Origin of the sequence: Nakamurella sp. (genome assembly GCF_044224575.1) — a bacterium.
Classification (GTDB): domain Bacteria; phylum Actinomycetota; class Actinomycetes; order Mycobacteriales; family Nakamurellaceae; genus Nakamurella.
Window position 1 is genome coordinate 1 of sequence record NZ_JBGAKE010000007.1, and the last position, 56,266, is coordinate 56,266.

Consider the following 56,266-nt stretch of genomic DNA (forward strand, 5'->3'; position numbering starts at 1 on the left):
ACGGCCATCGTGGTCATCGCCCTGCTTGCGGTGTTCCGCGAGCAGGTGATCAACGCCGTGCAGAACGCGTTCCAGTCGGTGACCGGCGCGGGCTGATCGCCGATCGCGATCACAACTATGACTGCGACCGCGATCGCGGGTCGGCGGTCGCGGAATTCGCGCTGGTGTTGGTGCTGCTGCTGATGCTGTTCCTGGCCCTGCTGTCGATCGGATTATGGGCCTACGCGCGAACGGTGCTGACCTCGGCCGCCGCCGACGCCGCTCGGGTCGCCGCCAACTACGACGTCACCGCGTCGGTGACCACGGCGCAGGTCGCCCAACAACTCGGCGACGGGGTGGTCGGCGGGACCCGGTCGTCGCTGCGGTGCGTCTCGGGCGCGGACGGCCTGCTGGTCACGGTGACCTGCACGATGGATGCACCCGGGATCGTCGGCCTGCTCAATGGGGTGATGCCGGCGATCGACGTCACCGGTCACTCGGCCAAGGAGACGGTCGAGTGATGGGCAATCCTGATGATCGCGCCGACGACGACCCACCGGCGACGGATCGCCCGGCCGGCGACGAGGGTCGCGCGCTGATCGAGGTCATCTTCCTCGCCGTACTGATCCTGATCCCGACCGTCTACATCCTGATCTCCTTCCTGCGCATCCAGTCGGCGACGTTCGCGGTGTCCCAGGGGGCGCGCGATGCCGGGCGGGTCATGGACTTCTCGCCGACCACGGCGGTCGGTGTCGCCCGCGCCGAGGAGATCGCGCGGTTGGCTCTCGAGGACCAGAACATCTCCGCCGACGGGATGGATTTGCGGTTCGTGTCGGTGGGCGGGGATTGCGTGACGTCGCCGGAGATCACGCCGTCCCTGCAGGCGGGGACCGTCTACGACGTGTGCGTGGTGGCGGTCGTGACCCTGCCCGGGGTGCCCAGCGTGATCACCGGCAGCCGGAACACCGTCAGCGGCGTGTTCACCCTGCATGTGGGCGACTTCCGGGAGAGCCAATGACACCGCTCCCCCGGGCCGACCGCGACCTCCCACAGGACGTGCACGGTCCGGCCGAGACCGACCGCGGTTCGATCACCCCGCTCGTCATCGGCATGTTCGTGTGCCTGCTGATCCTGACCGCCGGAGTCACCGCGGCCGGGTCGGCGTTCCTGGGTGGCCAACGACTCAAACGGCTCTGTGACGGGGCCGTCGCCGCCGCCGTCGGCGCGGTCGACCCCGCTCGGGCGTCCGCGGACGGGGTCCCCGTGGGTGACCCGATCGCCGCCGCGAATCAATACCTCGGTGTTCGCGGCCCCGATGTCGGCGCGGTGGTCACCGTGGGCGCACAGACAATCACCGCGCAATGCAGCAACGAGGCGACGGTGACGTTCGGCGCCCTCTTCGGCTTTCCCACCGTCAGCCGAACCGTGAATTCCACCAGCCAACCGATCCGCCGGCTCGCCGCGTCCTTCGCGGTGGACGCACCCTCTCCTGCACCATTGTCCGAAGGGATCGCACTATGACCGTCGGTACGCGCCTGCGGGCCGGCGCTCTCTCGGTCGGGGTGCTCATCCTCGTCGCCGGGTGCACCACCAGCGCGGCCGACGGCCCGACGTCGACACCGGTCGTGTCCGTCACCGCCACTCCGTCGGTCGTCGACCCAAGCACATTCGCCCCGAGTTCAAACGCGGCGCCCGCCAGCCCGTCACCGAGCGTGGCTGAGTCGTCGGCGTCACCGTCCGGGTCGGCGGACATCTCGCCGCAGGAGGCCGCTGATCGGGCCGCAATCGCAATGGCCTGGAGCCGATTTTGGAGCGTTTCGGACAACCTCTGGCGCCTACCCGAGAGCGATCGAGCGGGTGCAGCGTCCGCGGTGGCCGTCGAACCGACAATTAGCCAAGCGGTCGAGCAGGCACGCGTTCTGCAACAGCAGGGACTCGAAGCGTACGGAACGCCCAGTTTTCACCCCTACTGGGAGCAGAAAGTTGATGGCCAGAGCATCGCGGTCATGGGCGACTGCACGGACACCAGCCAGACCGGCGCACAGGAAGTGGCAACAGGCACGAAAACCACGGTAGGGGTTCCCGAGCGGAACACTCGCTCAACTTTCGTTCGGGGTGACGATGGGTACTGGAGGGTCCAGAAGATCGAGTACATCATGGATGAGCCGTGCCCCTGATTGAGCGCGGAGGAGCATCCTTCGGAACACTACTGCTCTGCGCACAGCTCATGATCGCGATCTTCTCGAAATCTCCAGGGGCTGACACCGGGAGCACACCCGCAATCAGCCCGCCCAGTCCTCCGCCGGCTCAGGTCAAGGTCGTCACAGCCGATTCCCTTGGTCAAGGCCTCGTAGGATCAGAAATCAAGATCCATGGTCAGCCGAGGGCGCCGGCGGAGGTTGAACTCTCAGGCAGCCCAAGCGATGGAGGTTCACCAGGGAGGGATGGACAGAGCGGTAATGGAAGCGGCGAAGAGTTCATCCAAGATCCGATCGTAATCGGCCCCGGTCAGTGCAACTGGCACATCGTCAATCCACCGGCAGAAGATGCAAGCTGGCAAGGAAATGATCCTTCAACTGGGATGGTCATAGAGAATAACTGCGACGGGCCCGTCCGCACGCTCTTCCTAGCGGTTCCCAACGGATCACCGGCACCTCCACCTCCACCTCAGCCGGAGGAACTGGCTCAGCGCGCGTACCGCGAGATGGTGATGCCCCGACCAAATATCAGCGCGGGGCCCGACCGAACCAAACTCGCTGTCAACCTATGGACCTGGCTTTGGGTCGATGATCCCGGCCCCCAGACCCTCACGGTCAGCGTGGGTGAAATTTCCGTCACTCTGACCGCGACCTTGGAATCCGTCACGTGGTCCCTCGGTGAGCCAGCTGCGACCGGCGGCTCATATGCACCAGGCCCACCTTTATCCATCACCTGCCCGGGGACCGGCAGCGCGCCACAAGCGAACTACGACTGGAAAGCCGAACCACCCTGCGGGCACAAGTACACCTGGATGTCCGCCAAGGACCGCACCGGCGGCAGCGGCAAATGGCCGATCACCGCGACCTCGAACTGGAATGTGACGTGGCAGTCGAACACCGGAGTTTCAGGATCGACCGTTCTGACTGCATCGAGCGCCGACGCCCTGGAGATCGGTGAATATCGCACCGTCCTTGTCCAGGGGCCGGGCGGCTAGCTTGATCAGAACCGCCGAAATTATTCGACCTGAGGATGATCTGCGGATTTTCCGCGGTTCGACACGATCGCGGTCGATGTGTTTCACCCGACGACCCTCGCCGAGGTCGGCGATCAGGGCGTTCGATGCCTCGACCTTGCCGGATCCGTCATCGCCCATTCATATATATGGGCGAGGAGATCGCCGGTGGCGCAAACGCCTGCTCTCCTTCAGTTTGTTCGAAGGGATCACAAATTGACCATCGGTACGCACTTCCGGGCCTGCGCCTTCTCGCTGGGGGTATTCATCCTCGCCGCCGGATGCACCGCTAACTCGGCCGACGGCCCTACGTCGATACCGGTCGCATCCGTCACCGCCACTCCGTCGGTCGTCGACCCAAGCACATTCGCCCCGAGTTCAAACGCGGCGCCCGCCAGCCCGTCACCGAGCGCGGTGGAGTCGTCGGCGCCATCCTCGCTCGACCCCGCAGCCCTGGAGGCAGCCGACCGCGCAGCAATCGAAGCGCAATGGACAGAATTGTGGGAAATCTACACAATCCTCGCACGAATGGCGGCCGACGAGCGCAAGTCAAGCCTTGTGGCCGTCACATCCTCCCCGCTGACAGAGAACCTGGTCGAAGCAGCAAGGCAGGCGAACCTTGACGGCGTGGACAATTACGGCAAAGTCATCCATCGCCTATTTTGGCAGACGGGGGTGGATGGTGCCACCACCGCCACCATCGCAGACTGCCAGGACCAAAGCCAAGCGGGCACCGTCAGGGTATCGACCGGCGAGACGCTCACGACCGGGAGACCAAGAATCAGTCTTCGCGGCGACTTCATCAAGGGTGACGACGGGATCTGGCGAGCACGCCAAATAATCGATCTCGGAAACAGTGACTGTTGATGCTAACCTGGACGGCGACGCGAAGCCGTCCACCCACCATGCAGTACGGGCAAACGTACGCAATCGATCGACCCAATCAGGTTCGTGACAGCCGCATCTCGACCCATTCGACCACCCGATCGATTCCTTGCAGGCGCAGCTTCTTCAGTGCACTGTCAACACGTTCCGAGGGGCCCGAATCCGCCAGGAGCACAGCGGTGAGTACCTCGGGTCCTGGCTCTATCTCACGGAAGACCCCCCGCTCCGCTTCTGGCCGGACCACGAAATCCAGCAGCTTGACCGGATCACGTAACTCGTCGAGCAGCGGTGCAACGTCGCGCTCGACGAGCATCGTCAGCCGGCGCCCGCAATGTTCGGCCTCCTCATCATTGGAGAACCTCCACTGCTGCGATGGAATACCGGTCAGACTGTCGCCCCGCGATCGAGCAGCGACATCGATGGGGGCCAGAAGTCGGTTCCTGAGCACCCCGAATACTTCATCCGGATCATCCTTCAGGGCAGAATTGGAAAACCAGGAGCCGAATTCGAGCCATATCCTCGGCATCAGTGCAAGATTCACATAGAAAATGGTTGCGCCGAAACCGCTCCCGGAACTGCCCTGCAGATTGATCACCCCCTGGTCCTGACCCTTGGCGCCCAGGCGGTAAGTCCTACCCGTTCGCCGGAAACCCAACGCCTTGACGGCGGGCTGGAAATCGCGCGCCAGCATCGCGTCCATCGCGTTCGCCACTGCGTCTCAACCTCGAGGTCTATGCGGTGGGACCGTGCTCATCAGGGAATGACCCGTATGGCAACAGAACCTCCAGCTGTTCAGGTGTAATTTGCGGGAACGGGAGTGCCTGGTCAAGTATTCGGCTCCAAAGTGGCGGGTCGAGCATGTCCTGCCGAATAGTGGGTTGCTGCATATCTGACGGAACGACAAATGATCCCGGCCCGTAAACGATGGCGCCCGGCCCGTCACCGTCCTGAACCACATAGTATCGGGTGATGCCGTCTGGATCCTTGAAGAAGAACCCCGCACGATCGTTCATTGCAAATCCTGGCTGGACGTCATAGCGGGCGTTACCCTGCATCTGCTGTGCAGACCGGACGTACGCGGCAACTTCGGCAGCTGCGGTGTTCGCCTGATTCACGAACGGCGGAGTGTCGTCGGTCGTGCCCTTGACCTCCCACAGGAAAAGCTGGCCCTTTTGATTGCCAACCGGGTCAATCCTGTAGGCAATGTCGGCGAAGCCTTTGTTTCCTGTCAATTCCTTGCTTGCCCCAGGAATCTTGTATTCAATCGTCACGTTCAGTGGATTACCGCCATGTTCAGCAATCTTCTGAATGAGCTTGACCGCTTCGTCGCGCGCAACGTTGTGGCGTGGTCCGTTGAATAGCCACGGCGCAGGTCCGGGGCCGGGCCAAGGCTTACCCGCGAGGAAATTCTTGCCGGCGGTGAGCAGGAAGAAATATCCCTCGGCAGCCGTCTCATTCGACAGAACCTTGCTGGCGAGTCGGCCAATCAGGCTCGTGTTCGATGCCGCCAGGTCAGGCATGGCGCTGGCGGTCAGCCGACCCCCACCCCCAGACGACGGCTGGCTGGTCCGTGATGCGCCGGCCGCCTGCAGCACTTTGCTCGCGACGGCCTGGACCGTCGACGGGACGCCGCTCGCATTCGCGAGCAACCGCGGGTACAGCGCGCCGAGCAGCAGCGCGACCGGCATGGTCATCGATGCGAAGGCGCTGGCGAGGTCGGTGGGAGCGGCTCGAAGCGTCGGGCCCATCGTCAACGGGTCGACGGCCCGATGGAATATTCCGGCGAGTGGGCTGTCGTCCGGGATCGTCGGCATCAAGCGGTCCAGCAGGTGCGCCCACGCCCCCTTGGCCCGATCGATGAGATCGGGCCAGCTGAGCTGCAGGGCTGAGCCCGGCAACAACCCAGCTGCCACCATTGCCACCAGGTCGGACACGGACCTGACCGGTGTCCAGCCGGTAGCGGCGAAGATGACTCCCGCGGCGGCGGGCAGCACGCCCGCCGCATCCAACCGGGACAGTGTTGCGGGCGTCGGTCCAGATCGCAGGTCGGCCGCACGCTGGGCGGCACGTTCCTGCAGTTGCTGCAACAGAGCTGTCCCGGCCCGACTGCCATCGGCGGCCAGTTCGCCCTGCCGTGCATCGACAGCCGCCGCGAATTGCTGGGCAGCGGCAGCCACCGCTTCCGGTGTCGCATCCGGCGCCTGGACCGGCGGCGTCAGTCCCGCAGTACCGGCGGTTGCCGCGCTGACCTGAGCAGATAGCGCCGCCCGTTGCTGTTTGAACCACTCGACGTCGCTCGCCCACATTCGAGTGACGCCGGCTGCGTAGACCACCGACGACAGGCCCTGTCGCCACGCAGCTTCGTTCTCTTGCGCGCGCGCTCGGATCTCCGGCGCGAACAGCTCCGAGAAGTTTGCCGGGATAGCAAGGAGAGCCGTGGTGACGGCCTGACCATGGCCCGTGATGCTGCCGACCACGTGGTCCAGTTCGGCCGCCGCTGCGCGAATTGCGGCTGGGTTGGCCGCGGTGTCGGCCACCTCGAAGACCGTCATGCGAGTCGCGGGAGAGCTGGTCGCGCGCCCGGATCGGGCCTCGTGTCGGTCTTCACGGGGCCGTCCCGAAGTTCATCACGCCGGCGATTCCGATCACGTTGGCGAAGCCCCGCGCGCTCTCCTGGTCGGTTGCCGTTGCGGCCGCCGCTCCGGCAATCGAGCTGCTTCCGACTGCCTGCGCCTGCTGCGCCACGTTGACCAGCGTTTGCCGATGGAGTTCGGCAAACGCGGCAAAGGCTCCGGACAGCGGCGCCTCAACCGAAGCCGCCTGGCATGCGGCCACCGCACCATCGAAGGCGGCGGGAATCGTGGCGAAGCTGTCGGCTGCCTGTTGCGCAGCCTGGCCTGCCGCGACGGCTCCCGCCGGGTGGACCCCGACTTCGCCTCCAGCCAACCTCGCCCTCCTCGCCGACCGATCCAGCCGCAGCGGACCCGGTCCTTCAGTAGGTGGGACCTTAACGCCGAATTCTGACAGAGCGAAAACAGCCGAATCGGCCCAGACGACCGCCACCATTGAGCGACTCACTATCCGCGCCATGGTGACTCCACGCCACGATACGTTGGTGCGTTCGGGGGTCGTTTGGATTCGTCGCACCCGGGCCGTAGGCTGCCGCCACGCGAGTCGGTCCAGGTATTTCGACGGGCATCGTCGATGAGTGCGCACTACCGGGCCGAACGACCAGGCCTTCCTCCAGACGAAGGGTGACCGGATGAGCGACAACTTCGTCGGTCTGACAAGCGCAAACGCCTTGGCTCAAGGCGGGCAGAACCTGGGCACCGAGGCTCAGAACCTGCAGGCCCAGCTGCAGTCCCTGATCAGCGACATGTCGCGCGACAAGGACGCCATCCGGGGGGATGCCCTCGGCCAGTTTCAGGCCGCTCGGTCCGAGCTTGAACGGAACTTCAGCGAACTCCTGCGGTGGTGTGCCAACAACGGCGTGAAGCTCGGCGACGCCCAGACACAGGTCAACACGACCGACTCGACAAGTGCTGACGCATTCGCGACGGCTGCGTCGGCCGGGGCTGCGTTGTCGGCGCCGATGAACCGATGACCGGGCCGACCTCCCATTACCTGCAGGACCGTCGAAAGGACAAAGCGTGAGCGGCGCCGGCTTCGAGATCTACGGCAACGTCGGCGCGCTGCAATCGCTCGCCGGTGAGGAGCAGGGATACGTCAGCCGCTTCGGCGGCATCATGAGCACGATCGACAGCCACGCCAAGCAAACTCTCAGCCAATGGGAAGGCGCCGGCACGACCGAGTTCACGCAGCTGAGCACCCAGTACAACGCCCACTTCCAGAGCGTCCTGTCGTCGTTTGCGAAGTTGGTTGATGCCACTGATGGTGCCAGCCAGAACTATGCCCGGCTGGTCGGTGTGCTGAGCGGGATGTTCTAGCCATCGATCCAGCCGACCCGCCGAGCGAGTTCGCCGGGACCCCGAACGTCGAGCAGTACCTGCTCGCCTTGGATTCCCTGCGGCGCCGCCAACTGCAGGCCGCTCTGTTGCATGGCGGCCGACGTTCATGGCGTCGGCGGCATCGAATCTGGCCGGCCGTGGTCGTCGGCGCCATCCTGATCGCATTGGTGATTGCCGCGATCGTCGCGGCGGGGGCGTTCAAACGGCAGCAGGAGATCAATCAGCAACGATCGCAGGAGCGGCCCGCCGTGGCCGAGGCGGAAACCGAAATCCCGTCTGGACAGCTGATCGCCTGAAGTCACTCCGGTGCCACGATTTCGGCCGCCAGCTCCAAGTACCGCCAGCGGAGGTCGGCGGTGATCTTGTCGATGACGAGCGGCTCGCCGAGCGCCATGACACGGTCGTATGGCATCTGAAACGTCCGCCGGTGTCGGACCTTTCGCAGGTCGTTGGACGCTGCAAATCGGCGCATGGCGGCACGATTGATCCCGCGCCGGTGTGTCTCGGTGACAGTAAGGAGGACACGGTCACGCCATGCGGAAGCGGTCCGGGTTCCCATCTGGGCCAAGAGCGTCGACGTCGCATGCAGGCTGACCGCGGTGTCGTCGGTCACAACCACCAGTGTCCCGGCCCGCTCCAGCAGGGCACGCCAGACCGATGGACCGCCGACACCGACATCGAGCACGGTGACGCTGTATTCGCTCGAGACGCGGTCGATGACGAGATCCAATTCATCGGCCGACAAGGGCCGGACGGCAGGCGCTCCCTCGGCGAAAGCCAGGCCCGATGGCACTGTGTGCAGCGGAGTCTCGGCAGCTTCGGACCGCAACACCTCCAGCGCGTTTGGTGCGCTCTCGCGACAGCCCAGGCGCCACGCCAACGACTGATCCGACAGCGTGCACCCGAGCATTGCGGTCCGGTCGGAACGGGCGGCGGAAAGGCCCAGTGCGACCCCTGCGGCAGCCGTAGTACATCCGGTCCCTCCCTTGGCGCTGATGAAGCCCACCACCAACGGACGGGGTAGCGACGAGCCGATGCGCCGGGTGATTGCCAGTTCTCGTCGCGCCCCGGCCGCGCTGCCAAGCGACGACAGCCCTCTGCCGAAAGCCAGTGTGCGAATTCGGACGCCGGCCGATGCGTGCCCATAGTGGTCGGCGAGCGGCAACGACGACGTCCAGGACAGACCTTCTTGCGGCCTTGCCTGATCGATGTCGGGGATGGCCGGCTGCCCGTCGGCACCGGGGCCGTGATCTTTGGCAACCGCCCACTCGGGTGAGAAGGGGAGCGGAGCCGGATCGACCAGGCCCATACGGGCGAGTTCGATGGACACACCGCGTAGTTCGTTCGTGGCTGGATCGGTCGGGCGCGCGGACTGCCCCTCCGACGGAGTGGTCACTGCGTGGCCGTTCGCACGGCATCGAACAGACCGAATCCGGCGCAGACCAGACCGAGAAGAACCAGCACCAACACCAGTTCCACCGCGTCAAGGATCCGCGTCATCCGAGCCTTCATCGCGGGAGAAGGCGTCAGCAGACTGGCCGCACCAACGCAGATCGACAGCGCCAGCACCCCCACCACGAACGGCAGTTGCCGGTCGGACGAGGCCAACACGAACATGGTGGCCACCGTGCCCGCCGCCGCGACAGCGGGAACGACAACGGCCAGCACATGGGTACGCCGGGACAGCATGCGCGCCCGGAGGAGCAGTGCGAGCGGAACTGCGGCGGCGAGAAGTTGGTCCCAGCCGCTGGTCGAGGTCATCAGACCGACCGCAGCCACGCCGGCCGTGGCCGAACAGCCCAACAAGCCGCCGACGAGCAGGGCCGAAGACTGCTCGAACCGACGTTCCAGATCTGCCATCGGGAGGGCACCGAACCGGCGGACGCGGTAGTCCAGGGCCACCAGACCGCCGAACCCGATCGACAACCTCGGCACGATGCCGATGGCCAGTACCGCGAGCACTGCGAAGATGCGACAGCCACCCAGCGCATCCGGTCCGATCCACACCACCGCGCCGAACAGGAGTGCGGCGACGGACAGGCAAGCTATGGCCGCCACCGTCGGCGCGACGGCCGGGGTGAGGGTCCGCACCAATGCGGCCGACAGCAGCGCCGCACCGCAAGCACCCAGGATGGCGATCTGGTACGAAACGCCGTCTCGGATGAGCAGCCCGACCACGAAGCCGACCCAACCAGCACCGACGGCGACCAGGGCGTTGGCGAGGACGGCCATCTTGCGGCGTCCGGCCACCACCCCGAGCCCGCAGGTCATCAGGACCAGACCGGCACCCGCGAACAGCAGCGACAGGCTGAACGGACCACGCCAGATCGGCAGGAGCATCAGCATGACCGCTGAGCCCGCAATCACCGAGCAAACGAACAGGATCGTGCTGCGGGCCGTCCACGGCACGCCGGAGCGGCGAACGGCTTCCTCGACCCCATCCTGGACGTCCTCGACAACCGTCGGTACGTCCTCGCCCGATGCCGCCAGACACAGGATGCTGCCATCGACGATCCCTGCAGCTACCAACGTCGACTCACGATCGATGGCGTCGGCGGCAAGTCTCGTCAGCTGCCAGTCCAACGGTTCGGCACTGTTCGGCGGCACGCCGGCCAGGTCGATCAGGCTCGGGATGATGTCGCCAACCGTCGCCGACCCAGGCAGGGCGATGTCGATCCGGCGTTCCCCGTAGAGCACGACGACCCGGAGATAACGTTGGGTCGATGCGGCGACCGGACGAGCCATCGACTGCCGAACGGAGCGGCTGGCGGCAGTCACTCAGGCCCTCCGAAGGATCGTTCGACGCATATGTTCAGGCTCACTGGATCGGTTCGCGCCCGGTGACGGGAATGGCCGGCTCGATCAGCAGGTGTGCGGTTGATCGTATCCTTCCGCTGGTGGCGGCCGACGCGGCTGGAATGGATCGATCTGGCTGGGTGACCATGTGGTGCGAGTAGCAGGGGGCGGATGTGACCAGCAGGCAACTGCGCCGTCCGCCCCGGCTCGAACTGCCGGTGCCGGGCGACACGGAGTTCGTCATCGCAGCGCCGCCGATTCAGCCGGAGTCGGTGCCCGCGACCACCTCGAGCGCCATGATCGTGATGCCGATCGTCGCCGGCTCCGGGTCACTACTCCTGACGCTGGTCAACCGGGATCGACCGCTGCTGGCGGTGGCTGGCGTGCTGTTCATGGGTGCGTCGGTCATCGTTGGCCTGGTGATGTTTCTTGGAACCCGGACGGGTGTACGACGTCGGCTCCGTGAACAGCGCGAACGCTATCTCGACTACTTGGGCGAACGGCGCAAGCGGCTGGTCGCGGTGAGCCAGGCGCAACGACGTCGCGCCCGATTGGGCCAACCCCATCCATCTCGACTCTTGGACGTTGCGCGCAGCCCGGAACGGTTGTGGGAACGGCGGGCGGACGACGCCGACTTCCTTCACCTCCGTATCGGGGTCGGGCAGCAGCCGCTCGCCCGACCCGTCACGCTGGCGACCGACGACGAGAACCCGCTCGTGGTGTACGACCCCGCGTGCCTGGCCGCAGCCCGGCTGATGGTGGCCCGCTTTCAATCTCTCGCCGAACAGCCGGTAGTGCTACCGCTCGGGCGACTCGGCGACGTCAGTGTGGTAGCCGACGCAACCTCGGGTCGCGAGATCGGTCGGCTCCTGATTGCCCAGGCCTGCACCTGGCATAGCCCGGAGGATTTGGCCGTCGTCATCGTCCGGAATCCAGAGCATGCCGGCGACTGGGATTGGGCCAAGTGGTTGCCACATTGCTCCGCGGGCGCCGGACATCTTGACGGTCCTCTTGAAATGCGCACCGTCTTTGGTGACCCGAGCGAGGCCGCTGAGTTCCTCGGTGATGTCTTGGCCGAACGATCTTCGGAGCTGGCCCAACGACGTGGACGGCCCATGGATGTGGGCGAACGCCATTTCCTGGTTCTGATCGATGGCCTCGACGGAGCCCCACTCGCCCCCTGGGCGACCGACGCATCGGAGAAGGCACCACTGGCGGCCATGGGCTTTCACGTGGTGCATCTGGTGCCCCACCGGTCGGCCGAACCGGCGACTATCCAGGCACGGATCGCGATCAGCGACGTCGGCGGCCGGCTCGAGCTTCTCGATCAAGAGACTGGCCTGGACGGGTCATCCGTAGCCGCTCACCCGGCGGCGAGTAGCGGGGCTGCCATGACCTTCCGGCCGGATCGGCTGAGCCACCCCGACCTGACGCGGCTCGCACGAAGCCTGGCCGGTTGGCGGCTTGGTGGGATCACCGAGTCGATCGGCGAGCGCCGGGTCGGCGTCGGTCTCGGCGAGGTCCTCGGTCTGGCCGACGTGGCCGGACTCGATGTCCGCGACACCTGGCGTCGACGTTCACCGCGTGCGCTGCTGCGAGCACCCTTGGGCGTCTCTCCCGTCGGCGACATCGTCGAACTGGACCTCAAGGAGTCCGCCTACGGCGGCATGGGCCCGCATGGCCTGGTCGTCGGCGCGACCGGCTCCGGCAAGTCCGAACTGCTCAGGACCTTGGTCGCGGCGTTGGTCGTCCATCATCCGCCCGAGGTGCTGGCCCTCTTGCTGGTCGACTTCAAAGGTGGCGCCACCTTCGCAGGAATGCAGTCGCTGCCCCACACGGCCGGCCTGATTACGAACCTGCAAGACCATATGGACCGAGTCGAACGCTTCGCATCAGCGCTGGCCGGCGAACTTCAGCGCCGCCAGGAGCTGCTCGCGGCGGCAGGCAACGTCGCCAATCTGTACGCCTACGGGCTGCTCAGGGAGACCGAACCCGAGCGCGAACCGATGCCACATCTGCTGGTCATTATCGACGAGTTCGCCGAACTCCTGGCGGCCCGGCCGGAGTTCGCGCAGCTGTTCGTCGCCGTTGGACGGATCGGACGATCAGTCGGCGTGCACCTGCTCCTGGCTACCCAACACCTTGAGACCGGCCGGATCCGGGGAATCGAGTCGCACCTCTCTTACCGAGTGGCGCTGCGTACGTTTTCCGAGGCGGAATCCCGCGAAGCTATCGGAACCGCCGACGCCTATCGCCTGCCGCCGGAACCCGGTACCGGCTACTTGAAGGTGGATACGACCGTCTACGAGCGGTTCCGCACATCCCTCGTCACCGCCCCGTACGTCGCCCCACGCACGACGCTCACGACGGCTGCCCCAGTCATTCCCTACACCTCGAGCAACGGGCTGGGCGCACTGGTGTCGGCGCAGGTTGCGCTCCAGGCACGCGAACTGGAACGGAAACTGGACGAGGAGAATCAGACCACTGACCAGCACGCCGACCGGCCGGCACTGACCATCCTGCTGGAACGCATTCAGGATCAAGCGTCGCGGATCAAGGGTGGCGCCCAGGTGCGGCGAATCTGGCTCGAACCGCTGTCGTCCGCGATGGTCCTCATGGACCAACCAGCTGAGGTCCACGACGCGAGCCTCGATGTTCGGATAGGGCTCGTTGACCTGCCGGAACGGCAGGATCAACAGCCGCTACGGCTGAACTTCGCCGGCGCCGGCGGCAACCTGCTCATCGTGGGTGCGCCGTTGTCCGGCAAGTCGATGGCGGTTCGCACGCTGGTCGCAGCCCTCGCGCTCCGGTACGCACCCAGTCGCGTCACCATCATGTGCCTGGACTTCGGCGGCGGCAGCCTGGCCCCACTGAGGGCGCTTCCGCAGGTGTCCGTCGTTGCCGGGCGAACCGATCCCCAGCGGGTGCGCCGTGCCCTTTCCGTCGCCCTCGACGCGATTGCGGAACGCGAGCAGTTGTTCCACGCCCTGGGCATCGAATCGATAGCCGATCTCCGCGCCCGTCGGTCGAAGGGCGACCTCGCACCGGACCTTGCCGGCGATCTATTCCTCATCATCGACGGCTGGAGCGCGCTTCGTGACACGGACGACGTCGCTGAGGACATGGTCCGTGACATCGCGACGCGCGGCCTCAGCTTCGGGGTCCACGTCATCGCGACGATCGTGGCGGATAGCCAGATGCGGTTGAACCTCACGTCGGCGTTCGGCGCACGGCTGGAACTCCGTCTCCAGGATCCTTACGACAGCAAGGTCGACCGCAGGATGGCGACCGATCTTCCGGTCAACACACCGGGCCGGGTGCTCGTGAGCGGCAAACACTACGGCCAGATCGCACTCCCGCGTATCGACCGGAGTCCGACAACCTCCGACTTGGCAACTGCCCAGGAAAACCTGGTGAATCTGGCCAACCTTCGGTGGCCGGACCGGACCGCCGAGCTCGCAATCCTGCCCGATGATGTCAAGCTGGCAGATATCCCCGCCGATCATCCGATCCGCGGCCAGGGCTTGTTGGTCGGTATCGGTGAGCGACGACTTGAGCCGCTTGCAATCGACCTTGGAGGCAGCGACCCGCACCTGCTCATTTACGGCGACACCGCCACCGGTAAGTCGAACCTCCTCCGGATGCTCGCCGGGCAGTTGGTCGAAAGGCACGAACCGGGGAAGATCGGGATCGTGACGATTGACTATCGCCGCAGTCACCTCGACGAACTGCCCAGCACGCACCAGATTGGGTATGTCGGCGGCCCGGCCCAAACTCAGCAGATGATTCATGAAGTCGCGGCAGGACTTGAGGCTCGGCTTCCCGGGCCGGACGTCACGTCCGAACAACTGCGGGCACGATCCTGGTGGCAAGGTCTGGAGATGTACCTGCTGGTCGATGACTACGACCTTGTCGCCACACCGTCCGGCAACCCGCTTCTGCCGTTGGTTCGCTTCCTCCCACATTCCCGTGACGTCGGATTCCACCTTATAGTCGCCCGTCGCACGGGTGGAGCCGGACGGGCGCAGTTCGATCCGATAATCCAGGCGCTGAACGACCTGGGAACGACGGCCATGCTCTTCTCCGGCGATCGCGCCGAAGGGCGCCTCGCGCATGGAATCGCGCCGAGGGGCCTGATTCAGGGCCGAGCACTGTTGGCACGGCGCGGAGCACCCGCCGAGACAATTCAAACGTTCTGGTGAGCAAACCGTGCGGGGGCTCCCGGACTCAAAGGCCAATGCTGCTGCTGCTGCCCGCTCACCCACCCAGTCGGGCCGGCCCGATCTAGCTCGAATGCGTCGACCCAATTCCGGTTGAGCGCAAGTGCACCCATTCGAGGATCTTCTCGCCAGCCTTGGTGTTGCGCAGTTCCTCGACCGCCCTATCCAACGCTGCGGATGGTCCGTGGTCAGCCAATAGCACGGCGGCAAGAGTGGAGGGCTGTGTTCCCAGCCGGGGTAGTACGCCGCGCTCGGCCTGCGGTTTCGAGAAGAAGTCGATGATTTCCTGCGGGCTGTCTCGTAGCCGGGCAAATAGCGGCGCGACATCGCGTTCGACAATCATCGTGAGTCGCCGGCCACAATGCTCGGCTTCATCCTGGCCTGAGAAACTCCATTGCTGCTCGAAGATCCTTGTACTCCTGTCGCCTGTCATATATCGAAAGGCGACGTCAGCCGGGGCCAACAAGCGATTCCGGAGTACGCCGCCGGTGTAGTCCGGGTCCTCAACGACATCTTTGCCTGTGCTCCAGGCTGCGAACTCTTTCCACGCCTTGGGGACAATATTGAGGTTCACGTAAAATACGGTGTTCCCACCACCGGAGCCCGAACTCCCCTGCAAGTTCACCAAGCCTTGGCTTTCGCCCTTGGCTCCCAAGCGATAGGTGCGGCCGGTCCGCCGGAACCCGAGCTTCTTCATGGCGGAGTTGAACCCAAGCCCCGTCATCGCATCAACGGATCTTGACACCCGATCATCCCCCCGATTCGCTCAGGCAGTCCGTGGTCCATGCGGAGTTAGCTCCAACGGAAAAGGGTTCCCGACCTGACTCAACTTAGTGCAGACCGCCGCCCCGCCGGATCGAGTTGAGTGCCTCGTGCAGATGTGCGGGTAGCCGTTCGGTGGCGGTGATGGGTCTGCTGGTCGGCCCGGATCTCGATGCACCGAACCCCCATCGCCGACTGCCAGGACAATCCGAGACTGGGACAGTCAAGCCGGCAACCGTAGTAACCGGCGAACCACACGTGAACATTCGCGGCGAGAAGCACAAGGGCGCACCAACTGCTGACCCCAGCTATCCGCTGGTGCCGGAGCCGGGCCATTGGAGGTCGACGTCGACGGCCGGCAGCCAGGGGATCGTGGCCCGTGTCCAGGGCGGCGAGGTGGGGGGTTTCGGTGGCCGGCTGCGGTACCGGTGCCCGGTGGGGGTGGTGGTCACGATGGTGCCGTCCCGCACCTGGGTGGCCCAGCCCCGCAGATCTTTCGTGAGGTTGCAGCGGGCGCAGCGACCGTTGCCGTTGCGTAGGTCGGTGTTCCCACCCTTCGCGACGGCCACGGCGTGGTCGGCGTGCCGGATCGGCGACCCGCACCACGGCGTGCGGCACACCTGATCCCGCACGGTCAGAAACATCCTTGCGGCGGACGGGAAGTCTCGCCGCCGAGCGTCCGTCGCGGCCAGCTCCCCGGTGGTCGGGTCGGTGAACAACCGCCGCACCCACACCCGGGTCTGCTCGTCCGCGCGGACCAGGTCCCGGGCGAGCGGCGCCGGGATCGGCCCGACCCCGACGACGTGGGCGGGTTCATCATCGGCGTCGACCAGGGTCCGGTCGGTCATCACCAGATGCACCTCGACCCCGGGTACCTGGGGCACCCCGTTCGCGGGAGTGAGCACCCGGCGGACGAGTTCGTCGGCCATGATCTGACCCTTGGACCGGTGCTCGTCCCCGTCACCGGCACCGGTCATCGCGAAGCGGTGCAGTTCCCCGAACACCGCGCACCCGTCCTTGACCGGTAGCAGCGCCGTCACGTACGTCATGCAGTCCGGCGCCGGCCGGATACTGACCCGCCGGTCCACCCCCGCCTTCGCCGCCCGTTCCGCCGCACCATGCGGATCCAGCCGCTGCGCCCACGCCCGCGCCTCCCGCTCGGTCCGCGCATCACCCCACCCGGCCAGCTCGCCCGCGATCGCCGCATCGATCTGCGCGCGGTGCTCCACCGACAGGTGCGCGGTTTCCCGGGCGATGATCGTGGCCCGCCATTCACTGGCCTCCCCGGCCGCGAGCACGGCCAGCACCCCGGGCATTTCCCGCACCAGGGTGCGAGCCAACCCGACATGCCGGTTCCCTTTGTGCGCGCTGTCCCGCCGGGCCAACCCGACCTGCCCGCACACCGACCGGCTGATCTCTCCCGGCTTCGACCCCGCCGCCACCAACAACGCCCGCTGCGACCCGGCGAACCCGTCCGTCACCTGCGCCTGCCGGGCGAACGCCGCCGACTTCACCCGCTCCAACGCCGTCAGCTCATCGATCCGCTCCGGGTCGGTCAACTCGTCCAGGCCCGCCGCAGCCAGCGCCGCGAGGAACACGGCAGCGGCCTCGACGATCGACGACATACGTTCGAGTCTACCGACTCCGGTACCTCACCACAACAGTAAATCCCAGTTGAAGGCATTGGATTCGAACAGGTGAGCCGAGACGTAGATACCTGGACCGTCCCACCGACCTACGACCGTCGCCGATGTCCGGCAGGTCCAACGGGCTCCGGCTCGACGCCGCGACGCCCCAGATGCGGCCGACGCCGGCCCGTGGACCGCCAGGCGTGCCCGCGCAGTTGGGCCTGACGGAGGGTGACCGCACCTCCGGCCGACCGATCAGCCCGCCGTCGATGCATGGCGTCGCCCTTCCACGCTCAATGGTCCTGGTTCATTTGTGTGCGCCAAGGGTCACTTCCCCGCCTCCCAGTCCGAAAGTGGTCGTATGGACGTCCTACTTATCACCAACTCCTCGCCCCTCAGCCTGAACTTCAGGCTGACCGACCTCATTGGCCACCGCAAACGTACTTTGGAATCGAAATCTCTATTGACAAGCTTGCCGACCAAATCCACAAGTTCCGCCACCTCGAGGTTTTCAACCCTATAGTCAGGCCCAAACAAGAGGAAGCATTCTGCTGCCCGGCTCGAGCAAGCCGCCCATGCTTCAATTCCTTTTGCATCGAAATAGATGTCGGTCACTCGGGATAGACTTCAGTGCAATCCGAAATTCTTGCGCCCACACTGACCAGCATCTTCAAGAGTTCTGATACGCGAGGAACTTCGAACGAGCTACTAGCACCCATGCCAGCTCCCCACGAGGTCATACCGGCCCAACTTGTACGGCCTGTATCTGCCGCGCATTCTATCTTGGTGTTTGCCAGAGGCTTTCGTCGGGAGCCCGTCGGAAGGCACACACTTCGCCCTTCGAGCTATTCGTGAGTAACGACCTCCACCGCGCCGGCGGATCCGAGATCCGTACCATCATCGCAACCAAAGTTGGACGTAGGCGCTCCAACTAGCTCGATGTTCGACCGCGTCTCCCAGACGTCCGACAATTGCTCTTCGGCGCTGGCCCTCCTCCGCCCGCGCAGGTGATAGCCCGTCGGCTCGTCGCCAACGGAGCCCAGGCGCAGCAATTCAACCCGATCGGGACGAACGGCATCAGCAGGCTTCCAGCCGACCGTTCCCGTGCGATTCGCGCGTTCCGGCACCCGGCGGCCCGCGAAACCGGTGCACGGAGGCCAACCACCGAGATCAGCTCTCGCGGCCCCTCGCACCCAGGACGGACAATGCCGCCGGGTCCACGGTCACCGAAACCGGCAGCGGTCCGACACGCTCTCCATCGGCGTACGCGATGACGCCGGTCGACCGAGCACCGGCCGCCCGAGCACCGGCCGATCGGGGAGCAGCCGAGCGGACGGCGACGGACACCGACCTCCCCCGCAGCGTGAGCACCTCCGGACGCCCGACATGACGCCCCGGATAGACCGAGGGAAACAGGCGAACCAGCTTGAGCCGGCTGATCGACGTCACCACCGTCACGTCGAGCAGGCCGTCGTCGGCCCGGGCAGCGGGGCAGATCCGCATCCCGCCGCCGTAGGAGGACATGTTGCCGACCGCGACAAGCATCGCCTCGCGCTCCAACTGGGTGCCGTCGACCGACAGCACATAGGAAATGGGGCGAAAGGACGCCAGCTCGCGGACCAGCGCGACGTGGTACCGCGTGCGTCCGCGGGGCCAGGTCATCGTGTTCATGCGCTCGTTCACCCGGGCGTCGAACCCGGCCGCGACGACGGTGCCGAACCACCGCTCGGGAACACCGACCGAGGACAACCGACCCAGATCGACCGGCCCGGCCACACCGAGCGCGACGACCCGGGCCGCGGCCACGGCGTCTCGCACCGGCAGCCCGAGGGCCCGCGCGAAGTCGTTCCCCGACCCTCCGGGCAGCACCCCCAACGGCACCGGCGAGCCGGCCAGCACGGGCAGCACTGCGGCGACCGCGCCGTCACCCCCGCACACCGCGACCGCCGAGCAACCCGCCGCCACCGCCGCGGCCGCGGAATGGCGACAGTGTTCGGCCGACCGGGTCACCACCACATCGACGGCCAGGCCAAGCCGGCGCAGTTCGGCGATCGCCGCACCGGCGACCCGACGGGACAAGCCCCGCCCCGCGTTCGGGTTGACCAGCACCGTGACGTCGCGGAGCACCCGCCCACAGTACGGGCGACCGGCACGAACGACCTCGTCAGTCCAGGGTCGCCCCGGCCACGGCCGCCGGATCAAGGATGTCGATCGGTTCCGGCGGGGCGGATGGGCCCGGCACGACGACAACCGGGCACGCTGCGTGACGCACCACCTCGGCCGACACCGAGTGCCCGATGACGTCCACCATGCCGGCCCGGTGCCCGCGTCCGACGACCAGCAGGTCGGCGCCGACGGCCTCGTCGAGCAACACCTTCGCCGCGGCACCACCCCGGCTGCGTTCCACCAGCTCGGGCTTGCCGCCGACCGCGCGCTGGGCCTCGGCCACCGCGGCGACCACCATGCATGAGGAGGCTCGGGCCGTCTCGATGTCATGTCCGGCGCCGTGCGTCCAGGCATGCACGACCCGCACCGTCGCACCGCGCGCCAGCCCCTCCCGGAACGCCCATTCCAACGCCGCCCGACCGGCCGGCGTCCCTTCGATTCCCACGACGATCGCTGTGCTCATACCGACACTCCCTCACCTGCACCGACACCACGGCCACGACACGACGAGGCCCGGTTTCGACGCTAGGCAGTGGCCGATGCGCAGAGCAGGGCCGAAGGTCCCCGGCATCCGCGTAGGCTGACGTGCTGTGAATCTCGACGACGCGGCTGCGGTCAAAGCCCTGGACACCACCCTTTCCAGCATCGAAGCGGTCATGGACGTCCAGCGGCTGCAGCGCACCATCGACGAGCTGTCCGAGGCGGCGAGCGCCCCCGACCTGTGGAACGACCAGGAGAACGCGCAGAAGGTCACCAGCCGGCTGTCCCACGCCCAGGCCGAGCTGAAGCGGATCAAGGACCTCCGGCAGCGCCTGGACGACCTGGAGGTCATGTTCGAACTCGGCGACGAGGACCCGGAGACCTACACCGAGGCCCAGGCGGAACTCATCGCCCTGGGCAAGGAGATCGAGACCCAGGAGGTCCGCACCCTGCTGTCCGGCGAGTACGACGAGCGGGAGGCGATGGTCACCATCCGCTCGGAGGCCGGTGGCGTCGACGCCGCCGACTTCGCCGAGATGCTGCTGCGGATGTACCTGCGCTGGTCCGAACGGCACGGCTACAACACCGAGGTCTACGACACGTCGTACGCCGAGGAGGCCGGCATCAAGTCGGCCACCTTCCAGGTCAAGGCGCCCTACGCCTACGGCACCCTGTCGGTGGAGCAGGGCACCCACCGCCTCGTCCGCATCTCCCCGTTCGACAACCAGGGCCGCCGGCAGACCAGCTTCGCCGGCGTCGAGGTGGCGCCGGTCGTGGAGACCAGCGATCACGTCGAGATCGACGACAAGGATCTGCGGGTCGACGTCTACCGCTCCTCCGGCCCCGGCGGGCAGGGCGTCAACACCACCGACTCCGCGGTGCGAATCACCCACCTGCCGACCGGCATCGTGGTGTCCTGCCAGAACGAGCGGTCGCAGATCCAGAACAAGGCGTCCGCGATGGCGGTGCTGCAGTCCAAGCTGCTGGAACGCCGCCGGCAGGAAGAGCGGGCCACGATGGACGCACTCAAGGACACCGGCAACTCGTGGGGCAACCAGATGCGCTCCTACGTGCTGCACCCGTACCAGATGGTCAAGGACCTGCGGACGAACTACGAGGTCGGCAACCCGTCCGCGGTCTTCGACGGCGAGATCGACGAGTTCATCGAGGCCGGCATCCGCTGGCGCCGCTCCGACGACGCCGACGGCACCGCCTGACCGACCGCTGGGCCGGGGTCAGACCGGCGCCGGCATCATCGTCAGCGCCACCGCCAGCGAGTCCTCCTCGTAGGCCAGGTGCGAGCGCAGGATCTCGCCGAGATGCTCGGCCAAAGAACCGATCTCGGTGATGCCGTCATCCGTCGGACCGGACGAGCCGTCCTCCCGGACCAGGTCGACCAGGGCGCGATCGAAGCGCTCGAGGACGCCGGCGATCACCAGGTGCTCGGCCTCCAGCCGATCCACCACCGCGCCCACCTGCGGCGCCGCCGCCCGGACCCCCGGGAACATGTGCGCGTCCTCGACGGCATGGTGGATGGTCACGATCCGGCAGTACGACGCGCAGAACGAGCCGAGCGTCCAGTGGTTCTGCCGCACCGTCATCCGGCTGATCAGGGTGCGGGCGGCGGCCGGGGTCAACTCCCCCTCGGCGACCTGCCCCACCGCCTGACCGATCTGCTCCAGCTCGGCCCGCAGATGGTCGTGGATCGCCACCAGGTTGCGGAAGTTGTCCGGGTGGGACGGGCCGGAGGGTGCCGGCGGATCCAGCACCGGCGGTCGTGGCCGGTCCTGCACCGGCAGACCGCCGGCGTCGCCCCAGCTTCCGTCGCGCTCGATGCCGTCGTCGCCCTCGGGCGCGGCGACCGTAACGGCCGCTCGCGCCATCGGTTCGGGCTCGGCCGGCCCGCCCCGCCGCGCCGCGGCCACCCGCTCGCGGACGTCGGGTGCCACCTCCTGCGCGAAACATTCGATGGAGGAGACGATATCGCCGCCCGGTGCGAGCAGGAACGACGAGAAGCCCTGCTCCAGAACAAGATCGGTCAACTGACTCGCCCACTGCGCCGGGGGGCCGTCCAGGAACCCGCCCGCGGCCGAGCCGAAACGGCCGTTGACGTTGTAGATCCGGACGATGTCGGCCGGCCGCCGACCCGCGTCCACGGCCATCTCGTCCATCCGGGCGTTCAAGTCCCTGGTTTGATCGGGGGACGCGTAGGCCTGGGACGGCAGCCAGCCGTCCGCCAGTCGCGCCGTCAACGACAGCATCCGCGGCTGGTATGCGCCGACCCAGATGCCGACCGGATGCGCAGGGGCCGGACCCGGGGCGACCGACTCGATCGGGTAGTGGCCGCCCAACGTGATCGGTTCGTCGGCCGTCCAGATCGCCCGGATGACCTCGATGGCGTCGGCCAGCGCGTCGACCGCTTCACCGCGGGTCAGCCACGGTCCGCCCATCCGGCCGATCGCGTCCAGGAGGTAGCCGGCACCCAGGCCGAGTTCCACCCGACCGCCGGTCAGCAGATCGAGCGAGGCCACCGACCGGGCCAGCACCGCGGGCGGGCGCAGCGGCAGGCAGGCCACCCCGGGAAACAGGCGGATCGTCGACGTCGCCGCCGCCAGGTGGGACAGCAGCGTCCACGTGTCCAGCAGGTCGGCGTTGTAGGGGTGGTCCTGGACGCCGACGAGGTCGAGACCCTGCTGCTCGGCGACCTGCGCGAGGCGCACCACCGTCGCCGCCTGCGAGGCGGGATTGGGCAGGAACAGGCCGAACGTCAGCTCGTGCCCGAGGTCCGGCATCCGATGCCCCTTTCCCGCGCCGGCCGGAACGCCGAGCACCGGACAAACCCTAGGGCCACCGGAACGAACCCGCAGCGCGGTCAGGCCCGCCCGATGACGCACCATGCGCTGGCGTCGATATCGAACGGTGCCGGCGGCAACTGCACAAGACACTGTCGGCGCAATGCCTCTCGCCGCTCGGCAGTCAGCCCGGCCGCGTAGGCACCCGCCGGCCCGACGCCGAGAGTGTAGGGCTCCCACCACTGGTCGGCCGAGGAGTACCGCACCCGGACGGTCAGCGCGGTATCCCAAATGACCTCCAGCCCGGCCCGGCGGAACAGCGCCGCCAGCTGGCCGGCCCGGGCGCCGGCCAGGTCGGACTCGTCCGGCGCGGCCGGATCGAGTGACCGCACCGCCCGCCAGAACGGCGAGATCGGGCCGCGGTCCCCGGCGTGATCCCAGACCGTGGCCGCCACCGTCCCGCCCGGGCGGGCGACCCGGCCCATCTCGCGCAGGCCGGCGACCGGATCCCGCATGAAGTGCACCACCAGCGACGCGGCGACGACATCGAAGGAGTCGTCGGGCCATGGCAGCGCTTCCGCCGCACCCTGCCGGACATCGAGGTCGGGAAAGCGCTCCCGGGCCGCGGCCACGAACGGCGCGGACGGGTCGACGGCGGCCACCGAGCCCGCCCCGAGCCGGTCCACCAGGCGAGCGGTCAGCGCCCCCGGCCCGCACCCCACGTCCAGCGCCCGCCAGCCGGGCGACAAGGACATCAATGCGGTCAATTCAGTGGCCAGGGGCTCGGAATACCGGCCCATGAACAGTCCGTAGGACTGCGCCGCGACCTCGAAACTCATCGGCTCACCTCCAAGGACACTGCGTACGCCGCCGCCTCGGCGCGGCTGCGCAGCCCGAGCTTGCTCAGGATCGAACTGACGTGATGCTCGATGGTCCGCACCGAATTGTGCTGCCGCGCAGCGATCTCGGCGTTGGACAGGCCGTCCCGGAGCAGCTCGAACACCGCCCGTTCCCGGTCCGACAGCGCGGTCACCGCGTCGGGTGGCCGAGCCCGTGGGCGGGTCGGCCGGCCCAGGTCGGTCAGCAGCGCGGCACTGTCGACCGCCGCCGGAGCGCCCAGCCGGTCGTAGATCAGGTGCGCGGACCGGGCGTCGTCCGCCGCGGCGGCGTCGTCCATGCCGGCCAGCAGCCGGGCCCGGGCCAGGTGCAGATCCGCGCGCAGCACCGGCCACTGCTGGCCGGTCAGTGCCGCCAACCCGCCGACGAACGCGGCATCGGCGGCCGGCCCGTCACCGGCCGCCCGAGCGACCAGTCCCCGGCCCAGCGCGGCCCGGGCGCGCAGCACCGGCGGCGCCGGATCACCGGCCAGCCGGTCCAACTCCTGCGCGGCAGCCCCTGCGGCTTCCACATCGCCGCAGGCCAGGCACGCCTGAACCCGGATCAGCAGCAGCCGGGCCACCCGCATCCGGTCGTCACCCATCGCGGCCACCCCACGGCCGGCTACGGCGATCGCGTCGGCGTAGCGGCGATCGGCCAGCTGCAGGGCGGCCAGGGCGAGCACGCTGTCCGGGTGGTCCGCCCGGTCCGCGATCAGCCGGCGGGCCTCGGCCAACCGGCCCTGGGCGATCCACAGCTCGGCCAGCGCGGCCCTGCTCTGGCCGGCCACCCGGGCTCCGCCGAACGGCGCGCGGCCACTGCCCAGCCGCAACGCGACCTCCGCCTCGTCCCACCGGCCCACGTCGCACAGGATCAGCCCGAGGTGCGACCGGCAGTGCGCATACAGGAAAGCCGGGCCGTGGTCCGCGGCCAGTCCCAGGTGGCGATCAGCGGCCCGGGTCCACTGGTCGGCGCGGTCCAGGTCGCCGACCCGGGCGCAGGCACTGAGGAGGTTGCAGATCACCTCGACCGCGGCGATCGGGCTGCTCGCCTCACCGGACAGCACCATCGTCATCGCCTCGTCCAGTAACTGCAGACCCTCGTCGACCAACGCCCTGGACACCTGCGCGGTGCCCAGGTCGGCCAACGCCTTGGCCTCGATGTTCGGCTCGCCGATGGACCGGGCAATACCCAGCGCCCGCTTGGCGTCGGCGTGCAGCCGGGCGACGTCGGGAACGTCGCAGCCGGGCAGCGGCAGCAGGGTCAGCGCCTCCTCCAGGCTGTCCGGCCGGTCGGCCACCAGCCGCCGGGCCCGGCCGAACCAGGCCGCCGCCACCATCGGGCTGTCGAACCCGAAGAAGTGCAGCCGGCCGAGGAACACCGCGGCCACTGCCGCCCGGGCCGGTTGCGCCGGGGCGAACGCCCGCAGGCTGTCGGACAATGCGGCCACCGCCTGCGGACCGCGACCGGTCATCGAGCAGCACACGCCGATGACCAGCTGCCGTTCCGCGGGATCAACGCCGGCGTCCTGCTCGGCCAACTGCGCGGCGCCCGGCAGGTCGCCGGTCGCCAGCAACCCGTCGAGCTCGGACCAGGACGGTCCACCGAGGTACGCAGGCACGGTGTCGATGGTGACAGGCCGGTCGGCCGACGGCGATGCGATTGGGTAGCGGATTGGGTGGTTCCACCGGTTCGGCGAACCGGGGCGACGGGCAGGCTCACGGCCATGACCGACACCGAGATGGCTCGCTCGTTCCTTGCTCCGGCCCAGGGGTACGACGCGCTGATGGGCCGCTACCTGCCCACCCTGGGCCCGGCGTTCGCCGACGCCGCCGGCATCGGCCCGCATCAGCGCGTGCTGGACGTCGGCTGCGGCCCCGGGGGTCTCACCCGCGAGCTGGTCGCCCGGACCGGCCCCGGCAATGTGGCGGCGATCGAGCCGTCGGAGCCGTTCGGGCAGGCCTGCCGGGAGCGCAACCCCGGCGTCGACGTCCGCGCGGGCATCGCCGAGGACCTGCCGTTCGCCGACGCCGAGTTCGACGCCGCGCTGGCCTGCCTGGTCGTCGGGTTCATGTCGGACGCCGCCGCCGGGATCGCCGAGATGGCCCGGGTCACACGGCCCGGTGGCGTGGTCGCTGCCTGCTTCTGGGACCTGGCGCACATGCAGATGCTGCGCCGGTTCTGGGCCGGGGCCGCCGAGCTCGCCGGTGCCGGTCGCGGCGAGGTCGGCCTGCTCGGCAGCCGGGAGGGCGACCTGTTCGCGCTGCTCACCGGGGCCGGATTGACCGACGTGCACGAGATCACCATCGAGGCCCGCGCCCGGTACGAGAATTTCGAGGACTGGTGGAACCCGCTCACCCTGGGCATCGGCCCGGCCGGGTTGTACGTGCGTTCGCTCGACGACGAACAGCGGCGGGCCGTGCGGGACGCCTGCCGGCGGCAGTTCACCGCTCCGGACGAGCCGTTCACCCTGGACGCCCGCGCCTGGTGCGCGACCGGTCGGCGACCGTCCGTCAGTGAGCGCGCTGCGCCTCCAGCATCTCGGCCAGCCCCCGAATAGTCAGCGACAGCCCCAGCTCGAAGCCCTTTTCCGCCCGATCCGGGCCGAGAGTGGCCCGCCCGAGCGCGGTCTGCAACGGCGAATCGAGCCCCGGGCTCTCCTCCCAGATCACCGACGGCGCCCCCACGTCCAGCGCGGCTCCCAGGCACAGCGTGTCCAGCATGGTGATCGCCAGCACCACCTCGTCGGGACCGAACCCGGCCCGGGACAGCAACCCGGCGAGCGCGCCGTACTGGTGCAGCGTCACCCGGTCGGTGATCGTCTGGGCGACCAGCGCCGGGATGGCCGCCGGGTGCGCGGCGAAGGCGTCGCGGTAGCTGCGGGCCCAGGCCGCGACGCCGGCCGCCCACGGGGTGTCGTCGTCGAGCGGGGCGAACCGGCCGGCCAGCAGACCGCGGATGCCCTCGACGATCTCGGCCCGCCCGGCCACGTGGTGATACAGCGAGGAGACGCTGACTCCGAGCTTCTGGGCGAGCTCCGGCACGGTGAACCGGCCGGTCCGGTCCAGCAGTTTCAGTGCGGTCCGGCAGATGAGATCGCGGGACAGGATCGGCTGGGAGGGGCGGGGCACGCGGCTCAGTCTGCCCGGTGCACCACGGTGCCGTCGACGACCGTCAGCGGAACCGGCGCCTGCGCGAACTCGTCCGGCACCGCCGTCAACGGGTCCAGCCCGAACGCCGAGAGGTCGGCCCGGTGGCCGACCCTGATCCGACCACTGACGTCACCGAGCCCGGCCGCCGCCGCCGCCGCGGTGGCATAACCGCGCAGCGCCTGCCCGGCGGTGAGCGCCTGATCGGGCCGAACCGGGTCCACGTCCCCGAGCCCGTGTGGGCGGCGCAGCTGCGCGTCCGCGATCACCCCGCGAGGGTCGAACGGGGCCACCGGCCAGTCCGACCCGAGCGCCAACCGGGCGCCCGCGTCGGCCAGGTCGCGGCAGCGGAACGCCCGTCGCGACCGCTCGGGACCCAAGCGCTCCGACCAGTTGTCGCTCTGGTCGGCACTGGTGTAGAGGGTGCAATGGGTGGGCTGCATGCTGGCGGTGACGTCGAGCGCGCGGAACCGGCCGACCAGTTCGGTCGGGATCGTCTCGATGTGCTCGATGCGATGCGGCACCCGGCCGCGGCGCGTCCCGGACAACGCGTCCAGCACGTAGCGCACGCCGGCGTCACCGATCGCGTGAGTGACGACCGGCACCCCACGGTCGGCCAGATACCGAGCGGCCCAGACATACTCGGCCGGGTCCGGCCAGAACGGGGCCGTACTCTCGCCGTGCGTGTCGGCGCGGGAGAGCCAGGCGGTGCCCCCGTCGACGGTGCCGTCGATCATGAACTTGACCCCGTCGACCCGCCAGCGCGCACCCCCGGACCGCTGCCGGTCCACCAGATCGTCCAGCTCGGCTCGAGTCACGCCCGGCATGCAGAACGGGGCGAATCGCAGCCGCAGTGGCAACCCCGCCGAACCGTCGAGATGGCCGACCAGCTCGGCGGAGTCGGCCTCGAAGTCCATCGCGTTTCCGGCGGTCAGGCCGGCGGCGGCCATCCGTTGCAGCAGGTCGGCGAACCGGGCCCGGCGCACGGACCGACTTTGCGCCGGCAGCACCGCCTGGACCAGTTCGTAGGCCGGGATCTCCAGCAGATGCCCGGTCGGCACCCCGTTGTCGTCGCAGACGACGGTGGCTCCGCCGGCGAACTCGCGGGGGCCGTCGATGCCGGCCCGCTTGAGCGCCGCGGGCGAGGCGATCGCCGCATGCGCGTCGAACATCAGGATGAACACCGGGATGTCGCCGACCGCGCGGGTCAGCGGCTGATGGGTGATCGGGACGCGGCCGAACGCGTTCGGATTCAGTCCCCAGCCCAGCACCCACTCCCCCGGCTCGTCCCGCTGCGCCCGGCGCAGCGCGTCGGCCAGCTCGCCCAGGTCGCGGACCGCGGACAGGTCGGCGCCGCGGGTCAGGTCGAGCCCCAGCACGGGATGGATGTGCCCGTCGACGAGGCCGGGAGTGACGGTGGCCGTGCCCAGGTCGATCACCTGGGTGCCGGCGCCGCGCCAGCCGGCGACGTCGCGCCGGTCACCGACGGCGCTGACGATGCCGCCGGTGACGGCGACGGCGGTGGCGGTGGCGGCCGGGCAACCGGGATCCAGGGTGTGCACGGTGTCGGCGGTGACGATCAGGTCGGGGCTCACTGGACCAGCTCCTCGTCGGTCGGCTCGGTGGCGGGCAGGTGGCCGTCCTCGCTGGGCACGGCGCCGATGCCGGCGTACACGGCCGGGCGGTGGGCCTTGAGCACCCGGGCAGCGACGGCCGCGGCCGCGAAGGTCAGCGGCACGATGCCGACCAGCAGCACGTTCGTCACGCCCTCGGCGGTGGTCAGCAGGTCGATGTGCGCCGCCAGGGCGATGACGGCGGCGGTCAGCAGCACGGCGGCCAGCGCGGCACAACCGGTGGGGATCCACGCCCTGACGGTGTGCCGGCGGCGCCAGAAGTAGGCGACCACGGCGAAGGAGGTCAGGGCCTGCAGCGCGATGATGCCGACCACGCCCGGGGTGTTCACCTTCAGCAGCAGGTCGGTGTAGGGGTCGGCGCCGGCGATCGCGAACCCGGCGATCACGACCGCGGCCAGGACGGACTGGACCGCACCCGCGAACGACGGCGAGCCGTACCGGGGGTGGGTGTGGGCCAGCCTGGCCGGCAGCAGCCCGTCCCGGGCCAGGTTGAAGGTGTAACGGTTGATGGCATTGTGGAACGCGATCTGCGACGCCAGCACGCTGGTCATGATCAGCACGTACATCACGTCGGACGCCCAGGTGCCCACGTACTGCTCGATGGCCACGAAGAACAACGACGCCGGGTCCGCCGCGGCCGCCGACAGCACGCCCTCGTCGCCGAACGCCTGGATGATCGCCCACACGATCAGGCAGTAGAACAGCCCCATGAAGACGACCGCGCCGTACGTCGCCCGCGGGATCGAGCGCTCCGGATTGCGCGCCTCGGGCCGATACAGCGCGGTGGACTCGAAGCCCATGAAGGCCGCGAAGCAGAAGGCGAGCACGCCGATCATGCCGGGCGCGAACATCGCCTCCGGGCTGAACGACGCGGCCGACAACGCGCTGGTGCCGGGAGCCCCGCCCGTCACGATGACGGCGCCGGCCAGCAGCGCCAGGATCGCCGTCTCGGCAATCAGCAGGACCCCGAGAATCCTGGCGCCGACGTCGATACCCCGCCGTCCGACGAACCACACGATGGCGACGGCGACGAGCGCCACCGCCCACCAGGGCACGTCGTCGCCGGTGAACGTGGCGATGGCGTCCGATATCTGCTCCCCGAGCAGCCCGTACACGCCGATCTGCAGCGCGTTGTAGGCGACCACGGCCAGCACCCCGGAGGACATCCCCATCGTCCGGCCCAGCCCCATGGTGATGTAGCTGTAGAACGCGCCGGCCCCGCCGGTGTGCCGGGTCATGGCCATGAAGCCGACCGCGAACAGCGCGAGCACGGCGCCGGCGGCCAGGTAGCCGGCGGGCGCGCCGATGCCACCGACCAGGATCGCCACCGGAGCGACGCCGGCCATCACGGTCAGCGGGGCGGCCGCGGCGATCACCAGGAGGCGATGCCGCCGGCACCCAGCGCGTTGGTCTTGAGGTGCTCCGCCGGCGGTCGGGCGGTGGCATCGGCGGGCGGCGGTTGCGGCATCGGCACCCTCCGGGTCGTCGGTCGGCTCTGCTGGTCAATCGAGGTCGAGTTCATCAGCGTGCTCTTGCAGCGGCGGCGGTGCGAGCGGGACAGGGGGCTGGTCGGTGCGTTTTACCGAAACCGATTCGGTTTCTGTTCAAGCAAGAATGAGGGCGCCCGTGCGCGCTGTCAAGAGGTAGCGTCGGCTCATGTCGGATCCCGCTGCCGCGTCCGTCCACGACGGACCCCGGATGAACGCCCTGATCCACCGAGCCGTCCGCCGGGACCTGACCGAGTTTGCCGCCGCGCTGGACCGCTACGCCGACGGGGACCGGACCCGCGCGGCGGCGATCGCCGCCCGGTTCCACTGGCTCGACGAGCTACTGACCCACCACCACGAGGGTGAGGAGCAGATCCTCTGGCCGGTGCTGCGCACCTCCCCGACCGAGACCGCCGAGGTCGCCGAGCTGACCGACGAGCACGAGCGGATCGTCTCCGCGCTCTCCGCCGCCCGCGATGCCGTCGCCCGGTTCGGCGCCAGTGGCTCCGCCGGCGATGCGAAGGCCGCGGGCGCCGCGGTGCGCGCGCTGACGGACGCGGCGGAGGAGCACTTCGACCATGAGGAGGGCGAGATCGACGAACTGTGCGAGCGCGCCGACCCGGTCGCCCTGCGGGCCGCGTACAAGAAGATGGGGCGCGGCGCCGGCCTCAGGGAGGGCCTGTTCTTCATGCAATGGGTGTCCGACGGGCTGCCGGCCGACGACGCGGCGTTCCTGGGCACCCTGATTCCCACGCCCGTCCTGTGGCTGTCGCGCACCGCCTACGGCCGTCGCTACCGCGCGGCCACCGCTCCCCTGCGGTCCTGACCGGATCCGGGCGGGGCGGCCGCGCCCCGGGATCGGTGATTGCCGTCGAGTCTCCTCGGGTACCGACCTGGTGACGGACCGGCCGGGTCGGACGACCGGCCGGTTCCGACCGCCGCACGTCCGACGAGAGGGGACCGCATGACGGCGACCGAACCGCGCCATCCCACCACCACCGACGCCGGGATCCCGGTGGCCAGCGACGAGCACTCGCTGACCGTCGGACCCGACGGCCCGCTGCTGCTGCAGGACCACTACCTGCTGGAGCAGATGGCCAACTTCAACCGGGAACGCATCCCGGAGCGCCAGCCGCACGCCAAGGGCGGCGGCGCGTACGGCACGTTCGAGGTGACCCAGGACGTCAGCGCCTACACCCGCGCGGCGCTGTTCCAGCCCACCGCGCAGACCGACCTGCTGATCCGCTTCTCCACCGTCGCCGGCGAGCGCGGCTCACCCGACACCTGGCGCGATCCTCGGGGTTTCGCGATCAAGTTCTACACCTCCGATGGCAACTTCGACCTGGTCGGCAACAACACCCCGGTCTTCTTCGTCCGCGACCCGATGAAGTTCCAGCACTTCATCCGCTCGCAGAAGCGACGCGCGGGCAACAACCTGCGCGACCACGACATGCAATGGGACTTCTGGACCCTGTCCCCCGAATCGGCGCACCAGGTCACCTGGCTGATGGGCGATCGCGGCATCCCGCGCACCTGGCGACACATGAACGGCTACTCCAGCCACACCTACATGTGGATCAACGCGGCCGGGGAACGCTTCTGGGTGAAATATCACTTCAAGACCGACCAGGGCATCGAGTTCTTCACCCAGGACGAGGCCGACCAGATGGCCGCCGTCGACACCGACTACCACCAGCGCGATCTGTGGGAGCACCTGGAGGACGGCGACTTCCCGACCTGGACGCTGAAGGTGCAGATCATGCCGTTCGAGGAGGCCAAGACCTACCGGTTCAACCCGTTCGACCTGACCAAGGTCTGGCCGCACGCAGACTACCCGCTGCACGAGGTCGGCCGGATGACGTTGAACCGCAACGTCACCGACTACCACACCGAGATCGAGCAGGCCGCGTTCGAGCCGAACAACCTGGTGGCCGGCACCGGGCTGTCGCCGGACCGCATGCTGCTGGCCCGCGGTTTTTCCTACTCGGACGCCCACCGCGCCCGGCTGGGCGTCAACTACCGGCAGATCCCGGTCAACGCGCCGAAGGTGCCGGTGCACGCCTACTCCAAGGACGGGCACATGCGGATCACCAACGTCACCGACCCGGTGTACGCGCCGAACTCCTACGGTGGCCCGGCGGCCGACCCGTCGTTGACGGACGACGGCGGCACCTGGGCCTCCGACGGCGAGATGGTGCGCACCGCCTCCACCCTGCGTCCCGATGACGACGACTGGGGCCAGGCGGGCACGATGGTCCGTGACGTCCTCGACGACGCCGCCCGCGGGCGGCTGGTGGACAACATCGTCGGACACCTGCTCAACGGGGTCAGCGAACCGGTGCTGGCGCGCGCGTTCGACTACTGGCGCCACGTCGACAAGAGCCTGGGCGACCGGGTCGAGCAGGGGGTGCGGGCCCAGCAGGGCGAGAAGGACCCGAAGGCGGCGAAGCAGGCCAACCCAGCGCGGGAGTCCATGCAGGCCAAGGCCTGACCGGCGGGTCCGGCCGGTCCACGGGTGGCCGACCGGACCGCGACGGCCGGGTCGGACGGGTGTGAGATGGGTTCATGACGACCCCGGACATCGCTCGGCACCTGTGGAGTCGCTACGAGCGCATCCACGCAGTCACCTACTTCGCCGCCGAGGCCGCGGACGCCGCGGCCGAGGCCGGCTACCGCGGGTTCTGGATGGGGTACTTCGCCCAGCGCGCGGCGCCGCTCGGCGCGGTCGGCCCGGCGGTGGTGACGTCCTGCTTCTTCGGGTTTCACCCCAGCCGGGTCGACCGGGCACTGCCCGACGCGTGGACCTTCGCCGGGCCCGAGCAGGCCCTGCACGCCCGCCTGGCCGGCGTCGACCGCACACTGCGGCGTTTGTGGGGAGCAGAGTTGATCGGGTCAACGATCGTCGCGCAGGCCGCGGATCTGCTGTGGTCCGCCGCCGGCGCGGCGGACCCGGCCGGGCGGGTGCTGGGCGCGGCCAATCAGGCGCTGCCCCGCCCGGAATTGCCGCACCTGGCGCTGTGGCAGGCGACCGCGACGCTGCGGGAGCATCGTGGCGACGGCCATGTGGCGGTCCTCGTCGGCGCTGGCGTCGGTCCCCTGGAAGCCGCGCTGATCAAGATCGCCGCCGACGAGGCGGACGGCGCCGGACTGCGACGCGGTCGCGGCTGGCCGCCGGAAGACTGGGCGGCCGCCGAGGCCGCGCTGATCGACCGCGGCTGGCTCGTCACGCCCGGCGAACCCGGCGGTGGTGCGCTGACCGCCGCCGGCCGGGACGCCCACGCCGACATCGAACGGCGCACCGACGACGCCGCCGCCCCGCCCTGGGCGGCCATCGGCCCGCAGCGGACGGAGCGGGCGGCGGCGCTGCTCGACCTGCTGCTCGCACCGATCGCCACCGCCGAGGTCGTTCCGGCGGTCAACCCGATCGGAGTGCCACTCCCCCGCACCTGACAACGCAAACGGCCCGCGGGGTCCCCAACGGGGACCGCGCGGGCCGGCGATCGGAGAATCAGGCGGCGAGCGCCTTGGCCTTGAGCTTGTCGAACTCGGCCTTGTTGATCGCGCCGCTGTCCAGCAGGCTCTTGGCCGAGGCGATCTGATCGGCCGCGTTCGCTCCGGCGGACGGCCCGGCCACCGACTTGATGTACTCGGCCTGCGCCTTCTGCACTTCCTTCATCTGCTCGAGCTGACGCTCATGCATGCCCTTCCCGCGGGCGATCAGGTAGACCAGGATGCCCAACCACGGGATGAGGATCACGAAGATCACCCAGAACGTCTTGGCCCCGCCGCCCAGGTCCCGGCTCCGGAAGATGTCGCCGAAGATCCAGAACAGGCACATGATCCAGGCGAAGAACAGGAAGAACTCGAGCAGGGCGAGCAGGAACGATCCGTTGTCGTTGAACATCCGGGGGCCTTTCGGAGCAGCACTCAGGACGCCCGGTCCTGGGCGCCCCGCCAGTCTGTGGGCGCGGAATCGCTCCCGCATCCACCGATCTGGGTGAGATGGTATGTCCGGCAACCGGTGAAATGCCCCGTTCCGCCGCGCGACCCGCCGATCAGGCCTCGTGATTGCCGCCGGGCGGCGGCGCCGGCGCGTCCAGGACCGTCACCGGGATCCCGTACGGCAGGAAGCGGACCCGGCGGTTGCTGTCGGTGTTGTGCTTGTTGGCCCGCAACGCGTCGAGTTCGGTCGCATAGACCTGTTCGACCCGGGCGTCACCGTCGGCGTCCACCGTGTAGATCATCCAGACCCCCTCACCGGTGTCCCCGGTCGTTTCGGAGGTGGGCGACGGTCGGCGGCCTCGACCGAGCTCGTCGAACGTCCCCGATCCGGTCGCGCCCCCGCCGGACGCGTTGAGCATCTTCGCGAACTGGCCGAGCGCACCTCGCAACTGGTCACCGGCCCCCGGGAAGAAGCGATCGAGGTCGTCGGGATTGAAGCCGAATGGTTCGTTGCTGGCCATTGCTACCTCCTGGTGCCGGCACCTCTCCCGCACCATCTGCGGACCCATCAAGTGTGCGCCATCCGGACCGGTGGGTGACCGGCCTGCGATGGGCGAACGCCGGTGGTCGAGCGCTCGGGCGGGCACGGGGTGGCCCGATGCCCGTTGACGGATGGTCCCGGATCAGCAATAGTTAGGCATGTGCCTAACTATCACGACGAGCTCGACGCGGTCCTCCGCGCGCTCGCGGATCCGACGCGTCGGGCCGTCGTGGAACGGTTGGCCCAGTCCCCCGCCGTCGTCTCCGAGCTCGCGGCGCCGTTCACGATGGCGCTGCCATCCCTCATGCAGCACCTGCGGGTGCTGCAGAACGCGGGCCTGGTCACGTCCGAGAAGCACGGTCGCGTCCGGACCGTGAGCCTGCGACCCGGCGCCCTCGACGTGCTGCACCTCTGGCTCGGCGAGCAACGGACGCCCGCCGAACGCCAGGCCGACCGGCTCGGCATCCATCTGACCCGCACCACCAGAGAAGGACACTGACATGACCCGTGTACGCATCGACCTGAACATCTCACTGGACGGCTACGCCTCATCGGCGAACCCCTCGCCGGAGAACCCCATGGGCGAGGACTGGGGTCGCCTGGTGGCGGCCTACACCGCGACCCGCACATTCCGGCAGCGCGTCCTGGGTGACACCGGCGGCACCGGCACGACCGGCGTCGACGACACCTACGCCGCCGCGTATTTCGAGGGCGTCGGCGCCGAGATCATGGGCGCGGCGATGTTCGGCCTGCACTCGTTCCCCGACGATCCGGATTGGCAGGGCTGGTGGGGCGACGAGCCGCCGTTCCACGCCCCGGTCTACGTGTTGACGCACACGGCCCCGCGCCCATCGATCCCGATGCAGGGCGGGACCACGTTCCACTTCCGCGCCACCGGGGTCGAGGACGTGCTCGCCGAGGCGACCGCGGCCGCCGGCGGTCTGGACGTGCGGGTCGGCGGTGGCGTCGGTACCGCCCGCGCGTTCCTGCTGGCCGGCCAGGTCGACGACCTGCACGTGTCGATCGCCCCGATCCTGCTCGGCCGCGGCACCCGGCTGTGGGACGACCTGCGCGGCCTCGACCTCACCCACCAGGTGCGGTCGGAAGTCGCGGAAAGCGGCACCACCCACGTCACCTTCACCCGATAGGACGCACCCAGTGACGATCGAGCGGCGGCTTGCCCGCGCGGGTTTCACCCTGACCCGCGACTACCCCGTTCCGGCCGAGCGGGTCTGGACCGCGTTCGCCCGGGAGGACCAGAAGTTGCAGTGGTTCGGCGCCGGCGCCGTCATCGAGCCCATCGAGTGGGCGTTTGATTTCCGGGTCGGCGGACGTGACGTGGCCGAGGGAAGGTTCCACCACGGCCCGGTCTCGCGGTACGTGGCGACCTACACCGACATCGTCGAGCCCGTCCGCATCGTCACCACGTACGACATGTGGATCGACGGGACCCACATGTCGACCTCGGTGGCCTCGTTCGAGTTCGAGCCCATCGACGAGGGCACCCGGTTCACCCACATCGAGCACGGCGTCTTCTTCGACCGGTTCTGGGCCGACGGGCCGAACCGGGAGACCGGCAGTCGTGGCCTGCTCGACAGTCTCGGCGCCCACCTCGGTCGCGCCGACACCGCGCAACGGTCGGGTCAGCCCACGCAGGCCGGTTAACCCACAAGCGCTCGGCGGCTGCTATCCGGAAGGGTGTTGCTTGGGGGCGGCTCTGACGTGGGCGCGTTCGCCTTGTTTGCCGATGAGGCTGAGGAACTCGACGGGCCCTGAGCTGGTGGCGCCGAACCAGTGCGGGGTGCGGGTGTCGAACTCGGCGGCTTCGCCGGGTTCGAGGATGAGATCGTGCTCGCCGAGGACGAGTCGGAGTCTGCCGTTGAGGACGAAGGCCCAGTCGTAGCCTTCGTGGGTTCGTCGCTCGGGTTCGGCGTCGTCGCGTCCGGCGGGGAGGATGAACTTGTAGGCTTGGATGCCTCCAGCCCGCCTGGTCAGGGGCAAGATCGTGCGGCCGTCCGTGGTGGGGATCGGACGAAGGTTGATGCGTGGATCGCCGGTTGGCGGCGCGTCGACGAGCTCGTCCAGAGTGGCCCCGTACACGCGCGCCAAGGGCAGGAGCTGTTCCAGCGTGGGCCGGCGGAGGCCGGCTTCGAGCCTGGACAGTGTGCTGACCGAAATGCCCGTCTCCTCGGCAAGCTCATTGAGCGTGATGTTTCGGCGTTGACGCAGCTGTTTGAGCCTCGGGCCCACTGCGTCGAGCGTCCGGTCGGTGTCATCCATAGACCAATTTTGCCATTCGGCAACAGAGATTGCGAATTGGCTCATTGAGAGTCATTCTCAATCTGAAGGCGCGTCAACGGGCGGCCCACGAAGCTGGGAGACTCGGCATGGCAGACCAAGAAGGCCCGATCACCGATGTGGTGGTCGTGGGTGGCGGAGCAGCGGGCCTCAGTGCCGCACTCACTTTGACCCGCGCACGACGCACGGTGACCGTCATCGACACCGGTCAGCCGCGGAATGCACCTGCGCAGGCAGTGCACGGGTTGCTCGGACTGGAGGGCGTCAATCCGGCAGCGCTGTTGGCGCGAGGGCGCGAGGACGTCACCAAGTACGGCGGCGAGTTCGTCGACGGTGAGGTTGTCGACGTCGCCTGTGCGTCCTACGGATTCGCAGTCGTGCTTCGCGACGGGAGCGTGATCCAGGGCCGGCGCCTCCTCGTCGCGACCGGGCTGGTGGACGAACTGCCCGATATCCCTGGGGTTCGCGAGCAGTGGGGCCACGGAGTGCTTCACTGCCCGTACTGCCACGGGTGGGAGGTACGCGACCAGCGCATCGGAATTCTGGTGACGAACCCGATGGCGGTCCACAAGGCGTTCCTGTTCCGGCAGTGGAGCTCTCAGATTCTGCTGTTCGCCGGCGATCATGAACTCAGCGACGACGAGAGGGTCAAGCTGCAGGCACTCGACATCGCTGTCATTGATGGTGCGATCTCCAATCTGGAGATCGAGGATGATCACCTCACCGGTGTGCGACTCGACGACGGGCAGGTCGTTGCCGTCGATGCCGTCGTCGTAGCCACCCCGATGGTCGCTCGCGTCGAGCCGTTCGCCGGCATCGGTCTTGAGCCCGTACCTCATCCAGCCGGCTCCTACATCGAAACCGACAGCTTCGGGCAAACCTCCGTGCCAGGAGTCTGGGTGGCCGGCAACGCCACTGATCTCGGCGCGCAGGTCAGCGGAGCTGCGGCGGCCGGCGCCCTCGCTGCCCAGCACATCAACACCGACCTCATCAACAAAGACCTCGACCAAGCGGTCGCCGAGCTCGGCGCCGCGCACGCCGGAGGGAACATCTGATGACCCACTCATTCGACGAGGACTACTGGGACCAGATCTGGACGGGCGAGCGTGCCGTGGCCATGAGCACCGCCGAACCGAATCCCCACCTGATCAAGGAGATCGGCGGGCTAGAACCCGGAACGGCCATCGACGCGGGCTGCGGTGCTGGAGCCGAAGCGGTCTGGCTGGCCACCCAGGGATGGACGGTCACGGCGGCCGACATCGCCGCCCCCGCACTCGCCGTCGCCGAAGAACGGGCCGTCGCCGCCGCTGTGGGCGGACAGGTGGAATGGGTCCAGGCCGACCTGTCCATCTGGGAGCCGAACACTCGATTCGACCTGGTCACCACGCATTACGCACACCCAGCCATGCCGCAACTGGAGTTCTACGACCGTATCGCCTCCTGGGTCGCAGCCCACGGCACGCTGCTGATTGTCGGCCACCTGCATCACCACGGCACTGGCGACCAACCACACGAACACGAGCGGCCTCATCCGCCCGCCGAAGCATCCGCCACGGCTACTGCCATCACCGCTCGTCTCGACCCAGCCACCTGGGAGCTCGTCACCGCCGAGGAGTCGCAACGAACGATGGCCGGACCTGACGGCCGGCCGACCACCATCGCTGATGTCGTCGTGAGAGCAACCCGCCGCCCCTGAACCCACGCAACAGCGCCCGGCCCACCCGCCACGGCGCCACCGCACCCTGCCGTTTTGAAGTCCGGCCCCTCGACGAGGATTCTCTCGATGGCATACCCGCCGACGTCGCCGAACCCGCCCGCGAAGGAGTCGCCAACGCCATCGCCGCCGCCGACAACAACAACCTGAGCACACAAAGACGCACTGGTGCTCGCAGCCAAGAACTCCTTCGTCGACGGCTGGCAACACGCCATGTGGGCCGGAACCGTGGTCATGGCGATCCTGCTCGTCTATGTGCTCGTGCGCGGGCCACGGCGCGCCGCGGACGACGTCGATGAAACCAAAAGCGCGCCAGCGACTCCCGACGTGGTCACCCCATGAACCCAACCTGCCCACTACCGACGGAGCATTCGCTCACACAGCGACCGCCTACGATCACCAACGAACCAGGTCTCACGGTTGGGGCCGCGGCCTGGATCGGCGACGCCGACTCGACTCACGTGTCGGACGGATCGCCGCTCGCGTACCGCATCCGCGGCGCAGCGAGCGGGCGGGCCGGGGACCGACGCCGGCCGCCGTCGCCGCCGCCTGCGGGGTGAGCATCCATGCAGCGCGGGCGGCGCTGACCCGGTTCCGAGCCGGCCGGCGGCCCCACCGCACCCTCCCCCGGCCTGGCGCCCAAGACCGTCCACAACGTGCATCGGCTGCTGCGCCGGGCGTTCGGCGATACGGTCACCTGGCCGCACCTGGCGCAGAATCCGGCCGATCACGCGCGCCTTCCTCGGCAGGGTCGGTCGCGGCCCACCCGGCCGCAGCCCTGGACGATCGACGAACTGATCGCTTGGCTGCGGGTGACCGCGTCCGATCGGTTCGCCGCGATCTGGATGGTGGCCGCGACCACCGGTATGCGTCGCTCGGAGCTCGCCGGGTCGCCCGCGAGGACCTGGACCTCGACGAGGGAACGCTGGGGGTCGCCGCCACCCGGATTGTCGTCGACGGCCGGACGATCGATTCGGACGGCAAGACCGACAGCGGGGTGCGGACCTTGTCCCACCCGGGCACCGTCGAGCTGCTGCGCCGGTACCTGGCGGTGCTCGACGTGGAATGCGAGGCGTTCGGTTCCGGCTACCTCGGCGGCCACATCAAGCTCATGCGCTACGAGGACGGCGGGCCGGTGCGCGCCGACTCGATCACCCGCCGGTTCAACCGCCTGGTCGACAAGGCCGGCGTTCGCCGGATCCGCCTGCATGATGTCCGGCACACCGACGCCACCCTGCTGCTCGACGTGGGCGTTGCGCCCAAGATCGTCAGCGACCGGATGGGTCACGCGAACCTGAGCGTGATGTTCCAGATCTACGGCCACCGGTCGACCGGCCAGGACCGCGAGGCGGCCGACCTGGTGGGCGGCCTGATCCACCGGCAAGCCAACCAGTCACCGTGACGATCATGAATTCGGCCGGATGAGGAAGCCTGCCACGCCGATCGTTGGATTCGGCATGGTGTCGATCTTGACGCGCCACTCGTATCGATAACCTGGCGTCAACTTGAGCCCTGGTCCAAGGTTGACGACCAGGGGCATCATTTGATCGGTTCCGGGAGGCAAACCAGGTGGCCGGCCAGCCTCGATCACGCCCTCGAATCTGACCGGACCGAACCCATCGGGCCCGTCGACGTCGATCTCCTTTCCATCGCCGTCGACGAGTGATCCGGTCAGATTGAACTTCTGGTTCGCCTCGTGCCACTCGACCCAAATCATCGCGATGAGCGCCGCGGGCGGCGTGGGCGTGGAGGTGACCGTCCAGCCAATGCCGAGGGCGTGCACCTTGCCAGTGGGGTCAGCTTGAGCGGAATCGGCCAGCAGAAGGTGGATCCTCATCCGTTAGCGCGAGTCGAAACCAGTCGGCTGGACGAGACGGTCATCGTGCTGAGCGGACGGCCGCCGGTCCAGGTGTGAGGCTCCGGCGACGTCACCGTTCGGCCGCCCCCCTCGACGCGGATCCGGTGATCACGGATGATTTCCGCAGGTTGGCCGGCGGCGAACGCATCATCGAACTCGGCTTCGGACATGTCATCGAAGTCGTCTGTGTTCATAACTTGATAATCCTCCATCATCGTGAGCTTGGCATAGCTGTACGTAGACGCCAGTCGCCTTGGGAACCATGGACCGGCTGGAGAACGATCTTGATCGTGCGGCCTCGGCTTGTCTGGCCGATGACGAGGAGCCGCAGACCGTGCTCGTCGCTGTAATGCCAACGCGCACGCTCGTAGTTGTCGAGTGCCTCGCGAACCTCGTCGGGGGTAACTCCGTGCTTGCTCTGGATCTTCGTCGCGACGGCTGGGCTGATCACCAGCGCTGCGAAGTAGAACCTCCTCTGCACCCGGCACAGATTGCCAGCACCTAAGAGTTCCTGCTTGGAAGACACACGCCCACGCCCGCCCCCTTAGGGCGACGCGGCTCACCTGTTGGGCGGGCTGAGCCACAGCGAAACCACCTGTAACGAGCCCCCGCGACCGCCACCGAACCGCGTTCGGTCACAAATCTGGTCACCAACGGCACGAAAAACGGCCCTCGGACTGAGTCCGAGGGCCGTTTTGCCTGATCACATTGGTAGCGGGGGCAGGATTCGAACCTGCGACCTCTGGGTTATGAGCCCAGCGAGCTACCGAGCTGCTCCACCCCGCGTCGTTGTACATCTGAGTGTAACAACTCCGGCGACCGCCGCCAAATCGTCGGCGCCGCAACGAGTGTGACCCGCGCAACACGGCCCGGGTCACACTCGCGTCCGCCGGTTAGCCCCCGGCCGAGGTCGGTACCGGGCCGAGGCTGGCGCTGGGTATGGACGTGCCGGCCAGGGCCAGGTAGTTGCGCACGGCGTCCTCTAGCTTCTGGCTGGCCGCACCGATCTGCCCGAGGTCACCGGAGGCCTTGGCCGCTTCCAGCGCGCTGGCCGCCGCATCCATCTGGGTGAGCGCGGCCTGCTGGTCGGCCGGTGGCGGCGCCGACGACGTCGGCGGCGCGGTCGGCGTGGCGCTGGCCCCCGACGGGTCGGTCAGGATGTCGGCCCCGTCCCCGGTGACCGGCGTCTGCACCGGCGCACTCTGCGCGGCTCGGGTCAACGCCTGGGTCAGCGTGGTGCCCACCCCGACCCGGCCGGCGTACCAGACCAGGACCCGGTTCAGCTGCGGGAACGACGAGCCAGAGGTGCTCGATGTCGTCTGTCCCTGGATGTAGAAGGGTTCGACGTAGAGCAGACCGTCATTGACCGGGAGGGTCAGCAGGTTGCCCCAGATGACTCTGGACCCGCCCTGGTTGGTGGCCAGGGTGACCAGGCTGGAGATCTCCTGGGTGGTCCGGAACAGCTGTTGTACCTGTTGCGGACCGGGTGTCTGGGTGGCCGTGGGTAGTCGGAGCACGGTGAGCTTCCCGTAGTCACCCGGGTCGGATCCGGCGGACACGTAGGCGCTCATGAACTCCCGTTGGTAGCCGGTCAGCACGCTGGTCAGTTGGAACGTCGCCGCGTCCGATCCGGGCAGCTTGACCTGCAGGTAATACGGCGGCTGCGGGGCCTGCACGGTGTCGGAGACGGTCGGGTCGTTGGGCACGCGCCAGAAGCCGGAGCTCTGGAAGAAGTCGACCGGGTCGTCGACGTGGTAGCGGACCAGCAGGGACCGCTGCACCTCGAACAGGTCCTGCGGGTACCGGAAGTGGGCCCGCAGGCTGTCGCTGACCGCGGAGGCGGGCTTGACCAGGCCGGGGAACACCCCCTCCCAGGCCTTGAGCACGGGGTCCGACTCGTCGACCGCGTAGAGGGTCACCGTGCCGTCGTAGGCGTCGACGGTGGCCTTGACCGAGTTGCGGATGTAGGACACCTGCTGGCTGGTCTGGCTGGCGGCGCCGCGGGCGGCCAGCGAGTTGTTGGTCGCGTCCGACAACGTGACGTTCTGCGCGTACGGGTAGTTCGCCGCCGTGGTGTACGCGTCGACGATCCACACGATCTTCCCGTCGACGACCGCCGGGTAGGCCTTGGTGTCGGCGGTCAGGAACGGGGCAGCCAGCTTGACCCGATCAATCGGGTCGCGGTTGTAGAGGATCTTGGAGTTCGAGTTGATCTCGGTGGAGAACAGGAAGTTCTGCTCGCCGTACTCGGTGGCGAATACGGCCCGCTGGAACAGGTTGCCGACCGGCACCCCGCCGGTGCCGGTGTAGGTGTACCGGGAGCTGTCGGTGTCGTACTCACGGGCCGAGCCGCCGTCGCTGCCGACGATGGCGTAGTCCGTGACGAGCTGGCCGTAATACGTCCGCGGCTGGGCCACCGGGATCGCCGGCGCGGCCCCGCCGGCCTGCTGCCGTTGCAGCGCCGCGAGGTCGGACACCACGTAGTCCGGGTAGCCGTTGACCACGGTGTTCGCCGGCGCGGCGACGAAGCCGTCGCCGTGGGTGAACACCATGTGCTCGTTGATCCAGTTCTTCTGCGCGTCGTTGAGGCCGGCGGCGTTCAGCTCACGGACCGCGACCACGTAGTCCTGGGTCTGCCCGTTGACCGTGTACCGGTCCATCGCCAACTGGTCCGGGAAGCCGTAGAAGTTCCGCAGCTGCTGCTGCTGGGTAAATGTCGGCGAGAGCACGTTGGGGTCCAGCAGCCGGGCGTTGGGCACGGTGTCCTGGTCGGCGATGATCTCCTGCGGGTCGCCGACGAGTTGGCCCGGGTAGTCGACGTAGTTGATCTGGTCGTCCTGGATGTCGTACGCCGTGCGCGTCGCGTCGATGTTCCGGGCGATGTACTCGGGCTCCCGGTTGATGCCGTTCGGGTTGACCACGACCTGCTGCAGCACGAGCGGCCAGACGCCACCGATCAGCACGCTGGACAGCACCAGCAGCCCCAGCGCGATCGCCGGCAGCTTGACGGACCGGGTGAAGGCCCCCACCACGAAGCCGATGGCGCAGATGAGCGCGATCAGCATCAGGATGAGCTTGGCCGGCAGGACCGCGTTGATGTCCGTGTACGAGGCGCCGGTGAAGGTCGGATTCCGGTTGGAGAACAGCAGCTCGTACCGGTCGTACCAGTACTGCACCGCCTTGAGCAGCACGAACGCGGCCACCAGCAGGGACAGCTGCATGGTGGCCTGCGGGGTGACCTTGCGCCCCGGCCCGGACAGCCGGATGCCACCGAAGAGGTACTGCACCAGCGCGACCAGCACGAAGCAGACACCGATGATCACGAACAGCCAGCCCAGGACGAGCTGGATCATCGGCAGGGTGAAGACGTAGAAGCCGACGTCGTTACCGAACTGGGGATCGAGCGTGCCGAAGTTCTGGCCGTGCAGCCAGAGCTGGACGATGGTCCAGTCCGACTGGGCCGAGAGCCCGCTGATCAGACCGATCAGGATTGCGATGCCGAACGCGAACAGCTTGGGGCGCGCGGTGACGATCGCCCGGTACGGGGCGAGAGGGTCGGCCTCGTTGCTGGGCACGAACACCGGCCGGGACCGGTACGCCAGGAACAGTGCCAGGAAGACGCACGCGGCGGCGCCGACCCCGGCGACCAGGAACATGGCGATCCGGCTCAGCGCCTGGGTGGTGAACACCTCGCGGAAGCCGACCTCGCCGTACCACAACCAGTCGACGTAGATGCTGACGAATTGGAACCACAGGATCGCCAGGACGGCCAGGGTGACCAGCGCGATCAACACCCGCTTGGCGCGCTTGGACATCGTGGGCAATCCGACGGGGGGCCGCATGGCCACGGGTGAACTCCTCGGGTCGTCTTTGGTGCAGCGCGCCCGACGCCCGTCGAAGACTCGGTCGATCGAACGTTCGCGCTCGCACCCTCAACTGTAGGCACCGGCCGCAGGTTCCCTGGATCCGGCAACGATCGGGCAACGACCGGATTCACACCCACCTCATGTACCGCTCCCGGGCACCGCCCATGCGGCGGCCGGTGACGTGCGAGGATCACGGGCGATGAGCGAGGTTGCATGGGTGGAGGACGCGGACCTGGCCGCGGCGGTCACCGAGGTCGAGGAGTTCGCGGGCACGGCCGGGTGGGACCGTCCGCCGGCGCTGTTCGCCCTGGTGCGCACGGCCGATCTGGCCGCCGCGGAACCGTCGCTGGCCCGCGAGCTCGGCGCGGCCGAGTTCACCCCGATCGCCCAGGACGCCCTGCCCGATCCGGACCTGGAACGAGCATTGGCCCAGGTGTCCTGGCCGCCGGCGGTGGCCGGCTGCGTGCTGGTCCAGGAGATCGTGGTGCTGCCGCCGAGCGCCCGGGCCGCCCTCTCCGAGGAGACCGCCGCGATCCAGGCGGCGGCGCACCCGGAGCGGACGGAGGCCCGGCTGGTGGCCGGGGTGCACCGCGACGGGCGCCGGGCCTGCCTGCTGCGAATCCGCGGCACCGCGCCGGACGGTGAGCCGTGGCCGGTGCTGCGGGGCGGCGAACTGGCGCCGAACCTGCTCGACAGCCTGTTGCTGACGTTCGCCGACTGACGTCAGCAACCGGGCGGCGTCCCACCCGCCCGCAGGGTGGCCAGGGCCTGCGTCGCGTCCTCGAGGGTGGCCACCTTGACCAGCTCGAGCCCGTCGGGCACCTGGGTGACCGCCTCGGCGCAGTTGTCCGCCGGCACCAGGAACACGGTGGCCCCCGCCTCCCGAGCGGTGATCATCTTCAACAGCACCCCACCGATGGGGCCGACTTTGCCGTCCCCGTCGATGGTGCCGGTCCCGGCGATGAATTTCCCGCCGGTCAGGTCCTGCCCACCGAGCCGGTCGATCAGGCCGAGGGTGAACATCAGGCCGGCTGACGGACCGCCGATGCGCTCCAGCGAGATGGTGATGTCGAACGGGGCCTGGGGCCGCTGCACCGCGCCGATGCCCAGCACGCCCTGTTCGCCGACCGACGGGTTGCTGCCCAGGGTGACCTTCTCGTCGACGCTTTGCCCGTCGCGGTCCACCGTCACCGTCACCGCCTGCCCCGGGCTGGTCCCGGCCAGCGCCGCCTGCAGCGACGGGAAGTCGGTGATCGGGGCGCCGTCCAGCCCGACGATCTTGTCCTGTGGTTGGAGCACGCCCGAGCTGGGCGAGCCGCCGGCGATGTCGCCGACGTAGACGACGTTCGGGTAATCCAGGTACCGCAGTGCGGCGATCTCGGCGGCCGACTGGGAGTCGCGGAACGCCTGGGCGTTCTGCGCCTCGACCTGCTCGATGGTCTGATCCGGCGGGAAGTAGTCCTCCCGCGGTGCCAGCGCGAACCGGCCGGACGCCCACAGGGCCAGGCTCTCGAACAGGGTGATGCCGTCGCTGATCGAGATCGTCGTCATGTTCAGGTTGCCCTCGCCGGACCGGCCGGCGTCGGCGCCGGCCGGCACACCGTCCCCGGCGAACGTGATCACCTGGGCATCGCCGACCGACCCGAGGACGTTGTAGGTCACCCCCGGGGACACCGCGACGTACGGGATCGGGATGGCCACGGCCGCGCCCACCAGCACCACGCTGGCCGCGCCGCCGACCACGAGGGTGCGCCCGCGCAGGGACAACCGGGAGAACCAGGACATGGGTCCCGAGGGTAGGGCGTGACCCGCATCGTTCACATCAAGGCCACCCAGGACGGTCGAAGTTGCGTAACGTGGGCGGCATGACGAACCTGCCCTTCGGATTCTCGCCATCCGGAGACGACGACCCCGAAGGCAAGCCCGGACAGGGCCCCGGGCCGGGCGGCTTCGACCTCGGTCAGTTGGGCTCCATGCTGTCCCAGTTGGGCCAGATGATGTCGCAGGCCAACGATTCCGGGGCGTCCTCCGGTCCGGTGAACTACGACCTGGCCCGTCGGCTGGCCACCTCCCAGGTGCCGGCCTCGCACCCGGCGTCCTCGGTGGACGTGAACAAGGTCGCCGAGGCGATCAAGCTGGCCGAGGTGTGGTTGGACGGCGCCACCGCGCTGCCGGCCGGCGCCCGTACCTCGACCGCGTGGACCCCCCGGCAGTGGATCGACGCCACGATGCCGATGTGGGAGAAGCTGTGCTCCCCCATCGCCGAGCAGGTGTCCCGGGCGTGGGTCGACGGGCTGCCCGAGCAGGCCAAGGCGCAGGCCGGCCCGCTGCTGGCGATGATGGGCTCGATGGGCGGGATGGCGTTCGGCTCGCAGCTCGGCCAGGGCCTGGCCCAGCTCGCCACCGAGGTCCTGACGTCCACCGATGTCGGCATCCCGCTCGGCCCGGACGGTACCGCGGCGCTGCTGCCGCGGTCCATCGCCGAATTCGGCTCCGGGCTGAACCTGCCCGAGGACCAGGTCCGGCTGTACCTCGCCGTCCGCGAGGCGGCGCACCACCGGCTCTACGCCGGCACCCCGTGGCTGCGCGACCGGGTCATCAGCCTGATCAACGACTACGCCAAGGCCATCTCCGTCGACTTCTCCGCGGTGGAACAGTTGGCCTCGTCCATCGACCCGAACGACCCGGCCAGCATCGAGGCGGCACTCGGCCAGGGCATGTTCGAACCGACGGTGACCCCCGGTCAGCAGGCCGCGATGGCCGAGCTGGAGACCCTGCTCGCGCTGGTCGAGGGTTGGGTGGACACGGTCGTCGCGGAGGCGGTCGGTGAACGGCTGCCCGGGGCCGGCGCGCTGCGCGAGACGCTGCGCCGGCGCCGCGCCACCGGCGGTCCGGCCGAACAGACCTTCGCCACCCTGATCGGGCTGGAGTTGCGCCCACGCCGGCTGCGCGCGGCGGCGGAGCTCTGGAACGCGGTCGGGGAATCCCGGGGCACCGACGGCCGGGACGCGCTCTGGGCCGACCCCGGGCTGCTGCCGTCGGGCACGGACCTGGACGACCCGAAGGGATTCGTCGAGCGGGACAAGCAGTTCACCGAGTTGCTCGCCGGGTTGGACGACATCGAAACCCAGCTGCTGGGCAAGCCGGACGACTCGGCGGACCCGTCGGCCCCGGCCGCCGAGGACGGGAACCCCGACGAGCAGCCGCCGCGCCCGGTCTGACCCGGGCGCGGGGCCGCGCTCACACCGCGCTGGACGGGCTCCACAGGTTGATCCCGGAGTCCACCGCGTGCCGCTCGATCCCGGCCAGTTCGTCGTCGTCGAAGGTGAGGTTCCCGGTCGCGGCCAGGTTGTCCTCCAGCTGCGCCACCGACGACGCACCGACCAGCACCGACGTCACCCGCTCGTCCCGTAGCGCCCAGCTCAGCGCGAGCTGGGCCAGCGACTGGCCTCGGCCCGACGCGATGTCGTTGAGCGCGCGGATGTGCCCGATCGCCTCGTCGGTCAGCAGGTCGGTGGACAGCGACCCGGGCCGCGACGCTCGTGAACCCTGCGGCACTCCGTTCAGGTACTTGTCGGTCAGCATGCCCTGGGCCAGCGGGGAGAACGCGATGCAGCCGACGCCCAGCTCGCCGAGGGTGTCGAGCAGCCCGTCTTCGACCCAGCGGTTGAGCATCGAGTACGACGGTTGGTGGATCAGCAACGGAGTGCCCAGGTCGGCCAGAATCTCGGCCGCCCGCCGGGTGCGTTCCGGCGAGTAGGAGGAGATGCCGGCGTACAGCGCCCGGCCCGAGGCGACGGCGGTGTGCAGGGCACCCATCGTCTCCTCCAGCGGGGTGTCCGGGTCGGCCCGATGCGAGTAGAAAATGTCGACGTAGTCCAGCCCCATCCGGTGCAGCGACGCATCCAGCGAGGCCAGCAGGTACTTGCGGGAGCCGAGGTCGCCGTACGGGCCGGGCCACATGTCGTATCCGGCCTTGGTCGAGATGATCAGCTCGTCCCGGTAGGGCCCGAAGTCCTCGGCCAGGATCCGGCCGAAGTTGAGCTCGGCCGACCCGTAGGGCGGGCCGTAGTTGTTGGCCAGGTCGAAGTGGGTGACGCCCAGGTCGAACGCACGCCGCAGCACCGCCCGCTGGGTGGCCAGCGGGTTCACATCGCCGAAGTTCTGCCACAGACCCAAGGACACGGCCGGCAGCAGCAGTCCGCTGCGCCCGGTCCGGCGGTAGGGCATCGGTTCGTAACGGTCGGCAGCGGCGGTATAGGGCATGCCGGCCAGTCTGTCAGGCCGGTGCGACAGTGACCCGATCGATGCCCCGGCACTCACCCACCTCATCGGCGTCCGCAAGCAGCCCGCCACATACCGATCGTCCAAATCCCCGGCTGCACGTGACCGGGCGGGTACGGTGGGCGCCGGTCCGATCCCCGGATCGAGCTGATGCGGGTGACTGTGAGCGCCGCCCGCGGCGCCCGTGTCACCGCGGACGAAAGGAAGGGCCGATGGCCGAGACCTACAACGGCTACTGCGTCAAGTGCAAGGAGAAGCGCGACTTCGAGGGTGAGGTCGCCGAGACGAACGGCCGCCGGATGGCGAAGGGGACCTGCCCCGTCTGCGGCACCAAGATGAACCGGATCCTCGGCAAGGCCTGACCCAGTTATCCACAGGCCCGCCGGGGCCTGTGGATAACTTGTGGTCGGCCGCTCGCGATCCGTCACCCTGGTGGTCGAGGTGATGGACGTGGTGACGCGGATTCCCAGCAGGCAGGACGGCCTCGGGCGGGTCGACATGACGGCCCGCTACGCGCTGTCCGCGGACGTTCCACTCATCGTCCGGACGCCGGACGAGGTACAGATCGGTGCCGAGGAACCGCGCCGGGTGCTGTTGATCAACGCACCGCCCGAGGCGGCGCCGGTGCTGTCCGGGCTCGACGGCTCCGCGCCGGTGGGCGCGGTCCTGGCCGCGCACGACGCGGATCCGCTGGTCTGGCACGCGTTGCTCGAGCAACTGTTGTCGGCGGACCTCCTCGTCGCGGTGGGCGGCGAGCCCACCGGGCCGAGCCCGGGGTCCGGCCACCTGTCTCAGGAGCGGATCGGCCTGGTGCACCGGCACGGCCAGGCGGCGGCCGGGCGCATTCTGCAGGCGCGCCGGGACGCCCTGGTGGTCGTCCGCGGCGACTCGGCCGCCGCGTCGCTCGTCGCGACGCTGATCGCCGCGGCCGGCATCGGGCACGTCCACCACGACCCGGCCCGGTCCGGACCGGCCGTCATCGGTCGGCGGATCGGCTCCCGTGACGACCCGGCCGAGCGGCGCCGCGCCGGCCCGTCGGCCGACCCCGCGGTCCGCGCTGCGAACCCGTCGGTACGTACCCACCGGCCGGCGCCCCATCAATCGCCGGCTGTGGTGGTGCTGGCCGGCGATGCGGTGCCCGACCTCGGCGTGGCCGCCACCCTCGTCCAGCAGCGCCTCCCCCACCTGTCGGTGCTCACCCTGGCCGGCCGCGCCGTGGTCGGGCCGCTGGTGCTGCCCGGGCGGTCCAGTTGCCTCGGTTGCATGCACCGGCACCGCAGCGACGCCGACCCGGGTTGGCCGGTGGTCGCCAGGACGCTGGCCCGGCAGGCGCCGCGGGCGCCGGTGGCGATTTCGGCGATGGCCGCCGCGTTCGCCGCGGGCCAGATCCTGGACCTGGTGGACGGAACGGGCACCCCGGTCACGGTGAACGGGTCGATCGAATGGACCGCACAGGGCCTGTCGGGCCGCCGGCGAAGCTGGCCCGAGCATCCCGATTGCGGCTGCCGGCCGGCGCGGTGATCGGAGCCGCTCGAGCCGTCAGCCACAATGGACGGGTGTCCGACATTCCTAAAGGTGCCCTGAGCCGAACGGCCCGCCTGGCGAGCCTGCCGCTGTCGGCGGCGGGCCGGGCCACGCTCGGGCTCGGGCAGCGCCTGGCCGGCCGGGATCGCGAGGCGGTCAACACGGAATTGCAGCGCCGCACCGCCGAACAGCTCTTCGAGGTGCTCGGCACCCTCAAGGGCGGCGCGATGAAGTTCGGTCAGGCGCTGAGCATCTACGAGGCCGCGATCCCGGAGGAGTACGCCGCGCCCTACCGGGAGGCGCTGACCAAGCTGCAGAACGCCGCGCCGCCGATGCCTCCGGCCACGGTGCACAAGATCATGGCCCACCAGTTCGGGACCGGCTGGCGTGCGCGGTTCGCCGAGTTCGACGACACCGCGGCCGCGGCCGCGAGCATCGGACAGGTGCACCGCGGTCTCTGGCACGACGGCCGGCCCGTCGCGGTCAAGCTGCAGTACCCGGGGGCGGACGCCGCCCTGAAGTCCGACATGGATCAGCTCTTCCGGGTGGCCCCGCTGCTGGGCATGGTGGTGCCGGGCACCCAGATGCGGCCGCTGGTCGCCGAGCTGCGGGAACGGATCCTGGAGGAGCTCGACTACGCCCAGGAGGCGGACAACCAGCGCGCCTTCGCCGCCGGCTACGCCGGCGACGAGAAGTTCCTGGTGCCGAGGGTCGTGGCCAGCGCACCCAAGGCGATCATCGCCGAGTGGGTGGACGGGACCTCCCTGAACAAGATCATCGCGACGGGCACCACCGAGCAGCGGGACCGGGCCGGCAGCCTGCTCACCGAGCTGCACTTCGCCGCACCGACCCGGGTCGGGCTGCTGCACGCGGATCCACATCCGGGAAACTACCTGCTCACCGACGACGGGCGGTTGGCCGTCATCGACTTCGGGTCGGTGGCCAGGTTGCCCGACGGCGCCCCGCCGATCATCGGCCGGGTCACCCGGCTGGCCCTGGAGGGCCACGCCGACCTGGTGGTGGAGGCCCTGCGCGGCGAGGGCTTTATCCCGGCCGGCTACGAACCCGACGCCGAGTTGCTGATGAACTACGTGGTGCCGTTCATCGAACCGCTGCGGCAGGAGACCTTTCACTTCACCCGGGCCTGGATGCAGGCCCAGGCCGCGCGGATGTCGAACTTCTCCAGCGAGGAGTCCCGGTTGGCCCGCAACCTGAACCTGCCGCCGTCCTACTTGTTGATCCACCGGGTGACGTTCGGGTCGGTCGGCGTGATGTGCCAGCTGGACGCGACCGCGCCGTTCCGGGAGATCGTCACCGAGTACCTGGCCGGGTTCAACGACCCCGTCTGACCGGTCCGCGCCTACCAGTACTCCTGGTCCAACTTCGACTCGATGGCCCGCAGGTTCGCCCGGGCGCAGGCCGGGCACGTCCAGGCGGCGCCGCGGGCGGTCGACTCCAGCATCCAGGCCAGGGCCACGGACGGGACGGGGGTTCCGCAGAGCTGGCAGGCGCCGGCCGGCTCGGTCGTCCGCGCATCCGGCCGATCGTCCATCGGCCCCACGATAGTCGGTGCCCGGCCGGCCCGAGCCTGCCGGTCCGGGTCGGCCGAATCACGTTGTCGCCGACGGTCGGGACGAGCGGACGGCGAGCCGGGGCGCTCGCGTCCCGACTCGCCGTCCGTGGTGCTCACCGGCCCTTGCGGGCCTCCTTGGCCCGGCGAATCTGCCGGGAACGTTCGGCGTCGCGCTGGATCTGACGTAACCGATCCCGAGCGAGATCCTCGATGAGAGAACTCATGTCATTCCTCCGTGAATGGCCCGCCGGATGGCGGCGGGCAAATGTCTTGGCAATGCAGGGACCAGCTGAGAATCGTTGCCGGGCAAGCGGGTACGAGCCGAGGGACGGTACGCTCCGCGAGCGCGGATGCGGCCGCCGCCGGGTGTTCATGCCGCGACCTTGCGGGGCCGGCCACGCGGCCGCTTGCGGGCGATCACGACGCCGTGGTCGAAGATCTCGCCGCCCCAGACGCCCCAGGGCTCCGCGCGGTCGAGCGCCGCGGCCAGGCACTGCGGCCGGACCGGGCAGTCGACGCACAGCGCCTTGGCCCGCTCCAGGTCGTCGGGCCGTTCCGCGAAGAACAGGTCCGGGTCGCCGACCAGGCACGGCAGATCATCGTGCGGACTGGTGTCGATCAGTTCGAGCAGGTGCATCACGGTGGGCCTCCGTGAGGGTGTTGAGGGTGGCCGTCCGGTCCGGATGTGGGCCGGCCTACGGCTCGGAGTCGGTGGGTTGCCTGTCAGATACAGGCCAAATGGGGCATTTGCCCGGCGATCGGGCGAACAGCTCAGGTGCGGGCGATCGGCCCGTCAGGCCTGGGGCGTCCCGTAGCGCTGGAACATGCCACCGGGGGTAGCCAGCGCGAGAACATCGACCTGATCATGGCGCGGTCGCGCGACGATGACCGGTCCCTCGATCCGCGACAGGTTCGCGACGCAGGAGCCGGTCCACGCGCTGATCATCCGCACATTGAACATTCGGCACCTCCCTTGCGTCCGCGACCCCGCCTGTGGCGGAGAGCTGTTTCTGGCGATCTTCCCTACTCCGGTGCCGCACCGTCCCGGCCCGCTCGACCGTCCGGTGCACCAACCGAAACGACAGTAGGTCGCGGCCGGCGACCGGCGCAACCGAATATCGGAGAAAGTTCCGTGCAAGCTCAGGAATTGTTGCCGGCGGCCCGGCCGACGATCTCCAGCACGTCCGTGCCGTACGCGTCGAGCTTGGCCCGACCGATCCCGGGAATGGCCAGCAGCGCGGCGTTGTCGGCCGGCTTGCGTTCCGCGATGGCCAGCAGGGTGGCATCGGAAAACACCACGAACGCGGGCACCGAGGCCTGCGACGATCGGTCCTTGCGCCAGGCCCGCAGCGCGTCCACCAACTGCGGGTCGGCGGACGACGGGCAGTTCGCGCACCGGCCGGACTTGATCTGCGCCGCCGCGAGCAGCGTCGCCCCACAGATCCGGCACCGGCCGGGGGCCCGGCCCGTGCGGTCGGGGCGAGCGCTGTCCGGGGCCAGCCCGGTGAGGAAGCGGCTGCGCCGGCGGGTCCGCCGGCCGTTCTCGGTGCGGGACAGGGCCCAGGACAGCGCAAGGCGCGACCGGGCCCGGGTCACGCCGACGTAGAACAGCCGGCGCTCCTCCTCGATCTCCTCCGGGGTCTCGGCGTGCTGGATGGGCAAGGTGCCGTCGGTCAGACCGACCAGGAACACCGCGTCCCACTCCAGCCCCTTGGCCGAGTGCAGGGAGGCGAGGGTGACGCCGAGCGCCGATGGTGCGTGCTGCGCCTCCGCCCGCTGGTCAAGTTCGCGAACCAGGGCCGGGACGGTGGCCGCGGGCTCCGCGGCGGCCAGTTCCTCGGCCAGGCTGACCAGGGCCAGCAGGGAATCCCACTTGTCCCGCAGGGCGCCGGCCGGTGGCGGCTCGTCGCTCAGCCCGATCGGCCCGAGCAAGGCCCGCACCCGGGCCACCAGCGGGGGTGGCGCGGCATCGTCGTCGGCGCCGGCCGCACCCGCGCCGCGCAGCACAGTGATCGCCTGGCGCACCTCCGGCCGGGCAAAGAAGCGTTCACCGCCCCGCACCACGTACGGCACGCCCTCGGCGGACAGTGCGTCCTCGTAGGCCTGCGACTGGGCGTTCATCCGGTACAGGACGGCGATCTCGGCGGCCGGCGTGCCGGCCTCGATCAGCGCGGCGCAGGCGGCGGCCACCACGGCGGCCTCGGTGGGCTCGTCGGGATGCTCGTCGAACGTCGCGGCGGGCCCGTCGGGACGACCCGCGGTGAGCCGGAGCCGGTACCGGGTGGTGGCCCCGGAGGCGCCGGCGATGATCCGGTTGGCCAGCCCGACGACCTGCGGTGTGGACCGGTAGTCGCGTTCCAGCTTCACGACTTCCGCGTTGGGATAACGTTTCTCGAAGCCGAGCAGGTACGTAGGGCTGGCCCCGGCGAACGAGTAGATGGTCTGGTTGGCGTCGCCGACCACGGTGATGGTGTCGCGACCGCCCAACCACGCGTCGAGCAGTCGCTGCTGCAACGGGGTGACGTCCTGGTACTCGTCGACGACGAAACTGCGATACCGGGCCCGGAACTCGGCCGCGACGTCACGGTCGTCCTCCAGAATCGCGCAGGTGTGCAGCAGCAGATCGTCGAAATCCAGCTGCTCGGCCTGTTGCTTGGCCTGCTCGTAGCCGGCGAACACCTTGGCCACCGTCTCCGCGGGCAGCGGGGTGTCCCGCTGATGCTTGGCCACCGCGGCGAGGTACTGCTCGGGACCGGCCAGGGTGGCCTTCGACCACTCGATCTCGCTCGCCAGGTCCCGCAGGGTGGCCGCGTCGGTGCCGGCGTTCGCGCGCCGGGCGGCGATCGCGACCAGCCGCAGCTTGTGGTCCAGCACCGGCCAGAGCGGGCCGCCGACCGCGCGCGGCCAGAAGTAGCGCAGCTGCTTGAGCGCTGCCGAATGAAACGTGCGGGCCTGCACGCCGGGCACCCCCAGACTCCGCAACCGCAGCCGCATCTCCCCCGCCGCCCGGGTGGTGAAGGTGACCGCGAGCACCTCGGACACCGGGTGGGCGCCGGTGGACACCAGATGCGCGATCCGGTGGGTGATCGTCCGCGTCTTGCCCGTGCCGGCCCCGGCCAGCACACACACCGGACCCGACGGGGCCACCACCGCCGCCCGCTGCTGGTCGTCCAGGCCCTCCAGGTGGTTCGTCGGCACCCACCCATGTTCGCACAGCCGTACGACACCCCCGAACTCCCACCTGTGCCGCGCGGATCATCTACCCGGGCGCGGCTGAACTCGGCAACTTCTGTCCCATCCGCCACATTCGGGGTCAGTTGATCCGCGCGGTTGTGCACAGGGCGGGGTGTGGACAACCGCGCGGACAAACTCGGCAACTTCCGTCCCACTCGCCACATTCGGGGTCAGATGATCCGCGCCGGCGTAGTTGATCCGCGCGGGCAGGGGCGCAGGTCGGTCGGCAGGTCGGTCGGCCGGACCACGCGGGCAGGGGCAGACGGACCACGCGGGCAGGGGCGGACGGACCGCGCGGGGTCGGGGCGGTCGGCGGGGTCGGGGTCGGTCGGGGCGGCCGGCGGGATCGGCCGGCGGGATCGGCCGGCGGGTGGGTCGGCGGGGTGGGTCGGCGGGGTGCGTCGGGGGTTCAGTCGGCGGCGGCCCAGGCGTCGATCATGCGGCGGGCGATGGAGACGGGGCCGGGCAGCACCTGGGCGAACGCGGTGCCGGCGTCCACCGGCGCGGCGTTGTCGCGTTCGTCCGCGGACAGACCCGGTGATGAGTCCGGCCCGTCGGCGGCCGGCGAGAGCCAGTTGTCCTGATCCTCGGCGATCAACTGCCGAACCGTCGCCCGATCGACCCAGCGGGCCGATTCGATTTCGCCGACCCGGGGCCGCAGCTCGTCGGTCCGGTCGGCCCGGGCGGCGAAACCGACCATCAGCGACCGGGGGAACGGCCACGGCTGGGAGCCCAGGTACTGCACGTCGCGGACCGGCAACCCGACCTCCTCGGCGATCTCCCGGACCACCGCCGCCTCCAGCGACTCCCCCGCCTCGACGAAGCCGGCCAGCACCGACACCCGGCCCGGCGGCCAGATGGGTTGGCGGGCCAGCACGATCGAGTCGTCCCCGTCGTGCACCAGCACGATCACGGCCGGGTCGGTCCGCGGGAAATCCTCATGATCGTTCGGGCAGACCCGTGACCAGCCGGCCGGCCGGGGCGTGCTGCGCTGCCCGCAGCGCGGGCAGAAGGGCGCCGCGGCGTGCCAGGTGAGCAATGCGGTCGCGGTGGTGAACAGGCCGGCGTCGGTGTCCGACAGCAGCGCCCCGATCTCGCGGAGTCCGCCCCGGTGACCGGTGACCTCGCCGGGCACCGACCAGTGGTCGACCCCGTCGATCTCACCGAGCAGCACCGCGTCGGCGGGCGGCTCCGCCGCGATGGACAGGGCGGGCACGAACGTCAGCGACGTTCCGTCCCACTCCGCTCGGCCGACCTTGTCGACGACCAGAACCCGTGCGGTCGACCAGGTCCGGCCGATCCGGGCCGGGTCCCGCACATCCTCGGACCGGTCGGCCGCGCCGCGGGACAGCGTCGGCACGCCCATCGACAGTGCCGTCACGGCAGTTCCACCGTGCCC

At 69.2% G+C, this 56,266-nt stretch carries 56 protein-coding genes, 1 tRNA gene and 1 pseudogene (1 of these 58 cut by a window edge); 27 read left to right on the top strand and 31 right to left on the bottom strand.

Features of this window, described 5'->3' with window-relative positions:
• The first annotated feature begins 95 nt into the window (after nucleotides 1-95).
• The 6 genes from ACILSK_RS09500 to ACILSK_RS09525 all read left to right on the top strand — a co-directional run bounded on the left by ACILSK_RS09500 (nucleotide 96) and on the right by ACILSK_RS09525 (nucleotide 4,057).
• A complete protein-coding gene (locus ACILSK_RS09500; RefSeq protein ID WP_395727129.1) occupies nucleotides 96-500 on the top strand; it encodes a TadE/TadG family type IV pilus assembly protein in 405 nt (134 codons plus the stop codon).
• Complete coding sequence (locus tag ACILSK_RS09505) at nucleotides 500-997, top strand: hypothetical protein (protein ID WP_395726913.1); 498 nt, start codon at nucleotides 500-502, stop codon at nucleotides 995-997. Before ACILSK_RS09500 ends, ACILSK_RS09505 begins: the two co-directional genes overlap by 1 nt.
• Complete coding sequence (locus ACILSK_RS09510) at nucleotides 994-1,500, top strand: pilus assembly protein TadG-related protein (RefSeq protein WP_395726914.1); 507 nt, start codon at nucleotides 994-996, stop codon at nucleotides 1,498-1,500. Before ACILSK_RS09505 ends, ACILSK_RS09510 begins: the two co-directional genes overlap by 4 nt.
• Complete coding sequence (locus tag ACILSK_RS09515; RefSeq protein WP_395726915.1) at nucleotides 1,497-2,156, top strand: hypothetical protein; 660 nt, start codon at nucleotides 1,497-1,499, stop codon at nucleotides 2,154-2,156. Before ACILSK_RS09510 ends, ACILSK_RS09515 begins: the two co-directional genes overlap by 4 nt.
• 833 nt (nucleotides 2,157-2,989) lie before the next feature.
• Nucleotides 2,990-3,172 (top strand): hypothetical protein, encoded by a 183-nt coding sequence (locus ACILSK_RS09520; RefSeq protein ID WP_395726916.1) that lies wholly within the window; start codon nucleotides 2,990-2,992, stop codon nucleotides 3,170-3,172.
• Nucleotides 3,173-3,406: 234 nt separating this feature from the next.
• Nucleotides 3,407-4,057, top strand: a complete 651-nt coding sequence (locus ACILSK_RS09525; RefSeq protein ID WP_395726917.1) for a hypothetical protein — start codon at nucleotides 3,407-3,409, stop codon at nucleotides 4,055-4,057.
• A gap of 76 nt (nucleotides 4,058-4,133) precedes the next feature.
• Here ACILSK_RS09525 and ACILSK_RS09530 read toward each other — a convergent pair whose 3' ends face one another.
• From ACILSK_RS09530 to ACILSK_RS09540, 3 genes are read right to left on the bottom strand one after another with little or no spacing between them, the layout of a single operon-like run.
• On the bottom strand, nucleotides 4,134-4,787 hold the full coding sequence (locus tag ACILSK_RS09530) for a DUF4304 domain-containing protein (RefSeq protein WP_395726918.1): 654 nt from the start codon (nucleotides 4,785-4,787) through the stop codon (nucleotides 4,134-4,136).
• A gap of 19 nt (nucleotides 4,788-4,806) precedes the next feature.
• A complete protein-coding gene (locus ACILSK_RS09535; protein WP_395726919.1) occupies nucleotides 4,807-6,627 on the bottom strand; it encodes a hypothetical protein in 1,821 nt (606 codons plus the stop codon).
• Between the two features lie 52 nt (nucleotides 6,628-6,679).
• Entirely contained in the window at nucleotides 6,680-7,021 is a 342-nt protein-coding gene (locus ACILSK_RS09540; protein ID WP_395726920.1) for a hypothetical protein, read from the bottom strand.
• Nucleotides 7,022-7,337: 316 nt separating this feature from the next.
• Here ACILSK_RS09540 and ACILSK_RS09545 point away from each other — a divergent pair, with 316 nt between their 5' ends.
• The 3 genes from ACILSK_RS09545 to ACILSK_RS09555 all read left to right on the top strand — a co-directional run bounded on the left by ACILSK_RS09545 (nucleotide 7,338) and on the right by ACILSK_RS09555 (nucleotide 8,339).
• Complete coding sequence (locus tag ACILSK_RS09545) at nucleotides 7,338-7,679, top strand: hypothetical protein (RefSeq protein WP_395726921.1); 342 nt, start codon at nucleotides 7,338-7,340, stop codon at nucleotides 7,677-7,679.
• A gap of 46 nt (nucleotides 7,680-7,725) precedes the next feature.
• Nucleotides 7,726-8,022, top strand: coding sequence for a WXG100 family type VII secretion target (locus tag ACILSK_RS09550; protein ID WP_395726922.1), 297 nt, complete (start codon nucleotides 7,726-7,728; stop codon nucleotides 8,020-8,022).
• Nucleotides 8,023-8,180: 158 nt separating this feature from the next.
• A complete protein-coding gene (locus tag ACILSK_RS09555) occupies nucleotides 8,181-8,339 on the top strand; it encodes a hypothetical protein (RefSeq protein WP_395726923.1) in 159 nt (52 codons plus the stop codon).
• A 2-nt stretch (nucleotides 8,340-8,341) separates the two neighbouring features.
• Here ACILSK_RS09555 and ACILSK_RS09560 read toward each other — a convergent pair whose 3' ends face one another.
• Nucleotides 8,342-9,373, bottom strand: coding sequence for a hypothetical protein (locus ACILSK_RS09560; protein ID WP_395726924.1), 1,032 nt, complete (start codon nucleotides 9,371-9,373; stop codon nucleotides 8,342-8,344).
• Nucleotides 9,374-9,435: 62 nt separating this feature from the next.
• Nucleotides 9,436-10,788, bottom strand: coding sequence for a type VII secretion integral membrane protein EccD (gene eccD / locus ACILSK_RS09565; RefSeq protein ID WP_395726925.1), 1,353 nt, complete (start codon nucleotides 10,786-10,788; stop codon nucleotides 9,436-9,438).
• A gap of 224 nt (nucleotides 10,789-11,012) precedes the next feature.
• Here eccD and eccCa point away from each other — a divergent pair, with 224 nt between their 5' ends.
• Nucleotides 11,013-15,041, top strand: coding sequence for a type VII secretion protein EccCa (gene eccCa, locus ACILSK_RS09570; protein ID WP_395726926.1), 4,029 nt, complete (start codon nucleotides 11,013-11,015; stop codon nucleotides 15,039-15,041).
• Between the two features lie 82 nt (nucleotides 15,042-15,123).
• Here eccCa and ACILSK_RS09575 read toward each other — a convergent pair whose 3' ends face one another.
• From ACILSK_RS09575 to ACILSK_RS09590, 4 genes are all read right to left on the bottom strand, one after another.
• Entirely contained in the window at nucleotides 15,124-15,756 is a 633-nt protein-coding gene (locus tag ACILSK_RS09575; protein WP_395726927.1) for a DUF4304 domain-containing protein, read from the bottom strand.
• A 373-nt stretch (nucleotides 15,757-16,129) separates the two neighbouring features.
• A complete protein-coding gene (locus ACILSK_RS09580; RefSeq protein ID WP_395726928.1) occupies nucleotides 16,130-17,446 on the bottom strand; it encodes an HNH endonuclease in 1,317 nt (438 codons plus the stop codon).
• A gap of 1,173 nt (nucleotides 17,447-18,619) precedes the next feature.
• On the bottom strand, nucleotides 18,620-19,576 hold the full coding sequence (locus ACILSK_RS09585; protein WP_395726929.1) for a diacylglycerol kinase: 957 nt from the start codon (nucleotides 19,574-19,576) through the stop codon (nucleotides 18,620-18,622).
• A 37-nt stretch (nucleotides 19,577-19,613) separates the two neighbouring features.
• Nucleotides 19,614-20,078, bottom strand: a complete 465-nt coding sequence (locus tag ACILSK_RS09590; RefSeq protein ID WP_395726930.1) for a universal stress protein — start codon at nucleotides 20,076-20,078, stop codon at nucleotides 19,614-19,616.
• Between the two features lie 127 nt (nucleotides 20,079-20,205).
• Here ACILSK_RS09590 and prfB point away from each other — a divergent pair, with 127 nt between their 5' ends.
• Nucleotides 20,206-21,312, top strand: a complete 1,107-nt coding sequence (prfB, locus tag ACILSK_RS09595; RefSeq protein WP_395726931.1) for a peptide chain release factor 2 — start codon at nucleotides 20,206-20,208, stop codon at nucleotides 21,310-21,312.
• 18 nt (nucleotides 21,313-21,330) lie between these two features.
• Here prfB and ACILSK_RS09600 read toward each other — a convergent pair whose 3' ends face one another.
• From ACILSK_RS09600 to ACILSK_RS09610, 3 genes are all read right to left on the bottom strand, one after another.
• Nucleotides 21,331-22,887 (bottom strand): LLM class flavin-dependent oxidoreductase, encoded by a 1,557-nt coding sequence (locus ACILSK_RS09600; protein WP_395726932.1) that lies wholly within the window; start codon nucleotides 22,885-22,887, stop codon nucleotides 21,331-21,333.
• A gap of 80 nt (nucleotides 22,888-22,967) precedes the next feature.
• The gene (locus tag ACILSK_RS09605; RefSeq protein WP_395726933.1) at nucleotides 22,968-23,726 is read right to left on the bottom strand and encodes a class I SAM-dependent methyltransferase; all 759 of its coding nucleotides are present in this window, start codon (nucleotides 23,724-23,726) and stop codon (nucleotides 22,968-22,970) included.
• Nucleotides 23,723-25,384 carry a LuxR C-terminal-related transcriptional regulator gene (locus tag ACILSK_RS09610; RefSeq protein WP_395726934.1) on the bottom strand — a complete coding sequence of 554 codons (1,662 nt, stop codon included), beginning with the start codon at nucleotides 25,382-25,384 and terminating at the stop codon, nucleotides 23,723-23,725. Before ACILSK_RS09610 ends, ACILSK_RS09605 begins: the two co-directional genes overlap by 4 nt.
• A 105-nt stretch (nucleotides 25,385-25,489) precedes the next feature.
• On the opposite strand from ACILSK_RS09610, the gene ACILSK_RS09615 reads away from it, so the two are divergent.
• Nucleotides 25,490-26,323: a class I SAM-dependent methyltransferase gene (locus tag ACILSK_RS09615; protein ID WP_395726935.1), complete on the top strand. Its 834-nt coding sequence runs from the start codon at nucleotides 25,490-25,492 to the stop codon at nucleotides 26,321-26,323.
• Here ACILSK_RS09615 and ACILSK_RS09620 read toward each other — a convergent pair.
• The 3 genes and pseudogenes from ACILSK_RS09620 to ACILSK_RS09630 all read right to left on the bottom strand — a co-directional run bounded on the left by ACILSK_RS09620 (nucleotide 26,277) and on the right by ACILSK_RS09630 (nucleotide 30,014).
• Entirely contained in the window at nucleotides 26,277-26,894 is a 618-nt protein-coding gene (locus ACILSK_RS09620) for a TetR/AcrR family transcriptional regulator (protein WP_395726936.1), read from the bottom strand. The genes ACILSK_RS09615 and ACILSK_RS09620 overlap by 47 nt on opposite strands.
• A gap of 5 nt (nucleotides 26,895-26,899) precedes the next feature.
• A complete protein-coding gene (locus tag ACILSK_RS09625) occupies nucleotides 26,900-28,507 on the bottom strand; it encodes an amidohydrolase (protein ID WP_395726937.1) in 1,608 nt (535 codons plus the stop codon).
• A pseudogene (locus ACILSK_RS09630) lies at nucleotides 28,504-30,014 on the bottom strand (APC family permease). Before ACILSK_RS09630 ends, ACILSK_RS09625 begins: the two are co-directional and overlap by 4 nt.
• Nucleotides 30,015-30,202: 188 nt before the next feature.
• Here ACILSK_RS09630 and ACILSK_RS09635 point away from each other — a divergent pair.
• The 3 genes from ACILSK_RS09635 (at nucleotide 30,203) to ACILSK_RS09645 (ending at nucleotide 33,483) form a co-directional block, all read left to right on the top strand.
• Entirely contained in the window at nucleotides 30,203-30,859 is a 657-nt protein-coding gene (locus ACILSK_RS09635) for a hemerythrin domain-containing protein (RefSeq protein ID WP_395726938.1), read from the top strand.
• Nucleotides 30,860-30,997: 138 nt separating this feature from the next.
• Entirely contained in the window at nucleotides 30,998-32,524 is a 1,527-nt protein-coding gene (locus tag ACILSK_RS09640; protein ID WP_395726939.1) for a catalase, read from the top strand.
• Nucleotides 32,525-32,598: 74 nt separating this feature from the next.
• Nucleotides 32,599-33,483 carry an SCO6745 family protein gene (locus ACILSK_RS09645; protein ID WP_395726940.1) on the top strand — a complete coding sequence of 295 codons (885 nt, stop codon included), beginning with the start codon at nucleotides 32,599-32,601 and terminating at the stop codon, nucleotides 33,481-33,483.
• A 58-nt stretch (nucleotides 33,484-33,541) separates the two neighbouring features.
• Here the strand turns inward: ACILSK_RS09645 and ACILSK_RS09650 are convergent, their stop codons facing one another.
• Nucleotides 33,542-33,937: an SHOCT domain-containing protein gene (locus ACILSK_RS09650; protein WP_395726941.1), complete on the bottom strand. Its 396-nt coding sequence runs from the start codon at nucleotides 33,935-33,937 to the stop codon at nucleotides 33,542-33,544.
• Nucleotides 33,938-34,088: 151 nt separating this feature from the next.
• Nucleotides 34,089-34,496 carry a hypothetical protein gene (locus ACILSK_RS09655; protein ID WP_395726942.1) on the bottom strand — a complete coding sequence of 136 codons (408 nt, stop codon included), beginning with the start codon at nucleotides 34,494-34,496 and terminating at the stop codon, nucleotides 34,089-34,091.
• Nucleotides 34,497-34,676: 180 nt separating this feature from the next.
• Between ACILSK_RS09655 and ACILSK_RS09660 the strand changes: the two genes are divergently transcribed.
• The 3 genes from ACILSK_RS09660 to ACILSK_RS09670 are packed head-to-tail and all read left to right on the top strand — an operon-like array spanning nucleotide 34,677 to nucleotide 36,181.
• Nucleotides 34,677-35,015, top strand: a complete 339-nt coding sequence (locus tag ACILSK_RS09660; RefSeq protein WP_395726943.1) for an ArsR/SmtB family transcription factor — start codon at nucleotides 34,677-34,679, stop codon at nucleotides 35,013-35,015.
• Between the two features lies 1 nt (nucleotide 35,016).
• The gene (locus ACILSK_RS09665) at nucleotides 35,017-35,664 is read left to right on the top strand and encodes a dihydrofolate reductase family protein (protein WP_395726944.1); all 648 of its coding nucleotides are present in this window, start codon (nucleotides 35,017-35,019) and stop codon (nucleotides 35,662-35,664) included.
• Between the two features lie 10 nt (nucleotides 35,665-35,674).
• Nucleotides 35,675-36,181, top strand: a complete 507-nt coding sequence (locus tag ACILSK_RS09670) for an SRPBCC domain-containing protein (RefSeq protein ID WP_395726945.1) — start codon at nucleotides 35,675-35,677, stop codon at nucleotides 36,179-36,181.
• Nucleotides 36,182-36,202: 21 nt separating this feature from the next.
• Here ACILSK_RS09670 and ACILSK_RS09675 read toward each other — a convergent pair whose 3' ends face one another.
• Nucleotides 36,203-36,796 (bottom strand): helix-turn-helix domain-containing protein, encoded by a 594-nt coding sequence (locus tag ACILSK_RS09675; RefSeq protein WP_395726946.1) that lies wholly within the window; start codon nucleotides 36,794-36,796, stop codon nucleotides 36,203-36,205.
• A 107-nt stretch (nucleotides 36,797-36,903) separates the two neighbouring features.
• Between ACILSK_RS09675 and ACILSK_RS09680 the strand changes: the two genes are divergently transcribed.
• From ACILSK_RS09680 to ACILSK_RS09695, 4 genes are all read left to right on the top strand, one after another.
• The gene (locus ACILSK_RS09680) at nucleotides 36,904-37,869 is read left to right on the top strand and encodes an NAD(P)/FAD-dependent oxidoreductase (RefSeq protein WP_395726947.1); all 966 of its coding nucleotides are present in this window, start codon (nucleotides 36,904-36,906) and stop codon (nucleotides 37,867-37,869) included.
• The gene (locus ACILSK_RS09685; RefSeq protein WP_395726948.1) at nucleotides 37,869-38,510 is read left to right on the top strand and encodes a methyltransferase domain-containing protein; all 642 of its coding nucleotides are present in this window, start codon (nucleotides 37,869-37,871) and stop codon (nucleotides 38,508-38,510) included. Before ACILSK_RS09680 ends, ACILSK_RS09685 begins: the two co-directional genes overlap by 1 nt.
• A gap of 186 nt (nucleotides 38,511-38,696) precedes the next feature.
• Nucleotides 38,697-38,870: a hypothetical protein gene (locus ACILSK_RS09690; protein WP_395726949.1), complete on the top strand. Its 174-nt coding sequence runs from the start codon at nucleotides 38,697-38,699 to the stop codon at nucleotides 38,868-38,870.
• A 460-nt stretch (nucleotides 38,871-39,330) separates the two neighbouring features.
• Complete coding sequence (locus ACILSK_RS09695; protein ID WP_395726950.1) at nucleotides 39,331-39,930, top strand: tyrosine-type recombinase/integrase; 600 nt, start codon at nucleotides 39,331-39,333, stop codon at nucleotides 39,928-39,930.
• A 3-nt stretch (nucleotides 39,931-39,933) separates the two neighbouring features.
• Here the strand turns inward: ACILSK_RS09695 and ACILSK_RS09700 are convergent, their stop codons facing one another.
• The 5 genes from ACILSK_RS09700 to ACILSK_RS09720 form a co-directional block, all read right to left on the bottom strand.
• Nucleotides 39,934-40,365, bottom strand: a complete 432-nt coding sequence (locus tag ACILSK_RS09700; RefSeq protein ID WP_395726951.1) for a DUF6941 family protein — start codon at nucleotides 40,363-40,365, stop codon at nucleotides 39,934-39,936.
• A complete protein-coding gene (locus ACILSK_RS09705) occupies nucleotides 40,362-40,580 on the bottom strand; it encodes a hypothetical protein (protein ID WP_395726952.1) in 219 nt (72 codons plus the stop codon). The genes ACILSK_RS09700 and ACILSK_RS09705 overlap by 4 nt, the downstream gene beginning before the upstream one ends.
• A gap of 17 nt (nucleotides 40,581-40,597) precedes the next feature.
• Nucleotides 40,598-40,912, bottom strand: coding sequence for a hypothetical protein (locus tag ACILSK_RS09710; RefSeq protein ID WP_395726953.1), 315 nt, complete (start codon nucleotides 40,910-40,912; stop codon nucleotides 40,598-40,600).
• 183 nt (nucleotides 40,913-41,095) lie between these two features.
• Nucleotides 41,096-41,172, bottom strand: a tRNA-Met gene (locus tag ACILSK_RS09715).
• 107 nt (nucleotides 41,173-41,279) lie between these two features.
• Entirely contained in the window at nucleotides 41,280-44,234 is a 2,955-nt protein-coding gene (locus ACILSK_RS09720; RefSeq protein ID WP_395726954.1) for a UPF0182 family protein, read from the bottom strand.
• Nucleotides 44,235-44,451: 217 nt separating this feature from the next.
• Here ACILSK_RS09720 and ACILSK_RS09725 point away from each other — a divergent pair, with 217 nt between their 5' ends.
• Nucleotides 44,452-44,973, top strand: a complete 522-nt coding sequence (locus tag ACILSK_RS09725) for a PPA1309 family protein (protein WP_395726955.1) — start codon at nucleotides 44,452-44,454, stop codon at nucleotides 44,971-44,973.
• Between the two features lie 2 nt (nucleotides 44,974-44,975).
• Here ACILSK_RS09725 and ACILSK_RS09730 read toward each other — a convergent pair whose 3' ends face one another.
• Nucleotides 44,976-46,037 (bottom strand): PDZ domain-containing protein, encoded by a 1,062-nt coding sequence (locus ACILSK_RS09730; RefSeq protein WP_395726956.1) that lies wholly within the window; start codon nucleotides 46,035-46,037, stop codon nucleotides 44,976-44,978.
• A gap of 80 nt (nucleotides 46,038-46,117) precedes the next feature.
• On the opposite strand from ACILSK_RS09730, the gene ACILSK_RS09735 reads away from it, so the two are divergent.
• The gene (locus ACILSK_RS09735; RefSeq protein ID WP_395726957.1) at nucleotides 46,118-47,473 is read left to right on the top strand and encodes a zinc-dependent metalloprotease; all 1,356 of its coding nucleotides are present in this window, start codon (nucleotides 46,118-46,120) and stop codon (nucleotides 47,471-47,473) included.
• Between the two features lie 19 nt (nucleotides 47,474-47,492).
• Here ACILSK_RS09735 and mgrA read toward each other — a convergent pair whose 3' ends face one another.
• Complete coding sequence (gene mgrA, locus ACILSK_RS09740; protein WP_395726958.1) at nucleotides 47,493-48,518, bottom strand: L-glyceraldehyde 3-phosphate reductase; 1,026 nt, start codon at nucleotides 48,516-48,518, stop codon at nucleotides 47,493-47,495.
• A gap of 230 nt (nucleotides 48,519-48,748) precedes the next feature.
• Here mgrA and ACILSK_RS09745 point away from each other — a divergent pair, with 230 nt between their 5' ends.
• The 3 genes from ACILSK_RS09745 to ACILSK_RS09755 are packed head-to-tail and all read left to right on the top strand — an operon-like array spanning nucleotide 48,749 to nucleotide 51,409.
• On the top strand, nucleotides 48,749-48,898 hold the full coding sequence (locus ACILSK_RS09745; protein ID WP_015746895.1) for a DUF5679 domain-containing protein: 150 nt from the start codon (nucleotides 48,749-48,751) through the stop codon (nucleotides 48,896-48,898).
• 40 nt (nucleotides 48,899-48,938) lie between these two features.
• Nucleotides 48,939-50,057 (top strand): hypothetical protein, encoded by a 1,119-nt coding sequence (locus tag ACILSK_RS09750; protein ID WP_395726959.1) that lies wholly within the window; start codon nucleotides 48,939-48,941, stop codon nucleotides 50,055-50,057.
• A 35-nt stretch (nucleotides 50,058-50,092) separates the two neighbouring features.
• Complete coding sequence (locus ACILSK_RS09755) at nucleotides 50,093-51,409, top strand: ABC1 kinase family protein (protein WP_395726960.1); 1,317 nt, start codon at nucleotides 50,093-50,095, stop codon at nucleotides 51,407-51,409.
• An 11-nt stretch (nucleotides 51,410-51,420) separates the two neighbouring features.
• On the opposite strand, the gene ACILSK_RS09760 is transcribed toward ACILSK_RS09755, so the two are convergent.
• From ACILSK_RS09760 to ACILSK_RS09785, 6 genes are all read right to left on the bottom strand, one after another.
• On the bottom strand, nucleotides 51,421-51,612 hold the full coding sequence (locus ACILSK_RS09760) for a hypothetical protein (RefSeq protein WP_395726961.1): 192 nt from the start codon (nucleotides 51,610-51,612) through the stop codon (nucleotides 51,421-51,423).
• 391 nt (nucleotides 51,613-52,003) lie between these two features.
• Entirely contained in the window at nucleotides 52,004-52,270 is a 267-nt protein-coding gene (locus ACILSK_RS09765) for a WhiB family transcriptional regulator (protein ID WP_395727130.1), read from the bottom strand.
• Between the two features lie 156 nt (nucleotides 52,271-52,426).
• Entirely contained in the window at nucleotides 52,427-52,579 is a 153-nt protein-coding gene (locus ACILSK_RS09770; RefSeq protein WP_395726962.1) for a hypothetical protein, read from the bottom strand.
• 194 nt (nucleotides 52,580-52,773) lie between these two features.
• A complete protein-coding gene (locus tag ACILSK_RS09775) occupies nucleotides 52,774-54,831 on the bottom strand; it encodes a UvrD-helicase domain-containing protein (protein ID WP_395726963.1) in 2,058 nt (685 codons plus the stop codon).
• A gap of 445 nt (nucleotides 54,832-55,276) precedes the next feature.
• Nucleotides 55,277-56,233 (bottom strand): NAD(+) diphosphatase, encoded by a 957-nt coding sequence (nudC, locus tag ACILSK_RS09780; RefSeq protein WP_395727131.1) that lies wholly within the window; start codon nucleotides 56,231-56,233, stop codon nucleotides 55,277-55,279.
• Between the two features lie 11 nt (nucleotides 56,234-56,244).
• On the bottom strand, nucleotides 56,245-56,266 hold the 3' end of the coding sequence (locus ACILSK_RS09785; RefSeq protein ID WP_395726964.1) for a M16 family metallopeptidase. Its footprint extends 1,355 nt past the window's final position; the window shows 22 of its 1,377 coding nt (coding positions 1,356-1,377); its start codon lies off the right edge, out of view — the gene reads right to left on this strand; the stop codon is at nucleotides 56,245-56,247.

Coding starts and splice junctions, on each gene's coding strand:
- ACILSK_RS09505 (WP_395726913.1), top strand. CDS start 500: ATGGGCAATCCTGATGATCGCGCCGACGACGACCCACCGGCGACGGAT.
- ACILSK_RS09510 (WP_395726914.1), top strand. CDS start 994: ATGACACCGCTCCCCCGGGCCGACCGCGACCTCCCACAGGACGTGCAC.
- ACILSK_RS09515 (WP_395726915.1), top strand. CDS start 1,497: ATGACCGTCGGTACGCGCCTGCGGGCCGGCGCTCTCTCGGTCGGGGTG.
- ACILSK_RS09520 (WP_395726916.1), top strand. CDS start 2,990: ATGTCCGCCAAGGACCGCACCGGCGGCAGCGGCAAATGGCCGATCACC.
- ACILSK_RS09535 (WP_395726919.1), bottom strand. CDS start 6,627: ATGACGGTCTTCGAGGTGGCCGACACCGCGGCCAACCCAGCCGCAATT.
- ACILSK_RS09545 (WP_395726921.1), top strand. CDS start 7,338: ATGAGCGACAACTTCGTCGGTCTGACAAGCGCAAACGCCTTGGCTCAA.
- eccD (WP_395726925.1), bottom strand. CDS start 10,788: ATGGCTCGTCCGGTCGCCGCATCGACCCAACGTTATCTCCGGGTCGTC.
- ACILSK_RS09575 (WP_395726927.1), bottom strand. CDS start 15,756: ATGAAGAAGCTCGGGTTCCGGCGGACCGGCCGCACCTATCGCTTGGGA.
- ACILSK_RS09580 (WP_395726928.1), bottom strand. CDS start 17,446: ATGTCGTCGATCGTCGAGGCCGCTGCCGTGTTCCTCGCGGCGCTGGCT.
- ACILSK_RS09590 (WP_395726930.1), bottom strand. CDS start 20,078: ATGAGCACAGCGATCGTCGTGGGAATCGAAGGGACGCCGGCCGGTCGG.
- ACILSK_RS09600 (WP_395726932.1), bottom strand. CDS start 22,887: ATGCCGGACCTCGGGCACGAGCTGACGTTCGGCCTGTTCCTGCCCAAT.
- ACILSK_RS09605 (WP_395726933.1), bottom strand. CDS start 23,726: ATGAGTTTCGAGGTCGCGGCGCAGTCCTACGGACTGTTCATGGGCCGG.
- ACILSK_RS09615 (WP_395726935.1), top strand. CDS start 25,490: ATGACCGACACCGAGATGGCTCGCTCGTTCCTTGCTCCGGCCCAGGGG.
- ACILSK_RS09635 (WP_395726938.1), top strand. CDS start 30,203: ATGTCGGATCCCGCTGCCGCGTCCGTCCACGACGGACCCCGGATGAAC.
- ACILSK_RS09640 (WP_395726939.1), top strand. CDS start 30,998: ATGACGGCGACCGAACCGCGCCATCCCACCACCACCGACGCCGGGATC.
- ACILSK_RS09645 (WP_395726940.1), top strand. CDS start 32,599: ATGACGACCCCGGACATCGCTCGGCACCTGTGGAGTCGCTACGAGCGC.
- ACILSK_RS09650 (WP_395726941.1), bottom strand. CDS start 33,937: ATGTTCAACGACAACGGATCGTTCCTGCTCGCCCTGCTCGAGTTCTTC.
- ACILSK_RS09655 (WP_395726942.1), bottom strand. CDS start 34,496: ATGGCCAGCAACGAACCATTCGGCTTCAATCCCGACGACCTCGATCGC.
- ACILSK_RS09665 (WP_395726944.1), top strand. CDS start 35,017: ATGACCCGTGTACGCATCGACCTGAACATCTCACTGGACGGCTACGCC.
- ACILSK_RS09675 (WP_395726946.1), bottom strand. CDS start 36,796: ATGGATGACACCGACCGGACGCTCGACGCAGTGGGCCCGAGGCTCAAA.
- ACILSK_RS09680 (WP_395726947.1), top strand. CDS start 36,904: ATGGCAGACCAAGAAGGCCCGATCACCGATGTGGTGGTCGTGGGTGGC.
- ACILSK_RS09685 (WP_395726948.1), top strand. CDS start 37,869: ATGACCCACTCATTCGACGAGGACTACTGGGACCAGATCTGGACGGGC.
- ACILSK_RS09700 (WP_395726951.1), bottom strand. CDS start 40,365: ATGAGGATCCACCTTCTGCTGGCCGATTCCGCTCAAGCTGACCCCACT.
- ACILSK_RS09705 (WP_395726952.1), bottom strand. CDS start 40,580: ATGAACACAGACGACTTCGATGACATGTCCGAAGCCGAGTTCGATGAT.
- ACILSK_RS09725 (WP_395726955.1), top strand. CDS start 44,452: ATGAGCGAGGTTGCATGGGTGGAGGACGCGGACCTGGCCGCGGCGGTC.
- ACILSK_RS09730 (WP_395726956.1), bottom strand. CDS start 46,037: ATGTCCTGGTTCTCCCGGTTGTCCCTGCGCGGGCGCACCCTCGTGGTC.
- ACILSK_RS09735 (WP_395726957.1), top strand. CDS start 46,118: ATGACGAACCTGCCCTTCGGATTCTCGCCATCCGGAGACGACGACCCC.
- mgrA (WP_395726958.1), bottom strand. CDS start 48,518: ATGCCCTATACCGCCGCTGCCGACCGTTACGAACCGATGCCCTACCGC.
- ACILSK_RS09745 (WP_015746895.1), top strand. CDS start 48,749: ATGGCCGAGACCTACAACGGCTACTGCGTCAAGTGCAAGGAGAAGCGC.
- ACILSK_RS09760 (WP_395726961.1), bottom strand. CDS start 51,612: ATGGACGATCGGCCGGATGCGCGGACGACCGAGCCGGCCGGCGCCTGC.
- ACILSK_RS09765 (WP_395727130.1), bottom strand. CDS start 52,270: ATGCACCTGCTCGAACTGATCGACACCAGTCCGCACGATGATCTGCCG.
- ACILSK_RS09770 (WP_395726962.1), bottom strand. CDS start 52,579: ATGATCAGCGCGTGGACCGGCTCCTGCGTCGCGAACCTGTCGCGGATC.
- nudC (WP_395727131.1), bottom strand. CDS start 56,233: ATGGGCGTGCCGACGCTGTCCCGCGGCGCGGCCGACCGGTCCGAGGAT.